The organism is Pectobacterium carotovorum (genome assembly GCA_016415585.1).
Lineage (GTDB): Bacteria > Pseudomonadota > Gammaproteobacteria > Enterobacterales > Enterobacteriaceae > Pectobacterium > Pectobacterium carotovorum_K.
Genome location: CP066552.1, coordinates 1,499,455 through 1,557,125, shown reverse-complemented (window position 1 = coordinate 1,557,125; position 57,671 = coordinate 1,499,455). Strand labels below are relative to the sequence as shown.

The window sequence follows — 57,671 nt, the reverse complement described above, 5'->3', positions numbered from 1 at the left end:
GACATGATCGATAAGTGACATTGATAAGTCCTATCCTGAACGATATTTCTCACATCCTAGGAGTAACGCGGTCTTTTGATAATCCCTGAATAGTCAATGACCCTTTCCTGTCAGGAAAACCTCCGACTGTGCTAAATTACAGCCTGACATAAGACATCTGCCAACATGCTGCGCGGAATCAAACTGCCAGCTCTTGTGCTGTTTTCCAGCTCTGCTGAGGACTCTCGATACGCCATGATTAACCCGACGCACTTTGACCTCCAGTCGCTCCGCATCTTTTTGCAGGTTGCCAAAACCGGTAGCCTCACCAAAGCCGCAGAAAAGTTCCACATTACGCTTTCAGCCCTGAGCAAGCGTATCGCCGAGCTGGAGCGCACCGTGGACTGTGCGCTGTTTATTCGAATGCCGCGCGGCCTGACGTTAACCCCCGCAGGCAAGGAATTGGTGAATCACGCGCGCAATGTGTTAAGCAACGTGGAGCGTATGGCGAGTGAAATGAACGACTACGCCGTTGGCGTGCGCGGCCACGTACACATGTGGGCGAACACCTCGGCGATTATTCAGTTTCTTCCGCAGGATCTGGCGTCATTCCTTCTGGCACGACCGCTCATTCGTATTAACCTGGAGGAAAAGCTCAGTAAGACCGTGGTGACGGCGCTCGCGATGGGAGAAGCCGATATCGGCATCTTCGCTGACAATGTCGGCTCGCAGGGGGTCGAGAAGATTCCTTATCGTCAGGACAAGCTTGTCGTACTCGTTCCGCCCCAGCACCCACTTTCCGCAAGGCCAGAAATCAGCTTTAACGACACGCTGGGCTACGACTATGTCGGCCTCAATAACGGCAGCTCGTTGCTGAAGCAGTTAAAAGATGCCTCAGATGAGCTGGGGAGAGTGCTGCGCCTGCGGGTGCAGGTCAGCAGCTTTGACGGCATTTGTCGCATGATCGAAGCAGGACTGGGGATCAGCGTCTTGCCGGAGGGCGCGATTCGCCCGGGAGTGCTCGGCACCGGGTTACGCGCCATCAGTCTCACTGACGAGTGGGCTTCACGCCAGCTCTGGCTGGGCGTGAAATCCGGCGCGACGTTGCAACCCGAAGTCGCCAATCTGCTGACACATCTGCGGCAATGCGGCACGTAAAAGTGAAGCGCAAGCCTTAGCCTTCTTCGCTACCCGTTTTTTCATAGCCGAGGCGGCCAACAAAGGGTAAACGCAGCGCGGGCGGGTTCATATCCACGCCCATGCTCAGCCCCAGAATGTTGGCCTCAATTCCCTCTTCAATGCCCATCGTGATACCCAGCACGCCCAGCAGTGAAATCTGCACACCGCTTCCCGATGGCGACAGCCCCACTGGGCGCGTGATCGGACGGTAATCTTTGCCAATCGCATTAGCGGGCATATCCAGCTTGAGCGCGGGCACTGCGCGGCCAATGTGAGCCAGAAACGTATTGCTGTTCGGTCCCGGCCAGGCGTGGTACGTCTTCGGCCACGGGTAGCTTTTTATCGCAGCCTCAATCTGTGGGATCATCGCTTCCGCGTTGTCGCCACGGTGTTCCACCAACAGCTTCGGTTTCGCACCATACCAATACGCATCGGCCACCGAACGGTTAAGACGGACGACGTTATCGCTCCCCCAACTCACGACTTCATAGCGGCGATATTGGGTTTCCCCTGCTTTCTTGAAAATGATCCACGGATGTACCGCCACCAGCCCACGCCAGCCGTATGTCGGCGCAGCATAAACCTGCACGATAGCAGTCTGGCGAAATTGCACAGGGTTCGGCGCCAAGCCGGAAGAATCACGTTTGGCAGACCACCAGCTTTGCCCATTAAACGTTTCGCCGTTACGCGTTGACTGCGCCCAGCTTTGCCAAAAAGACAGCAACAGCACACAAATAAACCCAATCCCTAAGAATTTGAGGTACGTCATAGGCCTGATAGCTCACAGAAAGAGATGGAACGGCATCGACACGCATGCGAGCGAGCGCTCACAGTGAAAATCGGTCAAAAAATCATTCCGCTAGTTTACTGCCTGTTGGCGGTAAGGTTAAGGCATTGGGTGAAACATTGACCTGTTTTTACGCTGTATCAAGACAGTCTGAGGATTTAGGTGATGCATCCTATTAGCAAAATATGTCTTTCTCAATGAAAGCACCAATAGCTTTTTCACACTGCTCAACAAAGTATGAGAAACAGCCTTCCTCACCTTGAAGATGTGTTTCCACCTGCATCCAGTGACATGCAGATTACGTTTTTTTCGACTACGATCGCTCTTTCAATGGCAATGTCGTCATGCAGGTTTGACTGTCGTCATAGGTCGCAAACGATGAGTTTGCCACGCGTCCTTGATAGCTGACATTAATCGTTCCTTCAATATTGCGCGGCAGCCATACGCCGACAAAACCGTTTTGGTGGCTGTTTAGGGTTTTCTGCACGGTGACATTACCGGCTTTATCCGTAATTTTTACGTCAAATGCTGTATTGGCGAGCTCACCCTGACACCCGGACAAACTGTGGTTAAAGCAGGGATGGGTTTGCTGAATATAAGGGGCGAATGAGAGATAGAATTTATTTCCCAGCGGATAGCTATACTGCTGCTGCCCATCGGATAATTTCAGTTCTTTGCTGGTAATCGACGCGCTGTAGGGCAACGGCCTGTCCTGCGGCGATTGATCGATCGTATCGACGATCTGTTCGACGCTTTTCCCTGCCAGCCCTTGTTTAGCTAGAAACGCATTAGCGTCAGTCGCTGCAGCGAAACCCGACCCACTCAACGTCAGAGCGAACAGTGCCGCCATCACCTTTATCTTCATCATCACTTCCCCTCAATAGAGTCATTATCTGGAATCACAGGTTATGACGTTACACCTTCCCCCTACGGGAAGGTCAAAAGGTGGGAAGTATAGAAAGGTAAAATAATGTATTTACTGGTTTTTTATTGATTTTGATCAATTTTAAATCAGGATGAATGGCGGCTATAGCAGCACCATTATTGATATGGGTCATGAGGCTGGTTTTTTACGCCCCATTTACTGACCTGACCAGTAAAATTCGATACGGATCCCGCTTGGTTCATAGCACATCATATGCATTGCCGGGCCGCCACTAATCAGAGAGGGCGCGAACTCAATGTTGATGTTATGGGCTGATAATTTCTCAAAGATCGCAAACAGCGCCACTTTGGCATCCACCTTAATCGCAAGGTGATGTAATCGGGGGGCATTTCATTACGTCAGCCGTGGGTTTGATTGCCTTATATGGATTCGGCAACACGATCGTTGTGTTATCACTCGCGGTTGGCGTGGCGACGATGCTGATGCAATATTTTCGCGCTGTGCATCCACCAGCTGGCGCCAACCCGCTGGTTATTATTCTGGCAGGGAAGAGCGCTGTGGGGTTTGAGTTCTTAGTCACGCCCGTTCTGCTGGGGAGCATTGTGCTGGTGGCGATCGCTGCCGTGATCAATAACTACGCAGGGGATGGTCGCTGGCCTACGTATTGGTACGGCATTGGGCAGCGTAAGCTGCCAGCCCTGAGATAATGAGCATCGCTTGCTCCACCCAACAAGGCGATCGGGAATCTAGACGGTGCCTTAATTACAGAAGCGGCTATATCAGCTAGAACATTTATCGCCAGTACAACGCTGGTGATAAGTGAGAAATTATTGATATTCCGCTTTTATCATTATAAAACAACTGCATATTTCAATCAAGCTTGTCTCCCCTTATGATATTATATTAATTTCAGATTCTTAGCTCATTCGATATAGAAAAGGTTCCGAAATAATTGCTTGGATTAAATCATTTCCATCGCTATAATTAGAAGATGTCATCCTATATTTTTCCATTTTTTTCAATTAATGAAGTCATCGTTTTTAATTTGGATGCTATCCTTCTAGCAAAAGCATCTGCTGTATTTTCAAGAGATTTCAATCGAGCCTTATCTAAGCTATTAAAATCATTCTCATTAACAATATTGCTTTTAAAAATATTCAAATCGTTAACAACCCCTCCTTCCATTAATTTTATTTTACTTAAAACATTAGCATTTAATTTATTATTTATTGCATACTTAAGATCACTGTTTTCCATATTTTCAAATATAACCCTCATATCATTATCATTTTCTTTAATTAGCTTTTCTAAATTAATTAAAGAATTTGTTGTTCCTGATATGAATTTATCATATTTATTCTTAACCTCATGGAAATTTTTATTTATTGAGACTGAATTATCTTTTTTTAAAAAATTAACGGCGCATCTAACCAGTGAAGGAGAATTAAGGTCAGGAAATTTTTTACAAGGGGGGTTGGTACCACATTTATTAACATTAACCAGATTATCGCTAGAATTTCTTACCTTTTTTAAATTCACCAAGAAATTGTAATTTAAACGCTCACTAATCTTTGGAACGAAAGTATGATTAACAACCGGAATACTTAATTTTCTTGCAACTACTGAAATCATAAAACCTCCATAAGAATAACAAAAAATTTAAATGGATAATTTTAATTTTTGAATAAAATTTACCGTTTTGTATATCCATACAGTTAAGTTAATAACATTGATTTTAGCAGAAAAAACCAGTGTAGACTACATTTTCAAAAAATTCACCCAAGTCTTGGTCGCTATAACGTTACCAATGCTAAAATTTCAGCTTTTTCTGGTACTGAACCCTTCGCTCATGTTGCTGATCGGTAGCATTTAGTTATTAGGCAATCGGCACAGTTGCTCACTTAAGCTCTGCATCTGCTTGAGGAATAATCAACAGATCGCGTTGGATAATGAGGATAATGATTAGAGCGATGACTCTAAAAGACACGGCTTACGATAAACCACCGCTTTAATTGGCATCTTTGGTACACATTGCTAGTCACTCAGGGAATGAATTAAGGAAATAAAATCGATGATAAGGAAAACCTTTATTGCCACACTGATTGGCCTATCGGCGATATCCATCAGTCAGGCAAATGGCAAGATAGATGCGCTCTACGAACACCTAACGTAGCAGGATACTCACGCATTAACCACGCTGACAGCTTTAGTGAAAGACAACGACCCGCAGGTATTGAGCACGCTAAATAGCTTTGCATAATAGCGCTACACTTGCTGACGGCAACACCCCGCCAGCACTGGACTCGCACAATGAGAAGTGAAGCATCAATGCGCAAAATTATTTAGCACCAATATTGGGAAAAGATCGAAACCTAGATATCTCAAAAAGTATGTAGAACTAAAATGGATGTGCTTGCAGTAGCATACTACCGCTTGTTGCGATAAAAAACCATCGGTGAATTTATTAATAAATATAAATTCTACGAATTGAACACTCTCTCCCCAAAAAACTAAGCAACCATATGCACATCAATTTAAATCGTCACTATTTAATATTCGACGTTTTTACTGAAAAAAAGAGAGAATTGCCAATAACCACATTGAAAAATCTCTCTTTTATTGATGAAAATGAAAACATCATTCTATTAAAAATTCTCTACGGCTGTAATCCAGATACAATCCATACACCATTACCAGAGAAAACATAGGCTCCTCTGTTGGGTTTCACTAATGTCATCTCACCATTCACATACAATTCAACGGGTGTAGCCGAAGGAGAGGAAATATTATTAATATTAATTGATTTTTGTGATGAATATCCAGATGGAACAGGTGTATGAATTGCTGGCACCAACTGCCCATCTCGCAAATTTATCACTACTAAATCATAAGTCTTAAATAAATCACTTAAATTTTTTGCAGTGATTTCAACACCATTTTCTATTTGATAAACCACTGAGTAATCAGTTTCTTTTTTGTCAGAAATTAAGGTCGGACCGTATTGTGACGACCCCAAATTAGTCTTCGTATTTTGATTCTCTCCAGAATGCAGCAAGGTGTTACTCACCAAACTACTGTTACTCATGTCGCGAACACCATTTTCTAATGCATATGTCAACGGCATAGCTAGCATTGCCCCAACTAGAATACTTGAACGTAATAGATTCATCATAACACCTCATTTATTTTCAACAAATAGTTAATGAATTGAATAATTATAAAGATTATATAAAAACTCAAATAAAACAAATTAGAGTCAAACTAATTAAAGTAATTAAAAACAAATCTGTCAACACACCTTATTAAAAATAAATAAAAATTAGCTCACTAATTTATAAAAAAAATTTATGATGAAATTATAGAAAATACATTTACTTCACAAAAAATAAAAATTATCAATATGAAAAAAACCCGATAGCAATAGAATAAATTTCCGATTAAAATAATCTACGTAAAATGATAATATCTTACCATCATGGTCAGAACCCTAAGAGGCAGCATCGGTTTTACTGCCGTCAGTACCTTCACGTATTGCTACTTATACATACTTAGCGAAGGAGTTCGACGTTCAAGAGTATTTCGGCTTGTAGTGGTCAACAAAAACTGGCCACAGCTTTAGAGTTTTTCCAGAACAATCGTTCTGATTCATTCGGCGTCAAACCACCATTATATTGATGAGGTCTGAGCTGGCTGTAATATCCTGTGATGTAATTCGTTATTGCCGTGCTGGCTTCGCTAAAATTCGCGTAGCCATTATCCGGTACCCACTCTGTTTTCAGGCTTCTGAAGAACCGTTCCATTGGGCTGTTATCCCAGCAATTTCCCCGGCGACTCAGGCTTTGCTTTATCTGATATCTCCACAGTAACTGTCTGAAATTCCTGCTGGTATAGTGACTGCCTTGATCCGAATGATAAAGTAAATTAGCCGGTTTTCCCCGTGCTTCCCAGGCCATCGACAGGGCTTTACCTGTCAGTGCGGAATCAGGGAAAAATGACATCGCCCAGCCAACCGGTTTACGGGAAAACAAATCGAGTACAACAGCCAGATAAGCCCAGTGTTTTCCCGTCCAGATATAAGTCACATCACCACACCAGGCCTGATTAGGCTCGGTAACAGCAAACTGGCGATCCAGATAATTAGGGATCTCAATGTGTTCCTTAGACGCCTTCTTATAACGATGGCCAGGTTGCTGACAGCTGATAATATTGAGCGCTTTCATCAGCTTTGTTGCCCGCCAGCGGCTCAGTTTTATACCTTTGGTGGTGACCATTGCGGCAATGCTTCGCGCTCCTGCTGAACCGTTACTTTCGCGATAAACTTCACGCACAAGGCTCAGTAATGCCACTCTCGTGGCGTCAGGCTTCCTGGGCTGCCGCCAGTATTTATAACTGCTGCGATGAACCCCAAACACGTTGCACACAACGGCAACAGGAAACCGCGCCCTGAGTTTCTCAACTAATGAGAATTGTTCAGGGAGTCTGACATCAAGAGCGCGGTAGCCTTTTTTAATATATCCCTTTCCATTTCAACGCGTTGAAGTCTTTTCTTCAACTCACGTATCTCAATCTGCTCAGGTGTCATGGGTGAAGCTATGGGTGATTTTCCCGCTCGCACTTCTTTCAGTTGTCGAACCCATTTATCCATCGTGGATTTGCCGACATTCATCGCAGTGGCAGCGGCGGCAACGGTGTAATGCTGATCGAGTACAAGCGGGGCAGTCTCGAGGCGAAACTCGGGGCTAAAATTGCGTCTGTTACGTCCGGTCATAATGTCACCTGTTTTGACTATGAGGTGATGATATCACCTCTATTCAGGTGGCCAAATTCACTATGCCACTACACTTGTAAAACCACGGACGATGAGTCACACATTTAAAGTGTTAGACGAGCGTTATGATTCTGACTATCTATTTATGCAAGTAGATACAAAAATTTCGTGCGTGATAACCGCCGTATTTCTCTGTTATTTCATCACACGCCCGACAAGGCGCGCTTGTGCAACAAAGCAATTCATTATCTATTACGCACGAAACCTTCCCTGTTCGTAAATAAAAAACTTAGTTCCAAAACCTGATGCACCAATACGCTCGAAGGCATCCTTGCAAGATTGTCGTTTTTAAGTTACAAACATAAAAAGGACTAAGGACTTGCGAGGACGCTATCTTGTATGCAGTAAAACGTTACCAATGCAGTGACGGTAAAGTCCCTTACACTGAATGGATACAGAAACTACGCAAGAAAGATCCTCGCGCTGCGTCAAAAATAGATATCCGAATAGATCGCGCAGAAAAGGGAAATTTCGGCGACCATAAATTTGAAAGAGACGGTGTCTGGGAGCTCAGAGTTGATTATGGTCCAGGCTATCGAGTGTATTACGCGATAGAAGGCGATAAGATGATTTTGCTCTTCACCGGTGGCGATAAATCAAGCCAAAGCAAAGATTTAGATAAAGCGGTGCAATACTGGCGGGATTATCAAAAGAGGTAATATCATGGCAATCATCACTCAATCAACTAAATTCGAAAAAGCCATTAGCCACGATGATGCAATGGTTGCGGAACTACGAGAAAATCCTGAATACGCAGAAATATACCTCCAGACAGCACTAGAGGATATTTATGAGGAAGGTGGCATCGCTGCATTCCTGACAGCATTACGCCGTGTTGTTGAAGCGCGTGGTGGAGTGGGCGAAATAGCCAAAAAATCGGGACTGTCTCGTCAACAGTTATACAGAACACTGTCTGAAAATGGCAATCCAACGCTGACGACGCTCACCGAAATCACCAGAGCTGCAGGCGTTCGGCTTATAACCCATACCCACAATAATTAAAAATATCAGTAGCCTAATCACGCAGTCAGACGTAAAAAACCCGCAGTTACGCGGGTTTAGATATTTTTTGCTGTTTAGCACAACGCTATTTCAGACGCAGGCTTATTCCCACTCAATCGTCGCTGGTGGCTTGCCCGATACGTCGTAAACAACACGGGAGATACCGTCGACTTCGTTGATGATGCGGTTGGAGACGCGACCGAGGAAGTCGTATGGTAGGTGTGCCCAGTGCGCGGTCATAAAGTCGATGGTTTCTACCGCGCGCAGCGCGACAACCCAATCGTATTTACGGCCATCGCCCATCACGCCCACGGAACGAACCGGTAGGAAGACGGTGAATGCCTGGCTAACCTTGTTGTACAGGTCGGCTTTGTGCAGCTCTTCGATGAAGATCGCATCCGCACGACGCAGCAGGTCGCAGTATTCTTTCTTCACTTCCCCCAGCACACGCACGCCCAAACCTGGGCCCGGGAACGGGTGACGGTACAGCATGTTGTACGGCAGCCCCAGTTCCAGACCGATCTTGCGCACTTCGTCTTTGAACAGCTCTTTCAGCGGCTCAACCAGACCCAGCTTCATCTCTTTAGGCAGGCCACCTACGTTGTGGTGTGACTTGATCACGTGCGCTTTGCCAGTAGCAGAAGCCGCGGATTCGATCACGTCTGGGTAGATGGTGCCTTGCGCCAGCCATTTCACTTCTTCTTGCTTGCTGGCTTCTTCATCGAACACTTCAACGAACACGCGACCAATAATTTTACGCTTGGCTTCTGGCTCATCTTCACCCGCCAGTTCGCTCAGGAAGCGCTCTTCCGCAGCCACGTGAACAATGTTCAGACCGAACTGATCGCCGAACATTTCCAGAACTTGATCGGCTTCGTTCAGACGCAGCAGGCCGTTATCGACAAACACACAGGTCAGACGATCGCCAATCGCACGGTGCAGCAGCATCGCAGTAACAGAAGAATCCACGCCGCCAGACAGACCCAAAATCACGTGATCGTTGCCTACCTGCTCACGAATACGGTTCACTGCATCGTCGATAATCTTGGCTGGCGTCCACAACGCTTCACACTGGCAGATATCAAGAACAAAACGCTCCAGCATGCGCTGGCCCTGACGGGTGTGCGTCACTTCCGGGTGGAACTGCACGCCGTAAAAACGCTTCTCTTCGTTAGCCATAATGGCAAACGGGCAGGTATCGGTGCTGGCAACGGTTTCAAACCCTTCTGGGATCGCCGTTACTTTATCGCCGTGGCTCATCCAGACATCCAGCAGCGGTGCGCCAGCGGCGCTCAACGCATCCTGAATATCACGCACCAGTGCGCTATCCGTTTTCACTTCTACCTGCGCATAACCAAACTCACGCTCGTTGGAACCTTCAACGTGGCCACCCAACTGCATCGCCATCGTCTGCATGCCATAACACACGCCTAATACCGGTACGCCAGCATTGAAAACGTATTCTGGCGCACGCGGGCTGCCAAACTCGGTGGTGCTTTCCGGGCCGCCGGACAGGATGATCCCGTTCGGATTAAACCCACGAATCTGTGCTTCCGTGACATCCCATGCCCACAGTTCACAGTAAACGCCCAGTTCACGCACGCGACGTGCAACCAGCTGCGTGTACTGTGAGCCGAAATCCAGAATAAGAATGCGGTGTTGATGAATGTTTTGAGTCATGAGGAGCATGTTCCAAAAAGCAAAAGACAAAAGCGAAAAGTAAACCCAGCTAACCGCTCTGCCTTATGCAAAGGCGGAGCGGCGCAAAATAGTACAGGGTTTATTGCGTTAAATCACCTTATGAACCCATACGGTAGTTCGGTGACTCTTTAGTAATGGTAACGTCGTGAACGTGGCTTTCCTGAATGCCCGCGCCGCTGATGCGTACAAACTCAGCCTGCGTGCGCAGTGCGTCGATAGTGGCGCAACCGGTCAGGCCCATGCAGGAGCGCAAGCCGCCCATCTGCTGGTGAACGATCTCTTTCAGGCGGCCTTTATAGGCTACGCGGCCTTCGATACCTTCAGGCACCAGTTTGTCGGCGGCGTTATCGGTCTGGAAGTAACGGTCTGATGAGCCTTTGGACATTGCGCCCAGTGAACCCATGCCGCGATAAGATTTGAATGAACGGCCTTGATACAGTTCGATTTCGCCCGGGGATTCTTCCGTACCCGCCAGCATAGAACCGACCATGACACAGGCTGCACCTGCTGCGATGGCTTTAGCGATGTCGCCGGAGAAGCGGATACCACCATCGGCGATGACCGGAATGCCAGTGCCTTCCAGCGCTTCAACCGCATCAGAGATAGCCGTAATCTGCGGTACGCCCACGCCCGTCACGATACGGGTCGTACAGATAGAGCCGGGGCCGATACCGACTTTCACTGCGCTCACGCCCGCTTCGACCAGCGCTTTCGCACCAGAGCCTGTCGCAACGTTACCGCCGATGATTTCAAGGTTCGGGTATTTAGCGCGCGTTTCACGAATACGCTGCAATACACCTTCGGAATGGCCGTGTGAGGAGTCGATCAGCAGGACGTCAACGCCTGCGGCAACCAGCGCATCAACACGCTCTTCGTTACCTGCACCCGCACCAACCGCTGCGCCTACGCGCAGACGACCGTGTTCGTCTTTACACGCGTTCGGTTTACGTTCTGCTTTCTGGAAATCTTTTACCGTGATCATGCCGATCAGGTGGAATTGGTCGTCAATCACCAGCGCTTTTTCAACGCGTTTTTCGTGCATTTTTTGCAGCACGACATCACGCGCTTCGCCTTCTTTGACCGTGACCAGACGCTCTTTCGGCGTCATGAACGCGCTAACCGGTTTTTCCAAATCGGTAACAAAACGCACGTCACGACCGGTGATGATACCGACCAGTTCGTTGTCTTTTGCCACAACAGGATAGCCAGCGAAGCCGTTGCGCTCGGTCAGCTCTTTCATTTCACGCAGTGTGGTTTCTGGCGTTACCGTTTGTGGATCAACCACAACGCCACTTTCGTGTTTTTTCACGCGGCTAACTTCTTCAGCCTGACGCTCAATGGACATATTTTTGTGAATAAAGCCCAGACCGCCTTCCTGCGCCAGCGCAATGGCCAGGCCGGATTCGGTAACGGTATCCATCGCTGCGGACAGCATAGGGATATTCAGGCGAATGTTTTTCGTCAACTGCGTGGACAGATCGGCAGTATTAGGCAGAACAGTAGAATGAGCGGGAACCAGGAGGACGTCGTCAAACGTCAGTGCTTCTTTAGCGATACGTAGCATGGGCAATATCTCACCAAGGTGGATGTAAGAATAGATAAAATATTGCCGTGGCATTCTACAGGGCGTAATCGGTTGCCTCCAGCATTATTTTACTAAAATGCTTGATTACCTTTTTCAGGTAGGTAGTATCGATCAATTAAGTGACTGTTTTAAAATTTGATCTGGCTCACAATGTCTCAATTTCCCTCCTCTGCAATTTTTACCGTTAGCCGCCTGAATCAGACGGTCAGACAACTGTTGGAAATGGAAATGGGCCAGATTTGGCTCTCCGGCGAAATCTCCAACCTCTCTCAGCCCTCATCCGGCCACTGGTATTTCACGCTAAAAGACGAACGTGCACAGGTACGCTGCGCGATGTTCCGTACCAGCAACCGCAAAGTGACGTTCCGCCCGCAAAACGGTCAGCAAGTGCTGATTCGGGCGAGCATTACGTTGTATGAACCCCGTGGCGACTATCAGCTACTGGCGGAAAGCATGCAGCCCGCTGGTGATGGCCTGCTACAGCAGCAGTTTGAACAGCTCAAGCACCGTCTCGCCGCCGAAGGGCTGTTCGACCAACAGTTTAAGCAAGTGCTTCCCTCTCCCGCCAAACAGGTCGGCGTGATTACGTCAGCCAGCGGTGCCGCCCTGCACGATATCTTGCAGGTGTTACAGCGCCGCGATCCGTCGCTGCCGGTGATCGTGTATCCCACGTCGGTGCAAGGTGCGGAAGCACCGCTACAGATTGTTCGCGCGATTGAGCTGGCTAACCAGCGGGATGAGTGTGATGTGTTAATCGTCGGGCGCGGCGGTGGCTCGCTGGAAGATCTCTGGAGCTTTAATGACGAACGGGTCGCCCGCGCGATTTTCGCCAGCCGCATTCCTATCGTCAGCGCCGTCGGCCATGAAACCGATGTCACCATCGCCGATTTCGTCGGTGACCTGCGCGCACCCACGCCGTCCGCCGCTGCCGAGTTAGTAAGTCGTAACCAACTTGAGCTATTGCGCCAGATACAGTCCCAGCGTCAGCGGCTGGAAATGGCGATGGATTATTACCTTGCCCAGCGCAATCGGGACTTTACCCGTCTGCACCACCGCTTACAGCAGCAGCATCCGCAGCTGCGGCTGACGCGTCAGCAGGCACAGCTGGTTAAACTGCGTCAGCGGCTGGATGATGCTATGCAGCAGCAGCTACGGCAGACCTCGCGCCGAAGTGAACGCTTACAACAGCGTCTGATGCAGCAGCAGCCGCAGACCCGGATCCATCGTGCGCAGCAGCGTTTGCAGCAGCTTAGCTATCAGATGCAAAGCGCAGTAGAACGTCAGTTGAATCAGAACAAGCAGAAGCTAGGTATCGCCTGTTCGCGACTGGAAGGCGTTAGTCCGCTGGCGACGCTGGCGCGCGGCTATAACGTCACCACCGCCCCGGACGGTAAGGTGCTGAAAAACGTCGCACAAATCACCCCCGGTGAAACACTGAAAACCCGCTTGCAGGACGGCTGGGTGGAAAGCCAGGTCACAACATTGGTTCCGAATCCAGATTCCGCGAAAAAGCAGCGAAAAACCTCATCCCGGACGCCAAAATAACGCGATCGGCATAAAATGCGTGAATGGGGATTTGTCCTAAAACAACGGCGATCCCCCATTCTTGCCCCCGACATCTGAACTATACTCATTCCCAGCTCACTAACTTATATTCACCGTTTTCACTGCATGGGTTACCAGCCTCCACGTGGTGAAAGGAAGTGGATAAAGACAGTGAGCTTTGTTGATCGTCTGTGTTACCCCTGATGAGCGTTTTCAAGGAGATGAGGTATGAAGTCCAGACCGATTTGTAGTGTGATCCCCCCTTACATTTTGCATCGTATTATCGCAAACGGCACAGACGAGCAGCGCCACTGCGCGCAACAGACGCTGATGCACGTTCAGTCATTAATGGTCAGCCACAATCCGCGCCCGGAACCCCATGAGAAATTACCCGCTGGGCAGGCAAATCGCAGCATTCATGATGCCGAACAGCAACAACAGCTGCCCGGCAAGCTGGTGCGCGCTGAAGGCCAACCCAGCAACGGCGATATCGCCGTCGATGAGGCCTATAACTATCTGGACGTCACTTACGACTTCTTCTGGAAGATTTTTCAACGTAACTCGCTGGATGCAGAGGGACTACCGCTGGCTGGCACAGTCCATTACGGTCAGGATTACCAGAATGCCTTCTGGAACGGGCAGCAGATGATGTTTGGAGATGGCGACGGCAAAATCTTTAATCGCTTCACGATTGCGCTTGATGTGGTCGCACATGAACTCACTCACGGCATCACCGAAAATGAAGCAGGGCTAATTTATTTCCGCCAGTCCGGTGCGCTCAATGAATCGCTGTCCGATGTCTTTGGCTCCATGGTCAAGCAGTATCATTTGGGGCAAACCGCTGAGCAGGCCGATTGGCTTATCGGTGACAAGCTTCTGGCCGAGGGTATTCACGGCATGGGGCTGCGGTCAATGTCTCATCCGGGCACGGCGTATGATGATGAGCTGCTCGGTATCGACCCCCAGCCCTCTCACATGAACGAGTATGTGAACACGCGTGAAGACAACGGCGGCGTACACTTGAATTCAGGCATTCCCAACCGGGCATTCTATCTTACAGCCATCGCGCTGGGCGGCCATTCATGGGAAAAAGCCGGCCGCATCTGGTACGACACGCTGTGTGATAAAACGCTGCCGCAAAATGCGGATTTCGAAATTTTCGCGCGCCACACCATTCAACATGCCACTCAACGTTTTAACCACACCGTTGCCGATATCGTCATGCAGTCGTGGGAAACAGTCGGGGTGGAGGTACGGCAGGAGTTCTTATGAAAACGCTGCCGGAGCTCAACGACGATGCCATCATTGAGCTAGCGCGTGAAGGGGGATTCGCCTTTATCCCCAAGCTGGCGGGGCCACGACGTTTCGCGCTCGCCAGCGTACCGCCATCCGAACGGGAGCGGATTTGTAACGCGATCCGTAATGCCGCGCCTCAGGCTCGCGAACCCGGTGAACCTGATGGCCCAGGACGTGGCGACCAGTTCTATTACCGCATCCACATCAGCTACTGCCAACCGCAGCAGAATCAATATACCGATATCATTCTGCTGATCCCCGAAGACCGCGCGCCACCGGAGCTGACCGAGCTGTGGCGCAACGGCGTACAGGAGTCACCATTGATTAAGTAATAATGAATTTAATCGGCAGGCGCGTAGCTGAATGCGACTCGCCGTTTGGAAATCATCCCGTGCTGCTGACAAAAATAATCCACCGCACCACAGGCTTTCAGTTCCTGAAGCGAGTGCTTACATTCAGGGCACGCAGCCTCACGCAGATAATCCTGCTGGCAACCCTCACACAGGAACGAACCGTCAGGCTGCCACATCATCGCGTGGTGACAATCAGGACAAAGCGCATCCATCTTTTTCCCCGTTTCTGTTATCAATGGCTAACTCGCTGCTATCAGGAATTAAACAACATCGAGCGCGCGCAATACATATAGCCCAATGGCAATCATGAAAAACGCACCAACCGTCGTCAACCCAATAATATTCGCCGCCAGCGTCGCATTTCCCCCCATCGCTCGTGTCATCGCATAGCTGCCTGATGCGGTCGGCGTCGCGGAAAACAGAAAAATAATGCCCAATTCAACACCGCGAAAACCAACAAGCCACCCACCCAACGTGAGTAATCCTGGCACAACGAGTATTTTCGCAATGGAAGACAGCACAGCAACATTGGATGAACGAAACATACTACGCCATTCCAGACTCGCCCCTGCACATAACAGCGCCAAAGGCAGCGCCATTGAGGAAATAAAGCCGCCAGTTTGTTTAATCACACTCGGCATTGGCAGCTGACTCTGCCCATATGCAGCACCAAGAAGCAGACCAATAATCAGCGGGTTCGTTACAATGCCGCGCAACAACTGACTGGCAGGGACCCTCTGTTCAGGGGATTGCCGCTGCAAACTGCGTGTTAACGTAATAACAGACAGCGCGTTGAACATAATCACCGTCACCATCAGATACAGAGAACCGATAGCGACACCTTCATCGCCATAAGCACTCATCGCAAAAGCCAACCCCATCACACCCGTATTAGAACGGAACCCGCCTTGTACAAAAATACCACGTTCCTTTGGGTCTTTAACTAAGCGCACCGCCGCGATTTCCAGTAACAGAAATGTCGCTAATGTTCCTATCGTTCCATAAACCACCAGCGGCCACTGGCTTGCGAAAGATTGGTGGTTGCCTGCAACGCTAAAAAACAGCAGACAGGGAAGAGAAAGATTGAATACAAGCCGCATGGCGGTATCGCAAAACGCATCATTAAGCAGATTGAGTTTGCGTAACACGATACCAAGCAACAACATCAGTACATTAGGCATCGTAACGTTGAACGCAAAACTCCAGGTTTCCCAGGACATGGCTTTCCTTGGTTATTATTGGTTTCTTCTCTGATAAAACGGGGCGAATATCGCTATTCGCCCCGTTAATAAATCACTTACTTTTTTTAAGATGCGACATCAGCCGCTTACGCTTGCGTAGCTGGTTTGGCGTCAGCGTGTTGCGCTTGTCCGCAAAGGGGTTTTCCCCTTCTTTAAACTGAATACGAATCGGCGTACCCATCACTTCCAGCGAACGACGATAGTAGTTCATCAGGTAGCGCTTGTAGGAATCCGGCAGGTCTTTCACCTGATTCCCGTGGATCACCACAATCGGCGGGTTATAACCACCGGCGTGCGCATATTTCAGCTTCACGCGGCGACCGCGCACCAGCGGCGGCTGGTGATCGTCTGATGCCATTTGCATGATACGGGTCAACATCGCCGTACTGACGCGACGAGTCGCGCACGAATAGGCTTCGGTTACCGACTCAAACAGGTTACCCACGCCGCTACCGTGTAGCGCAGAAATAAAGTGAATGCGGGCAAAATCGATAAAGCCTAGGCGCATATCCAGCGTCTCTTTCACCTGCTCACGCGCTTCCTGCGACATGCCATCCCACTTGTTCACCACAATCACCAGTGAGCGCCCACTATTGAGGATAAAGCCCAATAGCGAGAGATCCTGATCGGAAATGCCTTCGCGCGCATCAATAACCAGCAGCACTACGTTGGCATCTTCAATCGCCTGCAATGTCTTGATAACAGAAAATTTTTCTACCGTTTCCGTTACTTTGCCACGCTTACGCACCCCAGCGGTATCAATCAGAACGTATTCACGTTCGTCACGCACCATCGGGATGTAGATACTGTCACGCGTCGTACCGGGCATGTCGAACACCACTACGCGCTCTTCACCCAAAATACGGTTAGTCAGCGTGGATTTGCCCACATTCGGACGCCCGACAATCGCCAGTTTGATCGGCAAATCTTCAGGATTAAAATCGTCCTCTGCTTCTTCTTCGCTGGCCTGCTCTTCCGCTTCTAACGCTGCCCAGTAAGCCGCGTTCTCTTCTTCTTCGGTTAGCTCGGCCGGCTCTTCTGTTTCATCCTGCACAAACGGCAGCAGAACCGTTTCCAGCAGCGACGTTACACCACGGCCATGAGACGCTGCGATCGCGTACACTTCGCCCATTCCGAGCGAGTAGAAATCCGCCGTGACCATATCCGGGTCAAGGCCATCGGTTTTGTTAGCGACCAGCACGGTCGTCTTTTCGCGGCTGCGCAAATGTTTAGCAATGCCTTCATCCGCAGGCATCAGCCCCGCACGTGCATCCACCATGAACAGCACGATATCCGCTTCTTCAATCGCGACCAGCGATTGGCCCGCCATGCGCGTTTCCACGCCGTCTTCGGTACCATCAATACCACCGGTATCGACGATAATAAATTCATGCCCTTCCACTTCTGCACGACCATACTTGCGGTCACGAGTCAGCCCAGGGAAATCCGCCACTAATGCATCACGGGTGCGCGTTAAGCGGTTAAATAGCGTGGATTTCCCCACATTCGGGCGCCCGACCAGCGCGACGACAGGTATCATTGTTACAACCTCATTACTTATATTTCAATACGTTACAGCGAAATACTCGCTGACGATAAAAAGACGAAACGGCCCCTGATAGTGTCAGGAGCCGTTATACGAGCACACCCAAAAATGCCGTGCTCCAAATCAATACGGTTACTTAGCGAGTGAACGCGTAGACATCACCGTTTTTCGCCTGAATCAGCAGCTTGTCGCTGGCAACCACAGGTTTGCTCAGGAAGCCCGAGCTATCCACTTTTTGCTGCGCCACGAAGCGACCATCCGCCGTATTCAGCCAGTGCAGATATCCTTCAGTATCGCCGACAACCAAATAGCCATTATACAGCGCCGGAGCCGTTAAGTTGCGATGCAACAGATCGCTTTGACGCCACAGGCTCACGCCGCCGTTGGTGTTCAACGCAACAACGCGATCGTCCTGATCGACCAGATAGATGCGGTCGCCGTCAATGATGAAATCATGCACTGAACCCAGTTCACGCTTCCACAGAACCTGACCAGAACGCAGATCCAGCGCGGTCATGTTGCCATTATAACCCAGCGCATAAACCACTTCGCCCGCTACTACTGGCGTGGTGTCGACGTCGTTCAGACGATCGATTTCAGTGGCGCCACTCGGCTGTGAAATACGCTGTTGCCAAATGAGCTGGCCCTGATTGATCATCACGGCGTTCACACGGCCGTTATCACCACCCACAATCGCCGCACCAAATGCGGTTGTCGGGGCAGATTCGCCGCGCAGAGACAGCGTCGGCATATCCAGATTGACGCTCCACTTGATTGCGCCATCCGCTTCATTCAATGCCTGCAACATGCCGTTGCTGGTGTGAATCAGCACCACGCCGTCACTGACGACAGGGCGAGACAACGCTTCACCAGCCACTTTAGTCTGCCATACCGGCGCACCATCTTCCGCATTCAGCGCATAGACCTGCGCCCTTTCGCTGCCGACATAGACATGGTTACCAGAAACCGTTACGCCGCCAGACAGCAGCGCTGGATTATTGCGGGAGAAGAAATTGGTCTTCTCTGACAGATCCGCGCGCCAAATTTCTTTGCCGTCACTCAGATCCATCGCTTTTACGGTACCACGACGATCGGCCGCAAAAACGTGGTTATCCTGCCATGCGGGGTGAAGATTGGAATAAAACTCGCCAATACCACTCCCAACCGAGCTGTTCCACACCTTGGTTGGCGTGAACTGGTTTTCCACCTGCGGCAGTGGAGACATAGTGACAACATCTTCTTCGCTGTTAAATAGCGAGCATCCGCTCAGCAGGGCAACAGAAACCAGTCCTACCAAAAGTGTTTTACGCAATTGCATGGAATTCCTCTTAGCTGGACAGGTTATTCAGTTTCATACGCAGTAACGCTTGCTGTGCCTGCGATGGATTGGAAGACAACCCTTTGTTGTAGGCATCACGCGCAGCCTGATTATCCCCTTTGCTCACCAGAATATCACCACGCACTTCCGCAGCCTGTGATGCCCAGCCTTCCAGCTTGATGGCATCCAACGTTTTCAGCGCGTCATCCGCTTTGTTTTCCTGTAGCTGAACTCGCGCCAGACGCAGATTCACCACGGCCAGCAGGTCGGCATCTTTAGTCTGCGACTGCGCCTGTACCAGCTGCTGTGCTGCTTTAGCAAAATCTTTCTGATCAACGTAATGACGAGCCAGTTCCAGAGAAGCCAGCGCGCCATAGGTATTCTTATTCTCAGCCGTAAATTTCTCGGTTGCCGTAATCGCGTCGGCTTTGCCTTCGGCCAATTGCTCCGTCACCTGCTGATAAGATGCAGATGCCGCCATCACGCTGTCATTTTGGTGGCTTTGCCAGAAACGCCAGCCAACCAGTGCGCCAACGCCTAGCACAACACCGACAACTAACGCCTTTCCGTTCTCCGCGAGGAAACGACGTAGTGCATCAACCTGTTCATTCTCTGTGGTATAGACTTCCACGGTGTCTCTCTCCTCAATCCAGTAACGTTGCCAGCCGCGATGCGACGTCGGCCTGTGCCAATGTATCCTGCTCGCCATTGCTCAGGTTTTTAACCACAACCTGACCGGCCGCCACTTCATTTTCGCCTAATACCAATGCGACGCGTGCGCCCCATTTATCAGCACGGGCAAATTGCTTCTTAAAGTTGCCGCCACCGTAGTTGGTCATCAGTTTCAACTGCGGCAGCGCGTCACGTAATTTCTCCGCCAGTTGCATCGCGGCAACCTGCGTTCCTGTACCGGAAGAAATCAGATAAACATCCACATTCGGCTGTGCTTTGAAATCCGAGTTCACAGACTGCACCAGCAGAACCAGACGTTCCAGACCCATTGCAAAACCAACCGCTGGCGTCGCGTGCCCGCCCAGTTGTTCCACCATACCATCATAACGCCCACCGGCACAGACCGTGCCCTGCGCGCCCAGACTGGTCGTCACCCACTCAAATACGGTGCGGTTATAGTAATCCAAACCGCGGACCAGACGTGGATTAACGGTATATGGGATACCGGACTGCGTTAAAAGTTCACCCAGCGCTTCAAAGTGTGCACGCGATTCGTCATCCAGGTAGTCCGTCAGCACCGGGGCGTCATTCAGCAACACCTGAATCTGCGGATTTTTCGTATCCAGAACGCGCAGCGGGTTGGTGTACATCCGACGCAGGCAGTCTTCATCCAGCTGATCTTTATGCTGTTCGAGGAACGCCACCAGCGCTTCGCGATAGCGCGCACGCGCGTCTAATGAACCAATCGAGTTCAGTTCCAGCTTCACATGATCGGCGATGCCCAGCACACGCCACCAGCGGGCCGTCATCAGGATCAGTTCGGCATCAATATCCGGCCCTTGCAGACCAAACACTTCACAGCCCAACTGATGGAACTGACGATAGCGCCCTTTCTGCGGACGCTCGTAGCGGAACATTGGGCCGACATACCACAGCCGCTGTTCCTGATTATAGAGAATACCGTGCTCAATACCGGCGCGGACGCAGCCTGCCGTCCCTTCCGGGCGCAGAGTCAGGCTATCGCCATTGCGATCGTCAAAGGTATACATCTCTTTTTCGACGACATCGGTCACTTCGCCAATAGCGCGCTTAAACAGCGGCGTTTGCTCGACAATCGGCAAACGAATTTCATTATAGCCGTAGCCGCTGAGCACCTGTTTCAGGCTGTTTTCAATACGCTGCCACAATGCCGTTTCGGCTGGCAGGTAATCGTTCATGCCACGGATGGCTTGAATATTTTTTGCCACGTCAGTTCTCTATGCGTTTTTCAAAAAATAAACCCGATTATAGAGGGATTGTCGTCGCATCTTCAATGCGGGGCCTCCCCATCGGGTTCAGGAATCGTGAATTAGGCGGGTGACGGCAGACCGTCACGCCGTCAGAGTTACTTATCTACCAGATTGACGGTAATACGCTGATTTTCGTCCATCATGGAGGCTTTCGCGCGGATCTTGGCTTCTAACTGATCGATCATCTGTTCGTTATCGAAGCGCTCTCTCTGCCGCACGCCGTCTTCATAGAAGCCGCTCTTATTGTGTCCACCCGTGACGCCAATGGTCGACACCAGCGCTTCACCGGGGCCATTCACCACACAGCCAATAATCGAGACATCCATCGGCGTGATAAGATCTTCCAGCCGTTGTTCCAGTGCGTTCACCGTACCAATCACGTCAAATTCCTGGCGAGAGCAGGTCGGGCAAGCAATGAAGTTAATTCCGCGCGCACGAATGCGCAGTGACTTCAGGATATCGAAGCCAACTTTCACTTCTTCAACCGGATCGGCCGCCAGCGAGATGCGCAGCGTGTCGCCAATACCTTCAGACAGCAGCAGACCGAGGCCGATAGCCGACTTCACCGCACCGCTACGTGCACCACCCGCTTCGGTGATGCCGAGGTGCAACGGCTGATCGATACGCGCAGCCAGCAGACGATAGGATTGCACCGCGAGAAAAACATCCGAAGCTTTGACGCTGACTTTAAACTGATCGAAGTTCAGGCGGTCAAGAATATCGACATGGCGCATCGCTGATTCCAGCAGCGCTTCCGGCGTTGGTTCACCGTATTTTTCCTGCAAATCTTTTTCCAGCGAACCGCCGTTAACGCCAATGCGGATCGGGATATTATTGTAACGCGCACAGTCGACAACCGAGCGAATACGCTCTTCATTACCAATATTGCCGGGGTTGATGCGCAGACAGTCGACGCCGTATTCTGCGACTTTCAGCGCAATGCGGTAGTCAAAATGAATGTCGGCGACGAGCGGGACATTCACCTGCTGTTTGATAAGCTTAAAGGCTTCGGCCGCGTCCATTGTTGGCACAGAAACGCGGACGATATCGACGCCAACGCGTTCCAGTGCTCTGATTTGGTTGACGGTAGCTTCAACGTCGGTGGTTCGGGTGTTGGTCATAGATTGCACCGCAATCGGTGCGCCATCACCAACAGGCACCTTGCCGACGTAAATCCGTGTTGATTTTCGACGGGTTATGGGTGCAGCGTTATGCATTACTTCATCTCCAACATTGCAGTCTTACTTAAACAACACGTTATTCGGCCGTTAGCGTCAGGCGTGCAACCTGACTGCTGCGCACGAATCGGCTTAAATCGACTGGCTTGCCTTGAAATTGAATTTGTACCGCAGCAGGCGCACCAATTTTAAGTTTATAGGGTGACTGACCATCAAGGTTCAGTGTGCCACCATTGCGCTGCATGCCGCTGAACAGTTTCTTACCGCTGGCATCCGTGACTTCCAGCCAGCAATCGGCCGTGAAAGTCATCACCAATGCATGAGCCGCAGAGACGGAATTAGCTTCCGCTACCGTACCCGCAGCGGGTGCGACAGCCCCAGCCCCCAGCAGAACATTACCCGCAGTTTGTGGCTGTGCGGCGTTCGCGAGTGAAGGTGATTGGCTGGACGGTGCAGCAGACGGTGTAGAAACAGAAGAAGGTGTTGAAGGTGTCTCTGTTCCAGTGGCAGAAAGGTCGACTGGCGTAGAAGCCGGAGCCGGAGCAGAACCCGGTGTCTCTATTTCCTGCGCGGTGCCGTTGTCCATTAGCGGAACGGACTGCCCTTCCGTTTGTGCCTGTATCGAGCTGGCATGATCGACCATGCTGTTGATTTCCGCCTGCTGAGCCTGATGGTTTTGCCACCACCATGCGCCCGTTAGCCCCAGAACAACCAGCACAACCAGCCAGGTGATTGTCATCAACCAGCCATCACGCTTTTTGCGGCTTTTTTTCAGCGAAAAACTCTGCATCGGCGAAACTGAGATCGTTTTAGGTATGGCCTGCTTATCCACAGAGGGAAGCAGTTCATCTTCGGGTAAATGAACCAGCTTGGCATAAGAACGGATATAGCCGCGCAGAAAAGTCGGCGCTAAATCGGCAGGCGTCGTACCGTCTTCAATATCGCGAACGGTGGTGATTTTAAGGCACAAACGCTCAGCAATAGTTTGCTGAGTTAGCCCAAGGCGTTCACGCGCCTCACGCAGACGTTCGCCAGGTAGTTTTGCTTCTGTTGTATCTTGGGTGGCTTCAGTATTCATTAGCTAAGAAATGCTGGTACTGTTTAGATTGTGGAAAACTTCGCGCCAGCACGTTGCCATAACGTTCTTTATCGCCATCATGGCCCGCTAACGCGGCGAAACGAATCTGTAACCATAAGCTTTCGGCACTGGCCGGAAGAATATGCTGATAAACATCAAGCAGCAGCCGCGCTTGCTCATTTTTCCCGGCAGCAAACTGTTGGTTTGCTTCCGCCAGCAAGGCACTGCCTTTCGTCGGGTCATACTTCAGCGCCCGACTTAATAAATTGCGCGCGTCTTCAGTCTGTCCGGCATTGAAAAAGCAGTATCCCGCATTTTCCAACGCATCAGCAACCTGACTGTAATCAGGAAGTTGTGCAGCCGCACTAAACTGTCGCTGAGCCGCTACATACTGCCCTAAACTACACAGAAACGCACCGTAATTATTCATGACGCTGCCATTTTCCGGCGCCATGTTCAACACATGCTGATAACGCTGTTCAGCCAGACGGTTTTCACCTATCCGCTGCTCGTAAAGCGCCATCCCCAATTGTGTTCGATAATCCTGCGGAGCAATCGCTACCGCCTTCTCAAGATTCTGCCGAGCCGCATCCAGATTATTGTGCGCCAGATAGGTCAACCCTAACTGCAAGCGGGTTTGGGCGACCGCTGGATTTGTCGTCTCCTGAGGCGATTTCACACACCCCACCAGCAACAGCAGCGCGAACAGGCCACTCAGCCAATACGTTCCCTGTGATAAAGACATTCCCTGCACTAAAGAAAATCCCTGTGATAGTGGCTTTGCCATCCCTGTTCCCTCGCCTTGTCGTCCTAGCCAAAGAGGTTACCTGAATATGAACAGGGTGGCAGTCAAACCTGACAACAACGCGGCGCACCTCGCAATTTGCCTACTTTTGCCCTGCAAATTAGCCCAGCGGATGACGTCGGGTTAGCGCTTCTACGTTAACCCGCGACCATTTGCTATCAGACCGCTTTCACCGTGATAGGTTCACCGGCCATTTTCTTCTTCAGCGTACGTTTGGTTCTGTCTACGACTTCCCCCGCCAACTGACCGCAGGCAGCATCAATATCATCCCCACGGGTTTTACGTACGATCGTCGTGAAACCATACTCCATCAGTACCTTGGAGAAACGGTCAACGCGGCTGTTTGAGCTGCGGCCATACGGCGCGCCAGGGAACGGGTTCCACGGAATCAGGTTGATCTTGCACGGCGTATCTTTCAGGCACTCAGCCAGTTGATGCGCGTGTTCGGTGCCGTCATTGATATGATCCAACATCACATACTCAACGGTAACACGTCCCTGATTCGCATTGGATTTCTCCAGATAGCGACGTACCGCGCTCAGGAACGTCTCGATATTGTACTTTTTGTTGATCGGCATGATTTCGTTGCGGATGTCGTCAGTCGGCGCATGCAGAGAAATCGCCAGCGCAACATCGATCATATCGCCCAGTTTATCCAACGCAGGCACCACGCCTGACGTGGACAGCGTCACACGGCGCTTGGATAAACCAAAGCCGAAGTCATCCAGCATGATTTCCATCGCTGGCACCACGTTAGTCAGGTTCAGCAGCGGTTCGCCCATTCCCATCATCACAACGTTGGTGATTGGACGCTGGCCGGTAACTTTAAACGCACCGATAATCTTCGCCGCACGCCACACCTGACCGATGATCTCCGATACGCGCAGGTTACGGTTAAAGCCCTGCTGCGCCGTTGAACAGAATTTGCACTCCAGCGCACAGCCTACCTGAGACGACACACACAGCGTGGCGCGATCTTCTTCTGGAATATAAACCGTTTCAACCCGTTGACCGCCCACCAGAATCGCCCACTTGATGGTGCCATCGGAAGAGCGCTGCTCGTCCACCACTTCAGGGGCGCGAATTTCAGCGATCTCCTGCAATTTGCTGCGGAAAACTTTGTTAATATCCGTCATCTGGTTGAAGTCATCACAGCAGTAGTGATAAATCCACTTCATAACCTGATCGGCGCGGAACGGTTTCTCTCCCATCGACATGAAGAGGTCACGCATTTGCTGGCGGTTAAGATCCAACAGGTTGATTTTTTCCGCACTGGCTTTGACGGATTGAGAGGCATCAGCGGACGCCGGAGAGAATTCGGACACGGTTTGCTCGGATACGGTAGTTTTAGATGCGGTAGTGTTAGATGCCGTCATTTCAGACACGACGGTTTCAGACGCGATTTGCTTAGACATTGTCAATCCTGGCCTCGTTATTACACGTTATGGCGCTAAAAAGAAGGTTGAATTCGATGGTTATGACCAAAGAAACGCCCCGGATAAGTGCAGGCTCATCCGGGGCGCAGCATTGTACAAAGTTTAAAACAGGTAAGCCACCATCACCGCTTTTTTTCTGTGTCATTACTTCGACACTGCACACTAACGCAACGAAAAAGAAGCAACATCACACGCGCTAACCTGTTTATCACACGCAACATTACGCGCGCGCGCAGATTTCGTCATCGCTGAAGAAATAAGCGATTTCACGCTGAGCAGATTCGATAGAATCAGAACCGTGTACCGCGTTCGCCGTGAAGCTGTCCGCGTAATCAGCACGCAGCGTTCCCGCCAATGCGTTTGCTGGGTTAGTGGCACCCATGATGTCACGGTTACGTTGGACGGCGTTTTCACTTTCCAGCACCTGCACCATGATCGGGCCAGACATCATGAATTCGACCAGGCCATCAAAGAACGGCTTGCCTTTATGCTCAGCGTAAAAACCTTCCGCTTGCTCACGGCTCAGACGCAGCATTTTAGCCGCAACAATGGTAAAACCTGCGCTTTCAAAGCGTGCGTAAATCGCACCGATGGCATTCTTGGCAACCGCATTAGGTTTTACGATGGAGAAGGTACGTTCTATCGTCATATTGACCTCATTAACTAAACTGTCAGATTACAGCCGGATTATAAGAATTGTATCAACCCTAAATAATTCGAGTTGCAGGCAGGCGGCAACCGCAGGACAAATTCGTCAGGAACGAATTTGACCAGCCACCGGCTGGCCTTCGGTGAGAGACAGGATGTCTCTCATTTCATTCCCAGGAGCTTACACCAGTAAGTGACTGGGGTGAGTAAGAGAAGCCAACGCACATGCAGCTTGAAGTATGACGGGTATACCCAGCCAGTGAAAGTGGCGCAGATTATAAGGGTAGCGGCCTTTGTTGCCTACCAAGGAGGTAACATTTTATTAAAAAAAATATTACCTCTCACCCTCTCTTCATTAACGATTACGCCTCGTGCTTTTTCGTTTCCCACCGCCCAGTACTGAATGTAACAAATCATCGGCGATCACAGTTCTGAAGGTTACTTGTAACGTTATAGGTTATTTGTTTTTAAAACAATAAGATAACTGGAATCTCTTTGTCATTCACTGCTAGCCTTGCTGCTGTACCCACCATAATGGCCAGTAAGAGGGCTGATAATGAAAAGAGCGGTCAATGCATTGCAAAATTTCGGCAAGTCCCTGTATGGGCCGGTGCTGATACTCCCGATTGTCGGGTTATTCATCGCATTTGGGAATGTGTTCGGTAACGGCAATTTAGCGGGCTACGTCCCTTTACTTAATCACCCCTTGATTCAGGATTTTGGTCAACTGGTTTCCAAATCTGCCGTGGCGATTCTGGCTAATTTGGCGCTGGTGTTCGCCGTCGGGATTCCGATCGGACTAGCAAAGCGCGATAAGGGCTACGCTGCGCTGATTGGTCTGGTGATGTTTATCATCTTCATTAATGCCATGAACATCACGCTGCAATTGCAGGGCAAGCTCGTGCCTGCCGCAGAAATGCGCCCTGCCGGGCAAGGCATGGTGCTGGGCGTTCAGGTTCTGGAAATGGGCGTTTTCGCCGGTATCCTGATCGGTGGATTCGCAGGCTATCTGTATAACCGCTATTCCAGTAAACAGTTTAACGGCGTGATGGCGATCTATTCCGGTCACTGCTTCGTCGCCATTCTCGTGATTCCGCTGGCGATTGCGCTGGGCTTTGCGATGAGCACCCTGTGGCCGTTTGCTCAGCACGGCATTACCTGGCTGGCCTTCGCTATCAAAGGCGCGGGCCCTGTTGGCATCGCGATATATGGCTTTCTCGAACGCGTGCTGATCCCCACCGGACTGCATCATCTGGTCTATACCCCGTTCCTGTACACCGAACTGGGCGGAACCGCAGAGGTGTGCGGCAAGCTGTATCAGGGCGCACGCAACATCTATTTTGCTGAAATGGCCTGTCAGGACGTCAAACAGCTGAGTTCCACCGTGGTCTGGGATGCGCGCGGTATCAGTAAAATGTTTGGTCTGACGGCCGCTGCGCTGGCGATGTACGTGACAGCAAAGCCAGAAAAACGGCTGGCCGCCAAAGCCATTCTGATTCCGGCCGCTTTTACCTCTTTCTTACTGGGCGTCACCGAACCGCTGGAGTTTTCCTTCCTGTTCGTCGCGCCCATGCTGTTTGCCGTCCACGCCGTACTGACCGGCATAGGGATGATGCTGTTCTCCATCATGGGTGTGCATGCGATTGGTGCCAACGGCGTCATCGACTTCTTGCTTTATAACCTACCGCTGGGCATCGAGAAATCCAACTGGCCGATGTACATCGTGGTTGGGCTGACGATGTCGGTAATTTACTTCTTCGTCTTCCGCTTCCTGATTCTGTACTTCGACATGCCAACACCAGGGCGTGAAACCGATGAGGAAGAGACGCGGCTTTATTCCAAAACCGAATATCAGTCCAAGACAGAGAATCCGGCAAAAACGCAGGACGCGGTGAAAGGCGATGCCCAACTTGTTGGTGCCACCATCATCGCCGGGCTGGGTGGCAAACCCAATATCGAGGTGGTGGATAACTGCTACACCCGCCTGCGGGTCACGCTCATCGACCCCGCTTTGGTAGACGAACAACAGCTTAAGAACACCGGTGCGAAAGCCGTTATCCGACAGGGTAACAACGTACAGGTGGTTTACGGACTTCACGTCAAAACTATACGCGAAGCAGTTGAAAACGCGCTTTAACAGGAGACTCACCATGACGAAACCCCCATTTATTCTGACAATTGCCGGTGGCGGCAGCACCTATACCCCGGGCATCGTAAAAAGTCTGATGGTACGTCTTGCGGATTTCCCGCTGGCAGAGATTCGTTTATATGACATCGACGGCCCGCGGCAGGACATCATCGCGCCGGTGGTGGAAAAGGTGATTCGCGACCACAGTGACAGCATCGTCTTTACCGTCACAACCGACGCGGAGACCGCGTTTAGCGGCGCCCACTTTGTCTTTGCCCAGATGCGCGTCGGCCAGTACAAAATGCGCGAGCAGGATGAAAAAATCCCACTACGCCACGGCGTCGTCGGGCAGGAAACCTGTGGCCCCGGCGGGCTGGCCTACGGCCTGCGTACTATTCTGCCAATGGCCGAATTGATCGATCTGGTTGAGCGCTATGCGCATAAAGAAGCGTGGATCGTCAATTACTCCAACCCTGCCGCGATTGTTGCCGAAGGCGTTCGTCGTCTGCGTCCTAACGCCCGCGTGCTGAATATTTGCGATATGCCGGTTGCCGCGATGCGTAATATCGCCGCCGTGCTGGGCGTCGATCGTCACGACATCACCGTGGACTATTTCGGGCTGAATCACTTTGGCTGGTTTACCCGCGTGCTGGTCGACGGTGTCGATCGTATGCCAGAACTGCGCGAACATATCGCTCGCTACGGCCTGTTGACCGCCGATGCCGCCGATACCGATCCGCAGCACGCCGATCCATCATGGGTGAAAACTTGGCGCAATATCAAACCAATCATGGATCATTTCCCGGAATTCGTGCCGAATCCGTATTTGCAGTACTACCTGATGCCGAACCAGATCGTTGAGCATCAGGATCCTGACTACACGCGCGCTAATGAAGTGATGGACGGGCGTGAGAAGAAGCTGTTTGCGGCGGCGGCCAGCTACAAGGAAACCGGTATTCTGTCGGATGCGTTCCACGTTGGCGTGCACGGTTCGTTCATCGTTGATGTCGCCTGCTCGCTGGCGTTCGATCTCCGCCAGCGCCATCTGGTGATCGTCGAAAACCAAGGCGCTATCGCCAATCTGCCTTACGATGCGATGGTAGAAGTGCCCGCTTATATCACCGCACAAGGGCCAGAGCCGGTGCGAATGGGGAATGTTCCGCAGTTCCATCGCGCCTTGCTGGAGCAGCAGTTAGCGTCTGAGCAATTACTGGTTGAAGCCACGCTGGAAGGCAGCTACGAGAAGGCCTTGCAGGCATTTACCCTGAACCGTACCGTGCCAACCATGCAGCACGCCAAAGCCATTCTGGACGAGATGATTGAAGCCAATCAGGATTACTGGCCGCAATTAAAACAAGCATATAGAGACGGTATCGCCCAATAATCTGCGACTTGTCGGATGAGGGAAAATCGCTGACAATGAATCTATCATTGCATATCAATGATAGATTCGGGGTCGAATTCGTCGGCCCCAACGTGGAGGATCTATGTCAGCATCGTCTTCTGATTTGCCCGTTTCTCATGAACGGTTTGTCTCCGCAGACTGGCTTGCCAGCCACCTGAATGACAGCAGCATCACGCTCATCGATGCCCGAATGTTGCCTCCGGGCAACGCCACCCGTGATATTCATGCTGAATACCGCGCCGGTCATCTGCCTGGCGCGGTTTTTTTTGATATTGAAACGTTATCCGATCACAGCACCGACCTGCCGCATATGATGCCAACGCGCGAAGACTTCGCACACGCAATGGGCGAGTTGGGGATCGATAACCAACAGCATTTGGTGATTTACGATGAAGGCAACCTCTTCTCCGCACCGCGTGCGTGGTGGATGCTGCACACCTTCGGCGCGACATCCCTTTCAATCCTGAGCGGGGGTCTGGCGGGCTGGACAGCACAAAACCTACCGCTGGAACAGGGCGATGTGACACCAAAGCCAACCACGTTCCACGCTACGCTGGATGAGAACGCCATTCGCTCACGCGATGACGTGCTTTCCATCTGCCAGGATAAATCAGAACAAATTGTCGATGCCCGCCCCGCTCCGCGTTTTAACGCAGAAGTGGATGAGCCACGCCCCGGCCTGCATCGCGGCCATATTCCCAACAGCCTGAACGTGCCGTGGACTGATTTAGTGAGCCATGGTGCGCTAAAACCCAATGCAGAACTGGCAACCATTCTTCATAAGCACGGCGTGGATTTCACTCGTCCCATCGTCGCCAGCTGCGGCTCCGGCGTCACAGCATCTGTCGTCGTGCTGGCGCTGACGCAGTTAAATGTCCCGAATGTGACGCTGTACGATGGTTCGTGGAGCGATTGGGGTAGCCGCGATGATGTCCCTATTGCGCGTGATTAATCCCGCTCGGTGTTTTGCCGCCTGTTGGTCAGGAGTCGTGGGTGGATAATCGGCTGGCATCCTTAATGCAGCACGGTCAGGTGCTGACGCGCGCGGAATACCGCGTGCTGGCTTTTATCGCCGAACATTCATCACTGATAGGCAAAATCACGGTGCGGGATCTGGCGCAGAAGACCTATGTGTCCACGGCGACGATCATGCGGCTGTGCCAAAAAATCGGCTTTAGCGGCTACAGTGAATTCATTTATCACTGCAAAACGCTGCTCGCGGATAATCCGCGTCTTGCCCCCTCGCCTGTCGTTACGCCCAATGACGCTTCGCTTCCTGATGCTTTTCAGCATTTTATCGACAATTATCAGCGCACGTTTGCCTACATTAGCCATCAGGATAGAGCGGCTTTCAGCGCTATCCTGCGGCAGGAAAGCCACTTTTTCCTCTACGGTGCGGGGTTTTCCCATCTGTTTGCCGAATATTTGGCGAAGAAACTGCAGGTGCTGGGGAAAGATGCCTTCTCCTCTGGGTTAGGAGATAGCCGAGGCATTTTTCTCAATAATGCGCCGAAATATCAGGTGTTTATCGCCATCTCCCGCAGTGGAGAAACCGAGCAGGTGTTGGATAAGGCGCGTATCGCCAAAAACATTGGCATGAAGGTAATCGCATTTACCCGTGCATCGTTGAATTCATTAGGCGAGTTAGCCGATTTGCACTTCCGGCTCTACGATGATGCGGTTCACTATGCGGCTGAAGCCGGTGAGATTAGCTCATTTGAATCGAATCTGGTGATGCTGATCGATTTACTGCTATTGCAGGCAACAGCGGAAAAATCGTAATCCGCCGTTGCCTGTATCAAACTTATATACCCTAAATAATTCGAGTTGCGTGGCAAAACGTTAACGTTTTGAACAACGCTATGCGTTGGCCCGTTAGGGCAAGGCTCATTTATAGCCTTGTAACGCGGCAACCGCACGAATCCCCAGGAACTTACACAGGTAAGTGACTGGGGTGAGTAAGGGCAGCCAACGCACAAGCAGCTTGAAGTATGACGGGTATCAGGCGTTGCCGGTGGCCTTAAACTCCCTAAGGAAACTCCCCCACTTGCGCTCGTAGAACGGCGTGGTGTGCTTAATCATGTAGTGGCTGATGCCCGGCTCGCCTTCTTTCACCAGACACAGGTCGACAGGACGCTCGTCCGGCAATGTATCGCTGGCGACGCTGCCCGCTTCACGGATGATAGTTTCTTCATCCTGATCGGCATCAATACCAATCAGCAGGTGCGGTTGCTCTTCACCCGGTTCCTGAATCTGCGCCAAAAACGCCCGTTTTACATGGCGATGTTTGGTAAACAGCTGCGTTAGAGAATCAATCATCTGTGCGGGCATCTCGGCTGGCTGACTCAGTATGACCTGCATCTCTTCTTCAACAACGCGTTGCTGAACAAAGCCGTTACCTTCGCCAGACAGAATATGTTCAATTTCCTGCGGCAAAAACTCTTTGCCATACGGCAGCTTAGGATTGAGGAACAGCGTGACGCCCTGCGTCATTTCAAACAGCGAACGCGTCGGTAGCGCCAGAAAAGGCGCTTCTTCCGTAATCACGCTCTGTAATGCTTCCAGAGAAGAGAAGAAAGGAATAGCGGATGAGCCATCGTCTTTTTCCCAGTGTTGGATGTTCACATTACTGCCCGCGTGCAACACCACCTCACCGGATTCATCCCCGTCATCGGTAGTGCCCAGCACAAACACCGTGGCTTCCATCAGTTCACTGAAAAACTCAGGACGATGCGCGGGTTCCGTTGCAGCCAGAATCAACACTTCTTCCAGTTTATTACGTGGCGAAAACTCCATACTTTCCTCAACATGATTACGTTAAAAACCGACGCCTTAAGACCTGAACCGACTATTTGGCGTTGCTCAGCAGGAGGTTAGCCAGCGTGCGTACGCCGAGCCCTGTTGCACCCGTCGCCCACTGCTCTACCGCGCCTTTACGGTACGTCGCGGAACAGTCAATGTGCAGCCAGCCCTGCTGGTAATTTTTCACAAAGTGCGACAGGAAAGCCGCTGCTGTGCTGGCACCAGCAGTGTGTGCACCACTGGCAATGTTGTTCAGATCCGCAAAGCTGGACGGCAGATGGCTGCGATGGAACTCTTCCAACGGCAGACGCCAGAACGGTTCGTTTTCTTCTTTCGCACTTTCCTGCAATGCTGCCACCAGCTCATCATCGAAGCTGAACAGCGCGTGATAGTCATTGCCCAGTGCCGTTTTTGCCGCGCCCGTCAGCGTTGCGCAGTCGATGATCCACTGTGGGTTCTGCTCGGAAGCATCGATCAGGCCATCCGCCAGCACCAAACGCCCTTCCGCGTCGGTGTTCATGACTTCAACCGTTTTACCGTTGCGGTAGCGAATGATGTCGCCCAGTCGGAATGCATTGCCGCTCACCATGTTGTCCGCGCAGCACAGGTACAGCTTCACGCGCTGTTGCAAACCACGCGCCGCCGCCAGCGCCAGTGCACCCGTCAGGGTGGCCGCGCCGCCCATGTCCGATTTCATGGAATCCATGGAGCTGCTGGGTTTCAGGCTGTAGCCACCGGTATCAAACGTAATACCTTTACCTACCAGACAAGCGAACACTGGCGCATCCGGGTTGCCCGTTGGGTTATAGTCCAGCGCCAGCAGCACTGGCTGACGTTCAGAGCCGCGCCCCACCGTGTGCAGACCAGCATAATTCTGCTCACGCAGATCTTCACCTTTGGTGATGCGGTAGCTAACGGCATCACAGGCTACATCACACAGCAGGTCGACTGCGCGGGTCGCCAGTTGCTCTGGCCCCAAATCCTCAGCAGGCAAGTTGATGGTGTCACGCACCCAGTCCACAATCTTCAGGCGAGCGTTCAGCTCTTTCTTGTCGGCGTCGTTCAGTTCCGCCCATTCAACCGTTCTTTGCCCTTTCGGCCCGCGATATCCCTGCCAGAATGCCCAGCTGTTTGCCAGATCCCAGCCTTCACCCGCTAACTTAACGTGTTTAATCCCCTGCCCATCAATTTTGCGGGCAGCACGTTGGATCACCGCCAGTGCAGCTTTACCGTTCAGGGACGCCCCTGCATGAATGGTAAAACCCTGCTCATTCACACTCAGCGTCGCTTTTTCTCCCCAGCGCGCGTCAGCAGGTTGAGTGGAGAGTGAAATCAGCATGGTATTGTTCGTCATAGTGCTTCTCCGATAATAGGTATTCCTGCCACTTTTCATGTTTGCAGGTGATGTTCATATTTGCAGACATTCTGCTTATCAATGCGTGTTTATACCCGTCATACTTCAAGTTTCATATGCGTTGGCTGCATTCAGTCACCCGAATCACTTACCTGAGTAAGCTCATCGGGATTCCTTCGTTTGCCGCCTTCCTGAAACTCGAATTATTTAGGGTATATAAACGCTCTCGCTTATAAATACTCAGTTTGCAGATAAATAAACGGTGCATCATGACATGCAAATGTTACGAATTTTGGCACGAGAATAAAACGGGCCACCCAAGGCAGCCCCGTAATATTTCTATTCTGCTTCATCTAACCAGACCAGCAGGATCGCTTCCAGAATTTTTTCATTAGAAGCGTCCGGTCGATCGTCAAATTCATCCAATTCGCAGATCCACTGGTGCATGTCCGTGAAACGCACGGTTTTCGGATCGAGCTCGGGAAACTGGTCGTAAAGCGCTTCGCCGATAGCCCGGCTGTCTGTCCATTTTAATCCCATCGCGGTTTCTCCTTATTCAGATCAATGCTCGCGTGCATGGTTGATCGTGTAGCGCGGGATCTCGACGACCAGATCGTCACTGGCGATACGCGCCTGACAGCCCAGACGGCTTTCCGGCTCCAGACCCCAGGCCTTATCCAGCATGTCGTCTTCTTCTTCCGTACTTTCCACCAACGAGTCAAACCCTTCGCGCACGATGCAGTGGCAAGTGGTGCAGGCACAGGATTTCTCGCAGGCGTGTTCAACGTCAATACCGTTACGCAGGGCGACTTCCAAAATGCTTTCACCGCGTTCCGCTTCCAAAACCGCCCCTTCAGGGCACAGATCCTGATGCGGTAAAAAAACTATTTTAGGCATGTTACACCTCATCCACAGAATGGCCTGCCAGCGCGCGACGGATAGAGGCATCCATGCGACGAGCGGCGAATTCCTGGGTTTGTTGATCGACTGTTTTAATCGCAGCTTCAATTGCCACGGGATCGCTTCCCTGCATCATCGTATGCAGGTGTTCGGATGCCGCGACAATGACGCCTTTTTCCTCATGGCTCAATAACTCGGCGTCCGCCACCAGCGCGCTTTGCAAGCTTTCCAGCACGCGTGCCGCTTCCACTTTTTGCTCTGCCAGACGACGCGCGCCGACATCTTCCTTCGCATTCAGCATCGAGTCGGTGATCATCGTGGCAATTTCTGTATCGCTCAGGCCGTATGACGGTTTCACCTGAATGGATGCCTCAACGCCCGTCGATTTCTCCATCGCCGTCACGCTCAGCAGGCCATCCGCATCCACCTGAAAGGTCACGCGAATGTGAGCCCCACCGGCAGGCAGCGGCGGTAAGCCGCGCAGCGAGAAGCGCGCAAGCGAGCGGCAATCCGCCACCATTTCGCGCTCACCCTGCAAGACGTGGATCATCATGCCGCTCTGGCCATCTTTGAAGGTGGTGAATTCCTGTGCGCGGGCAACCGGGATCGTGGTATTGCGCGGAATGATTTTTTCCACCAGCCCACCCATCGTCTCCAGCCCCAGCGACAAGGGGATCACGTCAAGCAGCAGCATGTCGCTGTCTGGCTTGTTGCCCACTAGAATATCCGCCTGAATCGCCGCGCCGATAGCCACAACCTTGTCTGGATCGATCGACGTCAGCGGCGTGCGGCCAAAAAACGTTCCCACCTGCTCGCGCACCAGTGGAACACGCGTCGATCCGCCCACCATCACGACTTCCAGCACGTCTTCTGCCGTCAGCCCCGCGTCTTTCAGCGTACGACGGCAGGACAGTAGCGTGCGTTTCACCAGCGGAGCGATCAGCGAATTAAACTGCTCGCGGGTCACGTCACCTTGCCAGCCTGCCACATCTACACAGGCTGACTCGGCGCTGCTAAGTGCAATCTTGGCTTTCACCGCCGCATCACGCAAAGCATGATCCAACTGGCGATCGTCACGATCGTGAATACCCGCCTGCTCACGCAGCCACTCCGCCAGCAGATGATCGAAATCATCACCGCCCAGCGCAGAATCGCCGCCCGTCGCCAGCACTTCAAAGACGCCACGGCTCAGGCGCAGAATGGAAATATCAAAGGTACCGCCGCCCAGATCGTAAATGGCGATCACGCCCTCTTTACCGGAATCCAGCCCGTAGGCAATCGCGGCCGCGGTCGGCTCGTTCAGTAAGCGTAAGACGTGCAACCCAGCCAAACGTGCCGCATCTTTGGTGCCCTGACGTTGTGCGTCATCGAAATAGGCAGGAACGGTAATCACCACGCCATCAGGCACGCCGCCTAACGCCGCTTCCGCACGCACAGCCAGCGCGGACAAAATATCCGCCGATACCTTTACAGGATTGAGGTTGCCAGCCGACGTCTGAATCAGCGGCAGGCCATTATCGCTGGCATGAAAGCGATAGGGTAAATGCGGGTAACGCTGCTGAATATCGTCCAGAGAACGCCCCATCAGGCGTTTAACTGAACTGACGGTATTTTCCAGATCGTGGGCAGCATTGTCGCGCGCATGCCAGCCGACGCTGTGACCATCGTGACGATAGTGGACAACCGACGGCAGCAGGTCGCGTCCGTCGCTATCCGCCAGCGTCTGCGCTTCGCCGCTGCGTACGGTAGCAACAAGAGAATGGGTGGTGCCTAAATCAATACCGACAGCCAGACGGCGCTGGTGCGGTGCGGCGCTAAGACCGGGCTCACTAATTTGTAATAAGGCCATATTGAGCTTCCATCAATTGGCTGACGAAAAAACAGGTATGGTAATCACCATCGGGTTTCCCGCCGGATTAACCAGTTATCTGTCCAGCAATTGTTCTTCGAGTTCTTCAACCTGTTGCTGGAGCTTGTCTAAAAAGCGTAGCTTGCGCACGGTATCCGCGGCGTCTGTCCATGTCTCATTATCGAGTTCATCACGCATATGTGAACGGCGCTTAACGATCGTTGCCTGCAACCGCTCCGCGAAGGCCGTCAGCGCCTCATCCGCATCGGATCGCTGAGAGATCGCCTCCAGTTCTTCACGCAGTTCCAGCTGTTCCATCAGGAATGCCGTGTCCTTCATCGTATGCTGTTCGTTGTTCACATCAAAACCGTGCAGCGACAGCATATACTCCGCGCGTTTCAGCGGATGCTTGAGCGTCTGATAGGCGTTATTGATCGTCGCCGCCTGCTGCACCGCCAGCATGCGCTCGCGCTCTGGGCTGGCAGCATAACGGTCAGGATGGAACTGCCGCTGCAAATCCTGAAAACGGGATGCAAGCAGGCCGCCATCCACATCATAGCGAATGGGCAGCCCGAATAACGTAAAGTAATCCATAGTGGTACTCTGGGAGTTCTGGGTAGCAGCGCAGGCCATTAATCGATCGCACGCTCACTACCCAAGAGAGGTCAGACGTTGAAACTTTCGCCGCAACCACATTCGCCGGAAATGTTCGGATTATTGAACTTAAAGCCTTCGTTCAGCCCTTCTTTGACGAAATCCAATTCGGTTCCGTCAAGATAGACCAGACTTTTGCCATCCACGATGACTTTGACGCCTTTGTCTTCAAAGACCGTATCACCGTCGTTCAAATCATCAACAAACTCCAGCACATACGCCATACCGGAACAGCCGGATGTGCGTACGCCAAGACGCAGCCCAAGGCCTTTGCCCCGGTTTGCGATGAAAGCACTCACGCGTTGTGCAGCACTTTCGCTCAGAGAAATCGACATACTGTTACCTCGATCGTTCGCCACCTCGACGGAATCAGGCACCGAGAGAAACGGTGCCCCGACGAGTTCAGCCGCAGAGATTACTGCGCGTCGCGTTTACTTTTGTAATCCGCAATCGCTGCCTTGATAGCGTCTTCCGCCAGAATGGAGCAGTGAATCTTCACTGGCGGTAGCTCAAGCTCTTCGGCAATCTGCGTGTTCTTAATCGCTTCAGCTTCATTCAGCGATTTGCCTTTTACCCACTCGGTGACCAGCGAGCTGGAGGCAATGGCAGAACCACAACCGTATGTCTTGAAGCGGGCATCTTCGATGATACCCTCATTGTTGACTTTTATCTGCAACTTCATCACATCGCCGCACGCTGGCGCGCCGACCATGCCGCTGCCGATAGACGGATCGGCGTTGTCAAACGAACCCACATTGCGTGGATTTTCATAATGATCAATTACTTTTTCGCTGTAAGCCATGATAGTCGTCCCCGCTCTGGTGAATTAATGGTGCGCCCACTCGATGCTGCTGATATCCACGCCCTGCTTGAACATTTCCCACAGCGGAGAAAGATCGCGCAGACGACCGATAGATTTACGTACCAGCTCGATGGTGTAGTCGATCTCTTCTTCGGTGGTAAAACGCCCCAGCGAGAAACGGATCGAGCTATGTGCCAGCTCATCATTCATGCCCAGCGCACGTAACACGTAGGAGGGCTCCAGACTGGCCGACGTACAGGCAGAACCGGACGATACCGCCAGATCCTTGAGCGCCATAATCAGCGATTCACCTTCAACATAGTTGAAGCTGACGTTCAGGATGTTAGGCACGCCCTGCTCGATATCACCATTCAGGTAGACTTCTTCAATATCATTAATACCGTTCCACAGACGATCGCGCAGCGCACGCAGGCGATCCATTTCTGCAGTCATCTCTTCTTTTGCGATGCGGTAGGCTTCACCCATGCCGACAATTTGGTGCACAGGCAGAGTGCCAGAACGCATGCCGCGCTCATGGCCGCCGCCGTGCATCTGCGCTTCGAGACGAATACGGGGTTTACGACGAACATACAGTGCCCCGATTCCCTTCGGCCCATAGATTTTATGGCCGGAGAAAGACATCAGATCCACTTTTAACTGATTGAGATCGATAGGCAGCTTGCCTACGCTCTGCGTGGCATCAACATGGAACACGATGCCCCGACTACGGCACATGTCACCGATAGCAGCGATATCCTGCACAACGCCGATTTCATTATTGACGTGCATGATGGAAACCAGAATGGTGTCCTCACGCATTGCCGCTTCGAGTTCAGCCAGATCGATAATACCGTTACGCTGCGGGGCCAGATAAGTCACCTCGAAGCCTTCGCGTTCAAGCTGACGGCAGGTATCCAGCACGGCTTTGTGTTCGGTCTTACTGGTGATGATGTGCTTGCCCTTCTTCTGATAGAAGTTGGCAACACCTTTAATTGCGAGGTTATCGGCTTCGGTCGCGCCTGACGTGAAGACGATCTCACGCGGGTCGGCACCAACCAGTTCAGCAATTTGGTTACGGGCGATATCAACCGCCTCTTCCGCCTGCCAGCCAAAACGGTGGGAACGGGAAGCCGGATTACCGAACGTACCGTCCAACGTCAAACACTGCATCATTTTCTCAGCGACGCGCGGGTCAACCGGCGTGGTAGCTGAATAATCAAGATAGATAGGTAACTTCATTGCTCATAAACTCCGTACATCACTTCAAAACGTACAATGCGTTTTGTTTTATTGACAGGTTGTTTATACCCGCAACCTCTCGGGCCAATGCAAAAAATCTGACGATGTTATCGTTGGAACAATTTATCGTCGGAACACATTATCGTCAGAACACGCCGTGATAGTCGGACTAACGCCAACGCCACATTGGGTAATGTGGTCAGGATTATGCGGCTATCGGAAAGGCAAAACGTGACGAGTAAGGGTGCTCGTCACGTTGAAGGTGTATCAGGCGCGCAGGTTAACGTTAATCGTTTCCTGAATACGTCCATTGGCGGTGCGGCGCGTGTCAGCATCCTGACGATCCGCCACATCCAGCACTTCCTTATTGTTCACCAGCTCATCCAGCGTGATGTTATTCAGGAAGTCGGTAATACGGTCACTCAGGTCGCGCCACAGCGTGTGCGTCAGGCAGCGATCGCCACCCTGACAGCCTTCGCGACCCTGGCAACGCGTTGCATCAACGGATTCATCGACGGCCGAAATGACCATACCAACAGCGATTTCATTCGCATTTTTACCCAGCAGGTAACCGCCGCCCGGGCCACGAACGCTGGCAACCAGTCCGTTCTTGCGCAGGCGCGAAAACAGCTGCTCCAGGTAAGACAGTGAAATACCCTGGCGTTCAGAAATATCCGCCAATGGAACGGGTCCTTCCTGGGAGTGCAGAGCCACATCGAGCATGGCGGTAACGGCGTAACGGCCTTTGGATGTCAGTCTCATGATAGTGGTACCTGTAGATAAAACATGTATTATGAAAACATGTATTGGCAGAACATACCGCGAGTCTGACATTCCTGAGTGTTTTAGTCAACTATTTAACCGAGTAAAACACTCAAGTATTATTCGTCGTGTGTTTTCTGTACCGAGCTCAGTATCCCACGCAGGATATTCAGTTCCTGACTTTCAGGCCTGGCGCGGGTAAACAGGCGACGCAGTTTGTTCATCACCTGCCCTTGATGTGCCGGTCGGATAAATCCGGTTTGCAGCAGCGTCTGTTCAAGATGCTGATAAAACCGCTCCAGATCGTCGACCAGCGGGTACGGTGACTCTTCGTGTTCCGGCTGCCCGGCTTGTAAGCGATCCAAATGCGCGATGCGCACTTCATAAGCAATGATCTGTACCGCCATCGCCAGATTGAGCGAGCTGTATTCCGGGTTCGCAGGAATCGCCACGTGATAATGGCATTTCTGAAGCTCTTCATTCGTCAGCCCCACGCGTTCACGCCCAAACACCAGCGCGACCGGCGCGTGTTCCGCTTCCTGCGCGCTACGAATGCCGCACTCACGCGGTTCCAGCATCGGCCAGGGTAAGGTTCGAGAACGTGCGCTGGTGCCAACGACCAGACCACATCCTTCGAGCGCCTGATCGAACGAATCCACAATGGTGGCATTGCCGATAACATCGCTGGCGCCTGCCGCCAACGCAATTGCCTGCGAATCAGGCTTCACCAATGGGTTGACCAAATAAAGTTTGCTTAATCCCATGGTTTTCATCGCCCTGGCCACTGACCCCATATTGCCAGTGTGCGACGTTTCAACCAGAACAATGCGAATATTGTCTAACATATGTACTCTATTGTGCGAAAGGAAGTCGTGCGAAAAGGAAACCGCCGTACTCTAACACAAACTTCGCTATTTGACTTTTCTCCTGCTATACTCTGCGCCGCTTTCCGTTCTTTAACATTCCAGTGGACCGATACCATGCATCCGATGCTCAACATCGCTATACGCGCTGCGCGTAAAGCCGGTAATTTAATTGCCAAAAACTATGAAACGCCAGACGCCGTCGAAGCTAGCCAGAAAGGCAGCAACGATTTTGTGACCAATGTTGATCGGGATGCAGAACGTCTGATCGTTGAAGTCATCCGTAAGTCTTACCCACAGCACACCATTATTGGTGAAGAATGTGGCGAGCTGGTTGGCGAAGATCCGGCAGTACAATGGGTTATCGATCCTCTGGATGGCACCACCAACTTCATCAAACGTTTACCCCACTTCGCTGTTTCTATCGCGGTCCGCATTAAAGGCCGTACCGAAGTTGCCGTCGTTTACGATCCTATGCGTAATGAACTGTTTACCGCGACCCGTGGTCAAGGCGCACAGCTGAACGGCTACCGTCTGCGCAGCAGCATTGCCCGCGATCTGGAAGGCACCGTACTGGCAACAGGTTTCCCTTTCAAATTAAAACAACACAGCAAAAGCTATATCAACGTCATCGGTGCGCTGTTCACCCACTGTGCGGATTTCCGCCGTACGGGTTCTGCTGCACTGGATCTGGCCTATGTGGCCGCGGGTCGCGTTGACGGTTTCTTTGAAATCGGCCTGAAGCCGTGGGATTTTGCTGGTGGCGAGCTGCTGGTACGTGAAGCTGGCGGGATCGTGACAGATTTCGTTGGCGGCCATAACTATCTGGCATCCGGCAATCTGGTTGCAGGTAACCCGCGTGTGGTGAAATCCATTCTGGGCACCATCCGTGAAGAACTGAGCGACGCGCTGAAACGCTAATTCCGACCCACTCCGGCCCACCCTCATAAAAACGAAATTGGGCCGGAGTTGTTATTTTTCTTTACATATGAATCCTGTATACGCATTGTTTATCCTTATACGATAATAATTATCAAACTCATTACACCGATAAATTGTGAATTAGGATCGCCACCATGTTAAGAAAATCAGTAAGATCACTCTTTCTGACCGCACTCCTCACCACCCCGTTTTTCAGCTATGCCACCCAATATCCTCTTACCGTCACCGATTTCGACGGGAGAAATGTCACCATTAAACAAGAGCCACAGCGCATCATTCTGCAAGATGGGCGCGATATTATGACGATGGCATTGCTTGACCGCGATAATCCCTTTCAGCGTCTGGTCGCCTGGAACAATCTGGCGAAAAAACAGGACACCGCAACCTGGGATATGCTGAAAGGAAAATGGCCTCAGTCCGTTGGCATTCTGGATATGGGCTTCAGTGACAAAGGCAACGTCGATCTGGAAAGCGTACTGTCAAAGCAGCCGGATCTGATGATTGCCCAGCTGCGTGCGAAAGCAGCGCTGAAGGAAAGCGGTGTGATCGACAAGCTCAGCGCGCTGAATATTCCCGTACTGTTCGTCGATTATGAAGTGAATCCGGCTAAAGATACCGCTCCCAGCATCGACCTACTGGGTAAAGTTCTGAACCGTGAAGCCAATGCCAAAGCGTATACCGATTTCTATCGTCAACACTTCGATGCTATTCAGCAGAAAACCGCTGCAATCACCCCGAAACCTAACGTCTTTATTGAACCGATTGCTGGCAACTCAGACTCCTGCTGCTTCACACACAGCAACAGCGGCTGGGGCGGATTGATTGAAGCAGTCGGCGCGAAAAATATTGGTTCGGATTTACTGCCGGGCGCCTCAGGTTTTGTCTCGCTGGAAAAAATTATCAGCATGAAACCTGACGTCTACATTATGACAGGCTCTAAGCGTGGTAACAGTCAGGTACTGCCGTTAGGCTATGGCGCCAGCGTAGAAGACGTTCGTAATCAGGCCACTACGCTGCTAAACCGCACTGGCATCAGCCAAATTCCAGCGGTTCAGGCGAAACACGTTTACGGCGTTTACCACCATTTCTACAACCATCCTTACAACATTGTTGGTATGGAATATCTGGCAAAGGACATTTATCCTCAGGCGTTTTCCAGCCTGAATCCTGATGACACGTATCACCATATCATTCAGAATTTTACCTCGCTGCCTGACAGTGACTTTATCTTTGCCTGGAAACAAGGTGAGTAATTTTTCATGAGTACAACCACTGAACCGGGTATCCGCAATACTGCCGCGGATGCCAACACCATTATGGACAACTATCGCGGCATTATTCGACGCCGCGTGGGTGTTATGGCGATACTGCTGTTGATCATCATCGGCTCGTTGTTGCTGGATTTCACGATGGGGCCTTCAGGGCTGACGCTTGATGTGCTTTGGCAGACGCTGACCGATCCGGCCAGCGCCGATGCTGGTACGCGCGTGATCGTCTGGGATATTCGTCTGCCTTACGCACTGATGGCTATCGTGGTCGGACTGTCACTTGGTCTGGCCGGTGCAGAAATGCAAACGATCCTGAACAACCCGCTGGCCAGTCCGTTTACGCTCGGCGTTTCTTCCGCCGCCGCATTCGGCGCCGCGCTGGCTATCGTCCTCGGTATCGGTATCCCCGGTATTCCGGCTCAGTGGTTTATCTCCGCAAACGCCTTTATCTTTGCGCTGCTGGCAGCGTTGCTGCTTGATGGCATTACGCGCTGGACGCAGGTCGCGACCTCCGGCGTCGTGCTGTTCGGTATCGCGCTGGTGTTCACCTTCAACGCGTTGGTATCCATGCTCCAGTTCATCGCCAACGAAGACACGCTGCAAGGTCTGGTGTTCTGGACGATGGGCAGTCTGGCCCGTGCCTCGTGGGAAAAATTGGGCATCCTGCTGCTGGTACTGGCTATCGTGATGCCAATTTCACTGATGAGCTCATGGAAGCTGACCGCCCTGCGGTTGGGTGAAGATCGCGCCGTTAGTTTTGGTATTAACGTCCGCCGCCTGCGTCTGGCGACGCTGCTGCGCATCAGTATTTTGTCCGCCATTTCGGTCGCGTTTGTTGGCCCCATCGGCTTTATCGGTCTGGTTGCTCCGCATATCGCACGTATGATTTTCGGTGAAGACCACCGCTTCTATCTGCCTGCCAGTGCGTTAACTGGCGCGCTGGTGCTGTCGATGGCATCCGTTGCCTCGAAAAACCTCATCCCCGGCGTCATTATCCCGGTCGGGATCGTCACATCACTGGTTGGCGTCCCCTTCTTCCTGAGTATCATCCTGCGCCACAGAGGAAACGTATGAACCAGCAAACCTCTTCTGGATTACGCCTTTCCCACTTTCGCGCCGGTTACCCCAAGCGTCAGGTGATTCGCGATCTGTCCGTCCCGCAACTGCCGCGCGGGAAAATTACCGTGCTGCTCGGCCCCAACGGCAGCGGTAAATCAACGCTGTTGCGTGCAATGGCAGGTCTGAATGCTTCCGAAGGTGAACTGTGGTTGGATGACACCAATCTGATGACATTGCCTTTTGCTCAGCGGGCGGAAAAAGTCGTTTATTTGCCGCAATCCTTGCCAGCCGGCGTTCACCTGCACGTGCTGGAATCGATTATCGTCGCGCAGCGCGCGTCCGGTGGCATGCACAACGCCGAAAAGCAGGATGAAGTGATGAGCCTGCTGCGTCAGTTAGGCATTGAACATCTGGCGTTGAGCTATCTCGATCAGCTCTCCGGCGGACAGAAACAGCTGGTGGGGTTAGCGCAATCGCTGATCCGTCAACCTTCGCTGCTCCTGCTGGACGAACCGCTTAGCGCGCTGGATCTGAACTATCAGTTCCACGTGATGGATTTGGTACGTAAAGAAACGCGCAAGCGCAACATCATCACCGTCGTGGTAGTGCATGACGTCAATATCGCGCTACGTCATGGCGACCACGTACTGATGCTGCAAAACGGTAATTTGATTGCCAATGGCGCACCGGCCGAGGTGATTAGCCCTGAAAGCCTGTCAGCAGTCTATGGCGTACGCGGACGCATCGAGCGCTGTTCGCAGGGCGTGCCGCAGGTGATTATCGACGGACTGGTCAGCAAACCGACCATCTAAACCTGCCGGACAAGTAGACAATGCCCCCCTCACCGTCTACTTTACCGTACTGGGCATATCTTATGACAACGGAAGGTGGCTCGCAGTGCAAGAACAGCATAGGCAACCACCTCAGCGGGGGACTAATTTACTCAACGAAATTTGTTAACCCGCAAACTGCCGGAATAGCGCTTTACCGCGCAAGAGCCGTAGCCCCAGCCAGCCGCCGCAGAGCGACAGGAGGAACGCCGCGATTAACGGAAGTGCTATCCACATCCCGATATTCGGTTCCCAGGCAAAGTTAAAGACCTTACGCTGCAACAGCCACAGAGCCGATTCTGCGCCAATCGCCGCCGCCGTTCCCGCCACCAATCCCAGCACCGCGAATTCACACCACAGCGTGGTGCGCAGCAGGCGTAACCCGGCTCCCAGCGTGCGGTATACCATCAACTCCTGACGTCGCTGACGCATCCCGACCTGAATCTGAGCCAGCAACAGCAGCACACCACAGAACAGCACCAGGATGACCATAATCTCCAGCGCGCGACTTACCTGCTGTAAAACCTGCCCAACCTGACGCAGAATACTGCCGATATCCAGCACGCTCACCGTCGGGAACTGGCGGTTCAGCTGCGTAATCATCTTCTCATCACCATCGTAGCGGAAGCTCGTCAACCAAGACTGTGGCTGGTTATCCAACGCCCCCACGGGGAAAATAAAGAAGAAATTCGGACGCAGACTTTCCCAGTCTACCTGACGGAAGCTGGTTACCGTCGCACTAAACGGCTGTGTATCGCCGGTGAAGGTCAGCGTATCGCCAATCTTGATGCCCATCTCTTTGGCTTCTTTCGCTTCCATCGAGACTTCGCCCGTCTTCGGCGCTTCGCCTTCCACCAATACGTTGTGCTGTGGAATCCCGTTCATCCAGGTCAGATTCAGCTCACGGTTCACCGTGTTGCCGCCCGGATCGTCCTCGTGGATCACTTCAGTAGCAACCTGCTGATTAATCTCCGTCAGGCGCGCACGAATAATCGGGAAGAACTGCTCTGGCGTCACGTCATGCTGAGAGAGAAACTCCCTCACCTGCGGCACCTGTTCCGCTGTGATATTCAGCAGGAAATAGTTCGGGCTGCCCGGCGGTAATTGCTGCTGCCAGCGTTCCAGTAAATCACCGCGCATCACCAGCAGCAGCGCTAATAGCATGAAGGACAACGAAAATGCCGCCAGTTGGCTGAGCGTCGACCACGGCTGACGCAGCAGGCGATTAATCGCCAGACGCAGCGCTAGACGTTTAACCGTCAGACGCCGTAACAGCAGCAAACCGCCCCAGCCAATAACACCCAGCAGTAGCGACAACACCGCCACGCCTCCGAGCAGCGACCACAGCAGCACGCCGCCACCGGACAATACTGCCAGCAGGCCGACGACAATAATCAGGACAATCGGCAAGTAATAGCGCAGCGGCCACACGTTCGCCACCACATCCTGACGCAACACGCGCAGCGGCTGTGTCGCCAGCAGCAGTCGATACGGACGCAGCCCAACCAGCAGCGAGATCAGCACCAGCGATCCCAGCGCCCATACCCACGGCCACAGCCCGGATGCAGGCAATGCGGCGGGCAGCACCGGAGCCAGCATTTTCATCAGCAGCGCCTCAAACCCAAGGCCGAGCACGCTACCGCAAACCGCCGCCAGACCCAGCACGGAAAGCCACTGCCCGATAATTAATTTCCTCAGCGCTTGTTTGCCTGCTCCCAGCGTTTTCAGAATGGCGACCAAATCATAGCGACTGCGGCAGTAGTGCCCCATCGCCACCGCGACCGCAGCAATAGACAACAGCAGCGTCAGCAGCGCCGACAGCAACAGGAACTGCTGCGACCGCTTTAACGACTGGCTCAGCGCACCTTCAGAATCTTCCATGCCATACCAGCGCTGATCGGGCTTGAGCTGTGGCTTGATGAAGTTGCTAAATTCGCTAATTTGCTTCTCATTGCCAGAAAACATGTAGCGCCAGGTAATACGGCCCCCCGGCTGAATCGCCCCCGTTTTCTCGACATCATCCAGATTCATCAGAATACGCGGCGCGGTCTCAAACGGATTAAAGCCGGAATCTGGTTCCTGAATCAGTTCGCCGCTGATACGCAGTGAGGTATCGCCGACATCCAGCATGTCACCGACTTTCAGCCCAAGCAATGCCAGCAGGCGCGGAGCCACCAGCACCGTTCCCGCTTCCGCATGCAGCCCTTCAGGGCGCGTCTGCAAATTGCCGTACAGCGGATAACGCTGGTCGGTCGCTTTAACCTGCGCCAGTTGCGGCGTATCGCCCGCGAACGTCATGGTCATAAAGGAAATCTGGCGACTAAGCGTCAGCCCGCGCTGCTGCGCGTCCAAAAGCCAGTCTTCCGCGACGGGCCGAGACGCACGCAGCACGCGGTCGCCCGCCAGAAAATCACGGCTCTGCTGGCTGAGCCCTTTTTCCATGCGGTCGCTGATCGTACCCAGCGCCAGCACGCAGGCTACGGCCAGCGTTAGCGCCAGCCAGACAATCAATAAGGAAGGAGAACGCCATTCGCGCCAGAACCACCGCCAGATCATGCGTCCTCCCGCAGCTTGCCGTCGACTAACCGCAGGCGTCGCTCGCAGCGGGCCGCCAGTTGCTCATCGTGCGTCACCAGAATCAGCGTGGTGGCATAATCGCGATTGAGGGAAAACAGCAGATCAACAATGCGCTCACCGGTTTTACGATCCAGATTCCCAGTAGGTTCATCGGCAAACAAGACGTTAGGACGACCGCTGAACGCGCGAGCCAGCGCCACGCGCTGCTGTTCACCGCCGGAAAGCTGAGCGGGAAGATGATGTAAGCGTTCACCCAACCCGAGTTGCTGTAAAAGCTGCTCGGCCTGTCCACGACTGTGGCTGTCGCTTTCGCCACGCAGCAACGCGGGTAATTGCACGTTCTCCAGCGCATTCAGCGTCGGCACCAGCATGAAAGACTGGAAGACAAACCCCACATGCTGGGCACGCAGCGCCGCACGGCCTTCTTCATCCAGTGCGCTCAGCGATTTGCCCATCAGGCTAACGTCACCTTCGGTGCCATCATCCAGACCAGCCAGGATCCCCAGTAACGTCGATTTCCCCGAACCGGATTCACCAATCAGGGCAATTGTCTGCGCAGGTTTGACAATGAGCTCAACTCCGGTAAGGATGGAAAGCCGATTTTCTCCCTGACCAACGTGCTTACTAAGATGATGAACTTCAAGAATGTTTTCTACGTGCGCAGTTTTGCTTGGCGTAGCACTCGCTGGGCTGGTCTTCGCAAACATGTTTTCGTCCTTTTGCTTCTGGGATTATGCAGCGTACGCGCTTTCGCCGCTGACACATTATTAATTCTGGGCGATAGCCTCAGTGCGGGCTATCAAATGCCGATCGCTAACGCGTGGCCAACGCTATTGAACACGCAGTGGCAGACGCAGAAAAAAGGCGTCGCGGTGGTTAACGCCAGCATTAGTGGAGACACCACCGCACAAGCGTTAGCGCGTCTTCCTGCCCTGCTGAAACAGCATCAGCCGCGTTGGGTGTTGATTGAACTGGGCGGCAATGACGGTCTTCGGGGATTTCCAGCAGCCAACATCGAGCAGGATCTAGCGAAAATCATCACGCTGGTCAAACAGGCTAATGCCCAACCGTTGCTCATGCAGGTTCGTTTGCCGACCAACTATGGCCGCCGCTACACCGAGTCATTCAGCAATATCTACCCCAAACTCGCGGAGCAGTTTGCGCTTCCTCTGCTGCCTTTCTTTATGGAGCAGGTGTATCTTAAACCGGAGTGGATGATGGAAGATGGCATCCATCCAACCCGGGATGCCCAACCGTTTATCGCAGACTGGATGGCGAAGCAGTTGGAACCCTTAGTTAACCATGAGTCTTAATAAATAGGCTTTTGAATTAGGTAAAGTTATGCAAAAAACGGTCTTCATTACGGGTTGCTCCAGCGGTATTGGCCTGATTGCCGCTCAGGATCTGCAAAAACGCGGCTATCGCGTGATTGCAGCCTGCCGTCGCGCAGAGGATGTGGCGCGTCTGACCACGCTGGGTCTGGAGGCGATTACGCTCGATCTGGATGACAGCACCAGCGTGGAACAGGCCGCGGCGGAGGTGATCAGACTGACCGATAATCGCCTGTACGGTTTGTTTAACAACGCTGGATATGGCCTGTATGGACCGTTGAATACCATTTCGCGCCAGCAGCTCGAGCAGCAGTTTTCCAGCAACCTGTTCGGCACGCATCAGCTCACACAGTTATTATTACCCGCGATGCTGCCGCATGGTGAAGGCCGTATCATCCAGACCAGTTCCGTGCTGGGGCTGGTGTCTACACCGGGTCGCGGTGCGTATGCCGCCAGCAAATATGCGCTGGAAGCCTGGTCGGATGCGTTGCGTATGGAATTACACGGCAGCGGCCTGCACGTCAGCCTGATCGAGCCCGGCCCGATCAGCACGCGCTTTACCAATAACGTGGCACAGACGCAGACGGAAAAGCCGGTCACCAACCCCGGCATCGCTAAACGCTTCACGCTGCCGCCGGAAGCGATCTTGCCGAAGCTCCATCATGCGTTGGAAAGCTCACGGCCAAAATTACGCTATCCCGTGACGCTGGTGGCACACGCTTTAACCTGGCTGCGTCGTTTGCTACCGGGGTGCCTGCTAGATAAGGTAGTACGAGGATAAGGCTGCAGAGGATGACGAATTTGTACGTTCATCTCTGCACGAGGCTTGTAAGTGACACCGACAGGCCCCATCTAAGAGTCAAATGTATTCAAGAAGTAAGAGAGACTACTCATGTTAGAACAACAAGCGACTATCGTTGACGTCAATGAATCCAACCTGCATCAGGTGTTGGAACACTCCACGACACTGCCAGTCCTGTTTTACTTCTGGTCGGGGCGTAGCCAGCACTGCCTGGAGCTGGAACCGGTGCTGGACAAGCTGGCGCAGGAATACGCCGGACAGTTTGTTCTGGCGAAGGTTGACTGTGATACCGAGCAGCGCGTAGCCGCTCAGTTTGGCCTGCGCTCAATCCCAACCGTGTATCTGGTTAAAGACGGGCAGCCGCAGGATGGTTTTCAGGGTCCACAGCCGGAAGAGGCGATTCGTGAATTGCTGAAACGCGCGCTGCCGAAAGAAGAAGAGCTGAAAGTGGCACAGGCACAGCAGCTGATTCAGGAAGACAAACTGCCGGAAGCAATGCAGCTGCTGAAAGACGCCTGGCAACTCAGCCAGCAGCGCAGTGACATCGGTCTGATGCTGGCGGAAGTGCAGATTCAAATTAAACGCAGTGAAGATGCTGAAGCCGTGTTGGCCACAATTCCTTTGCAAGATCGAGACACGCGCTACCATAGCCTCGTGGCTCAGATTGAATTGCTGAAACAGGCGGCAGACACGCCAGAAATTCAGCATTTACAGCAGCAATTGGACGCCGATCCGCAAAATGCGGATCTCGCGGTACAGCTGGCTCTGCAACTGCATCAGGTCGGCCGTAACGAAGAAGCGCTTGAACTACTGATGGGCTTCCTGAATAAAGATCTGGCCGTTGCTAACGGCAGCGCACGTAAAACGCTGATGGACATCATGGCCGCCCTCGGCACCAGCGACGCCCTCGCCGCCCGCTACCGCCGCCAGCTCTATTCGTTATTATATTGATTTATCTTGTGAAAAGGGCCAGAACGTTGATTCTGGCCTTTTTATTTGCAGGCAAGCTTAGCCATCGGCTTATAGACTTATCGTCTTATGCTAGATTGATGTGATGGTTTCGGGCGTGCTAACCACCTTATTTTTCTGTCATTTCATCACTCGCCCGACAAGGAGCGCTCAGTCGCCGCAACTCCTTGACCTCTGGCTATTTTGGCGGACGCTGTGCCGCTTCGCGGTGCCTTCGGCGTTCGTGCCCGTTATTCGGGCCGTCAGTGACGCGTTCCCGACGCGGCACTGACTTTCGCCGCATCCATGCGGCTCACCCGACGGTCACGCCCACCTCAGCACAGCGTTTGACGCCGGAAAATAAAAAACAACAAAAATCAGAACGCATACAGATTATTGTCTGTCTCTCATCTGAGAATGTTTTTTTACTCTAAAGCGTTCTTAGCACCGTGATCCAACCGTGCCCGCCGTAGACGGCCCACCCATTTAGCCAGCGGCGCAGCATGTTCATCGCCAGCATCGCAACGACTTCCTGATGGGTTTTCAGGCTGTAGCGCTGTACGTTGAACTGTATCGTTTGGGCAAAAGATCCTTCCGGCGTATGCAGCGCTAATGACAGCTCTGCATCATTCCGGTTACCCACAACCAGCGCTAACGATGCCCCCTGACGCTCCGCCAGATGGCGAGCATAGTCCACTAACCCAGACAGGCTGGTATCCTCAACGTTTGCCAACAGTTCCCCGCCCGCCAGCGGAACATCCGCCGACTGGAGCTGCCAGTTGAGCAATCCTGCCGTGAAGTGTTCACTCACTGCCAGCGTCATATCACGCTCGGCCAGACGCCGTGCCAGCTGTGCCGGTAACCCCTTGGTTCCTTCAAAGAGGGTATTTTCCCCTGCCACGGTGCGCACCGTTTCCCACAGTTGCTCCATATTTTCCTGCTGCGCGGCTGGGCCGGTCAGCTTCAGCTCGATAATTGGCATAGAAGAACGGTAGCCCAGCACCACGCCCGGCGGTAACGCCATGCCGTCCAACTGACTTGCCAGATCGCTCTCGGAGCGGCCAAAGGTGGTCAGGCGTAGGCACAGCGGGGCATCGGCGACAGCAAAACGCTCGCGCAAACGCGGCATAATTTGCTGATCGACCATGACCTTAAACTCAGACGGCACGCCCGGTGTAAAAAACATCAGGCACTTGTTCAATTGCAGCGCAAAACCACAAGCGGTGCCCACCGGGTTATCCACCATTTCCGCGCTAGCAGGGATTTGCGCCTGTTTACGGTTGCTCGGTGCCATCACTCTGCCACGCTCAGCAAAGAACGCCTCCATACGCGCCAGCCATTCCGCGTGCTCAACTAGCCCTTCTCCTGCGGCAGTGGCCGCCGCCAATGCGCTGAGATCGTCGCTGGTCGGCCCCAGGCCGCCGTTCACAATCAGGATATCGGCTATCTGGCTACGCTGCGTTATCGCAGTCACCAGCGCATCGAGATCGTCCCCCACCGTCATCCGGCTGGTCATCGGTAATCCCTGCTGAAACAGATAATCCGCCAGCCAGGCCGCATTGGTATCAATAATCTGACCATGCAGCACTTCATCGCCGGTACATAACATCTCGACCCTAAGCATTTTTTTATTCCTCGTGACGATCCTGAAACCACTTTAAAAAGTCGCATGAACAAACACAATGTTTCTTTCTGCCTGCCCAATAACGTATCGCCTCCGACGCTCCTCACTCCAGTGTAAATATATAATTACACCCCTCGTAACGGCGTTTTGACAGAAATCACTGAATACTCTACCCTGCTGCCAAAAATATCTGGATAGCCACGCTATTTATAGAGGAATAGGTGAAAAATCGTACTCTTGGCAGCATTTTTATCGTTGCAGGCACCACTATTGGAGCTGGAATGTTGGCGATGCCGTTAGCCACCGCAGGCGTCGGATTTGGTACTACATTGATGATATTGATCGGTTTGTGGGCACTGATGTGTTACAGCGCCTTATTGCTGGTTGAAGTGTATCAACATCAGCCCTCGCACACCGGGCTGGGCACGCTGGCAAAAATCTACCTCGGTCGCTGGGGACAGTGGATTACCGGCTTTAGTATGCTATTTCTGATGTATGCGCTCACCGCGGCCTATATCAGCGGCGCAGGCGAACTGCTCGCCAGCAGTATCAGCCAGTGGAGTGGCTACTCACTTCCGCTGTCCGCAGGTATTCTGCTCTTCACACTGGTTGCTGGTGGCGTCGTCTGCATCGGAACATCCTCAGTCGACTTGTTTAACCGCATCCTGTTTAGCGGCAAAGTGTTGATGCTCGTCATCATGCTGGCCGTCATGGTTCCCCATATTCAGCGCGTCAACCTCTTAACGCTACCGCTGCAACAAGGTCTGACGCTCTCGGCATTACCCGTCATTCTGACGTCGTTCGGCTTTCACGGCAGTATCCCCAGCATCGTGCACTACATGGGTGGCGACAGCCGTAAGCTACGCCGGATATTCCTTATCGGTAGCGTGATACCGCTGATTGCCTATATCTTCTGGCAGCTCGTGATGTTGGGCAGCCTTAGCTCTTCAACATTCAATGCTATTTTGGCCGATCAGGCGGGATTGAATGGGTTGATGCAGGCTATTCGCACGCTGGTTGCCTCACCGCACGTTGAACTGGCCGTCCACCTGTTTGCCGATCTAGCGCTGGCGACCTCTTTCCTCGGCGTGGCACTTGGACTGTTCGATTATTTAGCCGATCTGTTTAAACGTAAAAATAGCATCATCGGGCGCGCGCAAACGGGCTTACTGACCTTTATTCCCCCGCTGGTGTTTGCCCTCTTTTATCCGCAAGGGTTCGTGATGGCGCTAGGTTATGCGGCGATTGCGCTGGCCGTGCTGGCATTGCTTATTCCGGTCTTGCTGAGCTGGCAGGTGCGCAAACAACGTCCTGAAATACGCGCGACGCGCGGTGGCGCACCGGTCTTGGCACTGGTCTTCACCAGCGGCATCACAATCATCCTGATCCAACTGGCGATGGTGGCAGGCTGGTTGCCGTCAATCAGTTAACCTTCTCATTGGTTAATCCAAGACATAAAAAAAGAGCGTGAACTTAACATTCACGCTCTTTTTTCTTTCGAACCACTATACCCTAAATAATTCGAGTTGCAGGCAGGCGGCGACGCAGTGAATCCCCAGGAGCTTACACAAGTAAGTGACTGGGGTGAGCGAGGAAAGCCAACACACCTGCGGCTTGAAGTATGACGGGTATATCAGAAGTTCAGACCAACGCCGACATAGGCAGAATCCGCCAGTCTGTTATCTGGGCCGTTCTCACGCGCCATATTGATATAGCGGTAACCAACATCAACGCTCAGCGGTGCAAAGACCTGCCAGCGGACTCCTGCTTTCCCTTCAACATAGTGGTCAACATGGCTGGAGAAAGCATCTGGTGAATAGTAACCCTCACCATACAGCGAGAACTGGCGGCTCAGCGGCCACTGCACGCCACCGCCCAGTGCGACGCCATAGCCATCATTGCCGTGATCCTGATTCAGGTACAGCGCTTTGCCACCCAGAGTCAGCTTGAGTGGACCAACAGGAATGGTGTATCCCAAGCCGAAGCCGTATACATCATTGTTGTTGTCGCCGTGGGCATAGCTCACATTGCCCGCAAGCCCAGGAATGCCCAGACCGAAGCCCGCACTGGCACCAGCGTAATCGCGACCCGCTTCCCCGGAAAGGCTAATGGCATGTACAGAAGCACTTGCAAGTAACAAGCTTCCCGCACAGGCAATCACAAACTTTTTCATTTTCAATATCCTTAAAAACCGTCGTTAAACGCGCGTGTAAAGGTGTTATCGTTGCCGATTCTACCCGAAACGCCCCCTCACTCCAGCATGAAATTGCCCTGAGCAGCGATTTATTCTTTTAATAATCATGAAAGTTTGCCTTCAGCGCTGCTGACAATAGCAGCAATAAGCGCCGCCTATTTGCTCAAAAAAGACAAAGTGAACAATAGTAATCATCATGGATGACGATAAAACAGGCAGAAGGAAACGATGATGAGAGAAGGGAAATTAACCACAGAAAAGCGCACAACGACGATCGATCCCCCTCATACGGTGAGTTCCGACAGGCACAGCCCGATGCGGTTTCAGGACATATGGTTTCTGGAAAAGCTGGCGCTGTTTGATCGTGAAACCAGCGCCAGTAACCAGACCAGTCATCCACGAAAGGTGGCGAAACTCGGCACCAGCGCACCGGACAACTAGCCTACGACCGACCTGCGTGACCTGTTGTGTTGGGCGAATGGTGCGTTGCATTGACCCAGCTTTTCACCTGCTGGCGAGAAAGCTTAATCCCACCATTTTTCAGTTCAACGGGCAGCGCATAATACGCGACCGGACGCTGAAATCCGGCAAGCTGCGGCTGTAGCCAATCGCGTATCGCATCAAGCGTCGTGGTTTGTGCCACCTCCAATACCGCAACAGGACGGTGGCCGAACTCAGCATCGTCAACGGGCACAATGCAGGCCTGTTGAACATCAGGGTGTGCCAACAGCACAGCTTCGATATTCTCGGGCTGAATCCCTTCCCCACCGCTGAAGAATTGATTATCTAGGCGCCCCAGAATGTGCCATTCGCCTTCGGTAAATAGCCCGCGATCCCGCGTGTGGAACCAGCCATCATCATCGACGAGTGGAATCAGTTTTCCGTCACGCCAATAACCGGCGGCCAGCGTGCTGCCACGCAGCAGGATTTCATCCTCCACCAGCCGGATCTCTCGCTCGTACAGCGGCATGCCGACGCCCGAACGTCCATCAGCACGTTTCGCGCAGACGGTGGACGCCAGTTCCGTCAGACCATAGCCACACCAGCAGCTGACGCCTCGCGCTTCTGCCTGTTGCGTCAGTGCCTGCGGGATCATCGCGCCGCCGAGCAATACGGCCTTTAATGCCGTGGGGAATGTCCCCTCTGACAGCAGTCGCCACAGTTGCGTCGGCACCAGAGAAGCATGGGTGCAATCGCGCAGCGCACTATCCAGAGGCTGATGCGCACGGACAACAATCGTTGCCCCAGTCACAAGCCAGCGCCAGACAATTCCCTGCCCGGAAACGTGAAAGAGCGGAAGTGACAACAGCCAACTATCGTTGGCAGAAAATGCCATCATCTGAACCACACCTTCCGCGCTGGAGAGATGGGCAGCAAACGAATGCACCGCCGCCTTCGGCATCCCGCTGGAGCCGGATGTCAGCGTCAGCGTCGCCAGCCGATCGGCCTGCCAGCGTAGTCTATCGATACGGCGGCTTTCCTCGGTATCACACAGGGGCAAAGAAAGCGTGCGTACAGCCTTCGGCCACGATTTATCATTCAGGCACAGGCTATGCGTTACATTCAGCGCAGGCAGTAGCACCTCGGTTAATGCATCAGGTAACTGTGGATTCAGCGGCAGTACGCGCACGCCGCACTGTAACAGCGCCAGATAGCTGAACAGCATCTGGACGCTATTTTTCCCACGTAGCGCGACCGTACTGTCGGCCATAACGCCCTGCTGGGTGAAATGCTCTGCCAGCTGATCCACCCGCTGGGCAAGCGACTGCCAGCTCCAGCGGGTTTCATCTTCAATCAATGCCACAGACTGGGGCGTCTGGCTAGCCCAGTATCGCCACGGCCAGTCGGTCAGGATTGCCATACCACGTCCAGTTGCTCAGCAGCCAACAGCGGCAACGCGCTATCCGGCCAGCGTTGAATCACCTGCGCCTGCATCAGATCCAACGTGTCCAGCCCTGGAACCGTATCCGGCGTCAGCCAGTGCGCCAAACGCGCCAGCTGCGTTAACCCCAGACTGGATTCGATGCTGGAGCTGATCACCGCCGTTAATCCAGCCTGATGCGTTTCCTGCACCAGCTGTTGGCAGCGTGCGAGGCTGCCGACCAGCGTAGGTTTGATCACAATCGCACTCACGCCCGGCTCGGCTTCTACCCGAAAATCCGCCTCGCGCACGCTTTCATCCCAGGCAATGTTGATGCCCGTTTCTCGCGCAAACTCGCGAGATTCTTCACGGGTTTTGCAAGGCTCTTCAAGAAAGGCAATGCGCGAACGCAATGACGGCGCGACATAACGAGCGAAGCCGTCGGCTTTGGCACGCGTCCAACTGCGGTTGGCATCCAGACGGAGTTTCAGATCCGGCAAGGCTTCCAGCAGTACGTTAACGATCATGCCATCACGCACCGCTTCGTACAGGCCGACTTTGATCTTTGCCACTTTCTCACCCGGCATCGCCTGTAGCATCTCAAACAGCTCGTCAGGATCGCCGCTGCACAATGGCGCTTTGCGATAATCCGCCGCCTGCGGCAGATGCCGATCCAGCTCGGCCTGCGCACAGCTCAAGCCAAAGGCAACCGACGGCGGAAGATCGTCAGAAAATGCCTGTCCTGCTGCCCACAATTGCAGCTGTTCAAGCGCGGCTGATTCCGCCTCTGCCAACGTTTCCACGCTGAATTCTGGCAACGGCGCAATCTCACCCCAGCCCAACCGCTCGCCGTCTTGCAGGCGAACGATAAGCCCATCACGGGTCTTCAGACGCTGATTGCGCAGCACCACTCCGGCTTCCATCGGCACGCTGTAACGATAGAGAGTGACCTGACGCATTACGGATTCCGTTTGAATTTGCTGAAGTCAGGCTGACGTTTTTCATTGAACGCGTTGCGGCCTTCCTGCCCTTCGTCTGTCATGTAGAACAGCATGGTGGCGTTACCCGCCAGCTCCTGCAAGCCAGCCTGACCGTCGCAGTCTGCGTTCAGCGCCGCTTTCAGAC

56 protein-coding genes and 1 pseudogene (2 of these 57 only partly in view) are annotated in these 57,671 nt (G+C 52.6%); 20 read left to right on the top strand and 37 right to left on the bottom strand.

Annotated elements, in window-relative coordinates; all coding sequences use genetic code 11:
• Positions 1 to 21, bottom strand: partial view of a VOC family protein gene (locus JFY74_06895; protein ID QQG29758.1) — the 5' end (the start) only. 366 nt of this gene lie to the left of the window's left edge; the window shows 21 of its 387 coding nt (coding positions 1–21); the start codon lies at positions 19 to 21; its stop codon lies beyond the left edge, outside the window.
• 213 nt (positions 22 to 234) lie between these two features.
• On the opposite strand from JFY74_06895, the gene JFY74_06890 reads away from it, so the two are divergent.
• Positions 235 to 1,137 (top strand): LysR family transcriptional regulator, encoded by a 903-nt coding sequence (locus JFY74_06890; GenBank protein ID QQG29757.1) that lies wholly within the window; start codon positions 235 to 237, stop codon positions 1,135 to 1,137.
• A 16-nt stretch (positions 1,138 to 1,153) separates the two neighbouring features.
• Here JFY74_06890 and JFY74_06885 read toward each other — a convergent pair whose 3' ends face one another.
• Both JFY74_06885 and cueP read right to left on the bottom strand, forming a co-directional pair.
• Positions 1,154 to 1,927, bottom strand: coding sequence for a DUF3750 domain-containing protein (locus JFY74_06885; protein QQG29756.1), 774 nt, complete (start codon positions 1,925 to 1,927; stop codon positions 1,154 to 1,156).
• A 331-nt stretch (positions 1,928 to 2,258) separates the two neighbouring features.
• Positions 2,259 to 2,813, bottom strand: a complete 555-nt coding sequence (gene cueP, locus JFY74_06880; protein QQG29755.1) for a copper-binding periplasmic metallochaperone CueP — start codon at positions 2,811 to 2,813, stop codon at positions 2,259 to 2,261.
• A gap of 389 nt (positions 2,814 to 3,202) precedes the next feature.
• On the opposite strand from cueP, the pseudogene JFY74_06875 reads away from it, so the two are divergent.
• Positions 3,203 to 3,538: pseudogene (locus JFY74_06875) on the top strand (HPP family protein).
• A 292-nt stretch (positions 3,539 to 3,830) separates the two neighbouring features.
• Here the strand turns inward: JFY74_06875 and JFY74_06870 are convergent.
• From JFY74_06870 to JFY74_06860, 3 genes are all read right to left on the bottom strand, one after another.
• A complete protein-coding gene (locus tag JFY74_06870; protein ID QQG29754.1) occupies positions 3,831 to 4,463 on the bottom strand; it encodes a hypothetical protein in 633 nt (210 codons plus the stop codon).
• 1,024 nt (positions 4,464 to 5,487) lie between these two features.
• Entirely contained in the window at positions 5,488 to 6,003 is a 516-nt protein-coding gene (locus JFY74_06865) for a hypothetical protein (GenBank protein QQG29753.1), read from the bottom strand.
• A gap of 421 nt (positions 6,004 to 6,424) precedes the next feature.
• Positions 6,425 to 7,599, bottom strand: a protein-coding gene (locus JFY74_06860) for an IS3 family transposase (GenBank protein QQG29752.1) whose coding sequence is annotated in 2 segments (ribosomal slippage) — positions 6,425 to 7,341 and positions 7,341 to 7,599 — 1,176 coding nt in all. Because the reading frame shifts where the segments join, the coding sequence is not laid out codon by codon here.
• A gap of 392 nt (positions 7,600 to 7,991) precedes the next feature.
• On the opposite strand from JFY74_06860, the gene JFY74_06855 reads away from it, so the two are divergent.
• Together JFY74_06855 and JFY74_06850 are read left to right on the top strand one after the other, a co-directional pair.
• Positions 7,992 to 8,318, top strand: a complete 327-nt coding sequence (locus tag JFY74_06855) for a type II toxin-antitoxin system RelE/ParE family toxin (protein QQG30472.1) — start codon at positions 7,992 to 7,994, stop codon at positions 8,316 to 8,318.
• Positions 8,319 to 8,322: 4 nt separating this feature from the next.
• Positions 8,323 to 8,661 (top strand): putative addiction module antidote protein, encoded by a 339-nt coding sequence (locus JFY74_06850; protein ID QQG29751.1) that lies wholly within the window; start codon positions 8,323 to 8,325, stop codon positions 8,659 to 8,661.
• A 102-nt stretch (positions 8,662 to 8,763) separates the two neighbouring features.
• Here JFY74_06850 and guaA read toward each other — a convergent pair whose 3' ends face one another.
• Positions 8,764 to 10,341 carry a glutamine-hydrolyzing GMP synthase gene (gene guaA, locus JFY74_06845; GenBank protein QQG29750.1) on the bottom strand — a complete coding sequence of 526 codons (1,578 nt, stop codon included), beginning with the start codon at positions 10,339 to 10,341 and terminating at the stop codon, positions 8,764 to 8,766.
• Between the two features lie 118 nt (positions 10,342 to 10,459).
• On the bottom strand, positions 10,460 to 11,926 hold the full coding sequence (gene guaB, locus JFY74_06840; protein ID QQG29749.1) for an IMP dehydrogenase: 1,467 nt from the start codon (positions 11,924 to 11,926) through the stop codon (positions 10,460 to 10,462).
• Positions 11,927 to 12,097: 171 nt separating this feature from the next.
• On the opposite strand from guaB, the gene xseA reads away from it, so the two are divergent.
• From xseA to JFY74_06825, 3 genes are all read left to right on the top strand, one after another.
• Positions 12,098 to 13,492: an exodeoxyribonuclease VII large subunit gene (gene xseA, locus JFY74_06835; protein ID QQG29748.1), complete on the top strand. Its 1,395-nt coding sequence runs from the start codon at positions 12,098 to 12,100 to the stop codon at positions 13,490 to 13,492.
• A 228-nt stretch (positions 13,493 to 13,720) separates the two neighbouring features.
• The gene (locus tag JFY74_06830; protein ID QQG29747.1) at positions 13,721 to 14,764 is read left to right on the top strand and encodes a peptidase M4 family protein; all 1,044 of its coding nucleotides are present in this window, start codon (positions 13,721 to 13,723) and stop codon (positions 14,762 to 14,764) included.
• On the top strand, positions 14,761 to 15,120 hold the full coding sequence (locus JFY74_06825; protein QQG29746.1) for a hypothetical protein: 360 nt from the start codon (positions 14,761 to 14,763) through the stop codon (positions 15,118 to 15,120). The genes JFY74_06830 and JFY74_06825 overlap by 4 nt, the downstream gene beginning before the upstream one ends.
• An 8-nt stretch (positions 15,121 to 15,128) precedes the next feature.
• Here the strand turns inward: JFY74_06825 and JFY74_06820 are convergent, their stop codons facing one another.
• From JFY74_06820 to ndk, 11 genes are all read right to left on the bottom strand, one after another.
• Positions 15,129 to 15,353: a zinc ribbon domain-containing protein gene (locus JFY74_06820; GenBank protein ID QQG29745.1), complete on the bottom strand. Its 225-nt coding sequence runs from the start codon at positions 15,351 to 15,353 to the stop codon at positions 15,129 to 15,131.
• A gap of 48 nt (positions 15,354 to 15,401) precedes the next feature.
• The gene (locus tag JFY74_06815) at positions 15,402 to 16,361 is read right to left on the bottom strand and encodes an AEC family transporter (protein QQG29744.1); all 960 of its coding nucleotides are present in this window, start codon (positions 16,359 to 16,361) and stop codon (positions 15,402 to 15,404) included.
• A 73-nt stretch (positions 16,362 to 16,434) separates the two neighbouring features.
• Complete coding sequence (der, locus tag JFY74_06810) at positions 16,435 to 17,922, bottom strand: ribosome biogenesis GTPase Der (GenBank protein QQG29743.1); 1,488 nt, start codon at positions 17,920 to 17,922, stop codon at positions 16,435 to 16,437.
• A gap of 142 nt (positions 17,923 to 18,064) precedes the next feature.
• Positions 18,065 to 19,246 (bottom strand): outer membrane protein assembly factor BamB, encoded by a 1,182-nt coding sequence (bamB, locus tag JFY74_06805; protein QQG29742.1) that lies wholly within the window; start codon positions 19,244 to 19,246, stop codon positions 18,065 to 18,067.
• Between the two features lie 10 nt (positions 19,247 to 19,256).
• Positions 19,257 to 19,877, bottom strand: coding sequence for a YfgM family protein (locus JFY74_06800; protein QQG29741.1), 621 nt, complete (start codon positions 19,875 to 19,877; stop codon positions 19,257 to 19,259).
• 13 nt (positions 19,878 to 19,890) lie between these two features.
• The gene (gene hisS, locus JFY74_06795; GenBank protein ID QQG29740.1) at positions 19,891 to 21,165 is read right to left on the bottom strand and encodes a histidine--tRNA ligase; all 1,275 of its coding nucleotides are present in this window, start codon (positions 21,163 to 21,165) and stop codon (positions 19,891 to 19,893) included.
• A gap of 137 nt (positions 21,166 to 21,302) precedes the next feature.
• Positions 21,303 to 22,424 carry a flavodoxin-dependent (E)-4-hydroxy-3-methylbut-2-enyl-diphosphate synthase gene (ispG, locus tag JFY74_06790; protein ID QQG29739.1) on the bottom strand — a complete coding sequence of 374 codons (1,122 nt, stop codon included), beginning with the start codon at positions 22,422 to 22,424 and terminating at the stop codon, positions 21,303 to 21,305.
• 40 nt (positions 22,425 to 22,464) lie between these two features.
• Complete coding sequence (rodZ, locus tag JFY74_06785) at positions 22,465 to 23,463, bottom strand: cytoskeleton protein RodZ (GenBank protein QQG29738.1); 999 nt, start codon at positions 23,461 to 23,463, stop codon at positions 22,465 to 22,467.
• Positions 23,453 to 24,208, bottom strand: coding sequence for a type IV pilus biogenesis/stability protein PilW (pilW, locus tag JFY74_06780; protein ID QQG30471.1), 756 nt, complete (start codon positions 24,206 to 24,208; stop codon positions 23,453 to 23,455). Before pilW ends, rodZ begins: the two co-directional genes overlap by 11 nt.
• 218 nt (positions 24,209 to 24,426) lie before the next feature.
• Positions 24,427 to 25,644: a bifunctional tRNA (adenosine(37)-C2)-methyltransferase TrmG/ribosomal RNA large subunit methyltransferase RlmN gene (gene trmG/rlmN, locus JFY74_06775; protein QQG30470.1), complete on the bottom strand. Its 1,218-nt coding sequence runs from the start codon at positions 25,642 to 25,644 to the stop codon at positions 24,427 to 24,429.
• Positions 25,645 to 25,924: 280 nt separating this feature from the next.
• Positions 25,925 to 26,353, bottom strand: a complete 429-nt coding sequence (ndk, locus tag JFY74_06770; protein QQG29737.1) for a nucleoside-diphosphate kinase — start codon at positions 26,351 to 26,353, stop codon at positions 25,925 to 25,927.
• Positions 26,354 to 26,908: 555 nt separating this feature from the next.
• On the opposite strand from ndk, the gene JFY74_06765 reads away from it, so the two are divergent.
• The 4 genes from JFY74_06765 (at position 26,909) to JFY74_06750 (ending at position 31,667) form a co-directional block, all read left to right on the top strand.
• Positions 26,909 to 28,489, top strand: a complete 1,581-nt coding sequence (locus JFY74_06765; protein QQG29736.1) for a PTS transporter subunit EIIC — start codon at positions 26,909 to 26,911, stop codon at positions 28,487 to 28,489.
• A 13-nt stretch (positions 28,490 to 28,502) separates the two neighbouring features.
• Complete coding sequence (locus JFY74_06760; protein QQG29735.1) at positions 28,503 to 29,864, top strand: 6-phospho-alpha-glucosidase; 1,362 nt, start codon at positions 28,503 to 28,505, stop codon at positions 29,862 to 29,864.
• A gap of 103 nt (positions 29,865 to 29,967) precedes the next feature.
• Positions 29,968 to 30,837, top strand: coding sequence for a 3-mercaptopyruvate sulfurtransferase (gene sseA, locus JFY74_06755; GenBank protein ID QQG29734.1), 870 nt, complete (start codon positions 29,968 to 29,970; stop codon positions 30,835 to 30,837).
• A 41-nt stretch (positions 30,838 to 30,878) separates the two neighbouring features.
• A complete protein-coding gene (locus JFY74_06750) occupies positions 30,879 to 31,667 on the top strand; it encodes a MurR/RpiR family transcriptional regulator (GenBank protein QQG29733.1) in 789 nt (262 codons plus the stop codon).
• Positions 31,668 to 31,886: 219 nt separating this feature from the next.
• Here JFY74_06750 and sseB read toward each other — a convergent pair whose 3' ends face one another.
• The 11 genes from sseB to trmJ all read right to left on the bottom strand — a co-directional run bounded on the left by sseB (position 31,887) and on the right by trmJ (position 41,092).
• A complete protein-coding gene (gene sseB, locus JFY74_06745) occupies positions 31,887 to 32,681 on the bottom strand; it encodes an enhanced serine sensitivity protein SseB (GenBank protein QQG29732.1) in 795 nt (264 codons plus the stop codon).
• A gap of 52 nt (positions 32,682 to 32,733) precedes the next feature.
• Positions 32,734 to 34,041 carry an aminopeptidase PepB gene (pepB, locus tag JFY74_06740; protein QQG29731.1) on the bottom strand — a complete coding sequence of 436 codons (1,308 nt, stop codon included), beginning with the start codon at positions 34,039 to 34,041 and terminating at the stop codon, positions 32,734 to 32,736.
• A 339-nt stretch (positions 34,042 to 34,380) separates the two neighbouring features.
• Positions 34,381 to 34,581 carry a Fe-S cluster assembly protein IscX gene (gene iscX, locus JFY74_06735; protein ID QQG29730.1) on the bottom strand — a complete coding sequence of 67 codons (201 nt, stop codon included), beginning with the start codon at positions 34,579 to 34,581 and terminating at the stop codon, positions 34,381 to 34,383.
• Positions 34,582 to 34,602: 21 nt separating this feature from the next.
• Entirely contained in the window at positions 34,603 to 34,938 is a 336-nt protein-coding gene (gene fdx / locus JFY74_06730; GenBank protein QQG29729.1) for an ISC system 2Fe-2S type ferredoxin, read from the bottom strand.
• A gap of 1 nt (position 34,939) precedes the next feature.
• Entirely contained in the window at positions 34,940 to 36,790 is a 1,851-nt protein-coding gene (gene hscA, locus JFY74_06725; protein ID QQG29728.1) for a Fe-S protein assembly chaperone HscA, read from the bottom strand.
• 75 nt (positions 36,791 to 36,865) lie between these two features.
• Entirely contained in the window at positions 36,866 to 37,384 is a 519-nt protein-coding gene (gene hscB, locus JFY74_06720; protein QQG29727.1) for a co-chaperone HscB, read from the bottom strand.
• A gap of 71 nt (positions 37,385 to 37,455) precedes the next feature.
• Positions 37,456 to 37,779, bottom strand: a complete 324-nt coding sequence (iscA, locus tag JFY74_06715) for an iron-sulfur cluster assembly protein IscA (GenBank protein QQG29726.1) — start codon at positions 37,777 to 37,779, stop codon at positions 37,456 to 37,458.
• A gap of 80 nt (positions 37,780 to 37,859) precedes the next feature.
• Positions 37,860 to 38,246 carry a Fe-S cluster assembly scaffold IscU gene (gene iscU / locus JFY74_06710; GenBank protein QQG29725.1) on the bottom strand — a complete coding sequence of 129 codons (387 nt, stop codon included), beginning with the start codon at positions 38,244 to 38,246 and terminating at the stop codon, positions 37,860 to 37,862.
• A gap of 24 nt (positions 38,247 to 38,270) precedes the next feature.
• Complete coding sequence (locus JFY74_06705; protein ID QQG29724.1) at positions 38,271 to 39,485, bottom strand: IscS subfamily cysteine desulfurase; 1,215 nt, start codon at positions 39,483 to 39,485, stop codon at positions 38,271 to 38,273.
• A gap of 267 nt (positions 39,486 to 39,752) precedes the next feature.
• On the bottom strand, positions 39,753 to 40,247 hold the full coding sequence (gene iscR, locus JFY74_06700) for a Fe-S cluster assembly transcriptional regulator IscR (protein ID QQG29723.1): 495 nt from the start codon (positions 40,245 to 40,247) through the stop codon (positions 39,753 to 39,755).
• 119 nt (positions 40,248 to 40,366) lie between these two features.
• Complete coding sequence (gene trmJ, locus JFY74_06695; GenBank protein ID QQG29722.1) at positions 40,367 to 41,092, bottom strand: tRNA (cytosine(32)/uridine(32)-2'-O)-methyltransferase TrmJ; 726 nt, start codon at positions 41,090 to 41,092, stop codon at positions 40,367 to 40,369.
• A 135-nt stretch (positions 41,093 to 41,227) separates the two neighbouring features.
• Between trmJ and suhB the strand changes: the two genes are divergently transcribed.
• The 4 genes from suhB to JFY74_06675 all read left to right on the top strand — a co-directional run bounded on the left by suhB (position 41,228) and on the right by JFY74_06675 (position 45,191).
• Positions 41,228 to 42,031 carry an inositol-1-monophosphatase gene (suhB, locus tag JFY74_06690; GenBank protein QQG29721.1) on the top strand — a complete coding sequence of 268 codons (804 nt, stop codon included), beginning with the start codon at positions 41,228 to 41,230 and terminating at the stop codon, positions 42,029 to 42,031.
• Positions 42,032 to 42,186: 155 nt separating this feature from the next.
• Entirely contained in the window at positions 42,187 to 43,305 is a 1,119-nt protein-coding gene (locus tag JFY74_06685; protein QQG29720.1) for an ABC transporter substrate-binding protein, read from the top strand.
• Positions 43,306 to 43,311: 6 nt separating this feature from the next.
• A complete protein-coding gene (locus JFY74_06680) occupies positions 43,312 to 44,394 on the top strand; it encodes an iron ABC transporter permease (protein QQG29719.1) in 1,083 nt (360 codons plus the stop codon).
• On the top strand, positions 44,391 to 45,191 hold the full coding sequence (locus tag JFY74_06675; protein QQG29718.1) for an ABC transporter ATP-binding protein: 801 nt from the start codon (positions 44,391 to 44,393) through the stop codon (positions 45,189 to 45,191). The genes JFY74_06680 and JFY74_06675 overlap by 4 nt, the downstream gene beginning before the upstream one ends.
• A gap of 144 nt (positions 45,192 to 45,335) precedes the next feature.
• Here JFY74_06675 and JFY74_06670 read toward each other — a convergent pair whose 3' ends face one another.
• Both JFY74_06670 and JFY74_06665 read right to left on the bottom strand, forming a co-directional pair.
• Positions 45,336 to 47,765, bottom strand: a complete 2,430-nt coding sequence (locus JFY74_06670; GenBank protein ID QQG29717.1) for an ABC transporter permease — start codon at positions 47,763 to 47,765, stop codon at positions 45,336 to 45,338.
• Entirely contained in the window at positions 47,762 to 48,493 is a 732-nt protein-coding gene (locus JFY74_06665) for an ABC transporter ATP-binding protein (protein ID QQG29716.1), read from the bottom strand. Before JFY74_06665 ends, JFY74_06670 begins: the two co-directional genes overlap by 4 nt.
• Between JFY74_06665 and tesA the strand changes: the two genes are divergently transcribed.
• The 3 genes from tesA (at position 48,419) to JFY74_06650 (ending at position 50,870) form a co-directional block, all read left to right on the top strand.
• Positions 48,419 to 49,099, top strand: coding sequence for a multifunctional acyl-CoA thioesterase I/protease I/lysophospholipase L1 (gene tesA / locus JFY74_06660; protein QQG30469.1), 681 nt, complete (start codon positions 48,419 to 48,421; stop codon positions 49,097 to 49,099). The two genes, JFY74_06665 and tesA, sit on opposite strands and share 75 nt — an antisense overlap.
• A gap of 28 nt (positions 49,100 to 49,127) precedes the next feature.
• Positions 49,128 to 49,898 carry an SDR family oxidoreductase gene (locus JFY74_06655; protein ID QQG29715.1) on the top strand — a complete coding sequence of 257 codons (771 nt, stop codon included), beginning with the start codon at positions 49,128 to 49,130 and terminating at the stop codon, positions 49,896 to 49,898.
• A 111-nt stretch (positions 49,899 to 50,009) separates the two neighbouring features.
• Complete coding sequence (locus tag JFY74_06650) at positions 50,010 to 50,870, top strand: co-chaperone YbbN (GenBank protein QQG29714.1); 861 nt, start codon at positions 50,010 to 50,012, stop codon at positions 50,868 to 50,870.
• A 427-nt stretch (positions 50,871 to 51,297) separates the two neighbouring features.
• Here JFY74_06650 and JFY74_06645 read toward each other — a convergent pair whose 3' ends face one another.
• A complete protein-coding gene (locus JFY74_06645) occupies positions 51,298 to 52,491 on the bottom strand; it encodes a nicotinamide mononucleotide deamidase-related protein YfaY (protein QQG29713.1) in 1,194 nt (397 codons plus the stop codon).
• Between the two features lie 221 nt (positions 52,492 to 52,712).
• On the opposite strand from JFY74_06645, the gene tyrP reads away from it, so the two are divergent.
• A complete protein-coding gene (gene tyrP, locus JFY74_06640) occupies positions 52,713 to 53,921 on the top strand; it encodes a tyrosine transporter TyrP (protein ID QQG29712.1) in 1,209 nt (402 codons plus the stop codon).
• A 203-nt stretch (positions 53,922 to 54,124) separates the two neighbouring features.
• On the opposite strand, the gene JFY74_06635 is transcribed toward tyrP, so the two are convergent.
• Positions 54,125 to 54,664, bottom strand: a complete 540-nt coding sequence (locus JFY74_06635) for a hypothetical protein (protein ID QQG29711.1) — start codon at positions 54,662 to 54,664, stop codon at positions 54,125 to 54,127.
• A gap of 252 nt (positions 54,665 to 54,916) precedes the next feature.
• Between JFY74_06635 and JFY74_06630 the strand changes: the two genes are divergently transcribed.
• Positions 54,917 to 55,126 carry a catalase gene (locus tag JFY74_06630; GenBank protein QQG29710.1) on the top strand — a complete coding sequence of 70 codons (210 nt, stop codon included), beginning with the start codon at positions 54,917 to 54,919 and terminating at the stop codon, positions 55,124 to 55,126.
• A gap of 1 nt (position 55,127) precedes the next feature.
• On the opposite strand, the gene menE is transcribed toward JFY74_06630, so the two are convergent.
• The 3 genes in view from menE to menB are tightly spaced (each overlapping or abutting the next) and all read right to left on the bottom strand, a layout consistent with a single transcriptional unit that may run on beyond the window.
• Complete coding sequence (gene menE / locus JFY74_06625) at positions 55,128 to 56,546, bottom strand: o-succinylbenzoate--CoA ligase (protein QQG29709.1); 1,419 nt, start codon at positions 56,544 to 56,546, stop codon at positions 55,128 to 55,130.
• Complete coding sequence (gene menC / locus JFY74_06620; protein ID QQG29708.1) at positions 56,534 to 57,505, bottom strand: o-succinylbenzoate synthase; 972 nt, start codon at positions 57,503 to 57,505, stop codon at positions 56,534 to 56,536. The genes menE and menC overlap by 13 nt, the downstream gene beginning before the upstream one ends.
• Positions 57,505 to 57,671: the 3' portion of a 1,4-dihydroxy-2-naphthoyl-CoA synthase gene (gene menB, locus JFY74_06615; protein ID QQG29707.1), read on the bottom strand. It continues 691 nt past the right edge of the window; 167 of the gene's 858 nt are visible here — the last part of the coding sequence; its start codon lies off the right edge, out of view; it ends in the stop codon at positions 57,505 to 57,507. The genes menC and menB overlap by 1 nt, the downstream gene beginning before the upstream one ends.

Coding starts and splice junctions, on each gene's coding strand:
- JFY74_06665 (QQG29716.1), bottom strand. CDS start 48,493: ATGTTTGCGAAGACCAGCCCAGCGAGTGCTACGCCAAGCAAAACTGCG.
- cueP (QQG29755.1), bottom strand. CDS start 2,813: ATGATGAAGATAAAGGTGATGGCGGCACTGTTCGCTCTGACGTTGAGT.
- JFY74_06760 (QQG29735.1), top strand. CDS start 28,503: ATGACGAAACCCCCATTTATTCTGACAATTGCCGGTGGCGGCAGCACC.
- JFY74_06830 (QQG29747.1), top strand. CDS start 13,721: ATGAAGTCCAGACCGATTTGTAGTGTGATCCCCCCTTACATTTTGCAT.
- JFY74_06705 (QQG29724.1), bottom strand. CDS start 39,485: ATGAAGTTACCTATCTATCTTGATTATTCAGCTACCACGCCGGTTGAC.
- sseA (QQG29734.1), top strand. CDS start 29,968: ATGTCAGCATCGTCTTCTGATTTGCCCGTTTCTCATGAACGGTTTGTC.
- menC (QQG29708.1), bottom strand. CDS start 57,505: ATGCGTCAGGTCACTCTCTATCGTTACAGCGTGCCGATGGAAGCCGGA.
- guaB (QQG29749.1), bottom strand. CDS start 11,926: ATGCTACGTATCGCTAAAGAAGCACTGACGTTTGACGACGTCCTCCTG.
- suhB (QQG29721.1), top strand. CDS start 41,228: ATGCATCCGATGCTCAACATCGCTATACGCGCTGCGCGTAAAGCCGGT.
- JFY74_06675 (QQG29718.1), top strand. CDS start 44,391: ATGAACCAGCAAACCTCTTCTGGATTACGCCTTTCCCACTTTCGCGCC.
- hscB (QQG29727.1), bottom strand. CDS start 37,384: ATGGATTACTTTACGTTATTCGGGCTGCCCATTCGCTATGATGTGGAT.
- JFY74_06815 (QQG29744.1), bottom strand. CDS start 16,361: ATGTCCTGGGAAACCTGGAGTTTTGCGTTCAACGTTACGATGCCTAAT.
- xseA (QQG29748.1), top strand. CDS start 12,098: ATGTCTCAATTTCCCTCCTCTGCAATTTTTACCGTTAGCCGCCTGAAT.
- rodZ (QQG29738.1), bottom strand. CDS start 23,463: ATGAATACTGAAGCCACCCAAGATACAACAGAAGCAAAACTACCTGGC.
- pilW (QQG30471.1), bottom strand. CDS start 24,208: ATGTCTTTATCACAGGGAACGTATTGGCTGAGTGGCCTGTTCGCGCTG.
- JFY74_06885 (QQG29756.1), bottom strand. CDS start 1,927: ATGACGTACCTCAAATTCTTAGGGATTGGGTTTATTTGTGTGCTGTTG.
- JFY74_06670 (QQG29717.1), bottom strand. CDS start 47,765: ATGATCTGGCGGTGGTTCTGGCGCGAATGGCGTTCTCCTTCCTTATTG.
- JFY74_06685 (QQG29720.1), top strand. CDS start 42,187: ATGTTAAGAAAATCAGTAAGATCACTCTTTCTGACCGCACTCCTCACC.
- hscA (QQG29728.1), bottom strand. CDS start 36,790: ATGGCCTTATTACAAATTAGTGAGCCCGGTCTTAGCGCCGCACCGCAC.
- JFY74_06865 (QQG29753.1), bottom strand. CDS start 6,003: ATGATGAATCTATTACGTTCAAGTATTCTAGTTGGGGCAATGCTAGCT.
- sseB (QQG29732.1), bottom strand. CDS start 32,681: ATGGAGTTTTCGCCACGTAATAAACTGGAAGAAGTGTTGATTCTGGCT.
- JFY74_06890 (QQG29757.1), top strand. CDS start 235: ATGATTAACCCGACGCACTTTGACCTCCAGTCGCTCCGCATCTTTTTG.
- JFY74_06765 (QQG29736.1), top strand. CDS start 26,909: ATGAAAAGAGCGGTCAATGCATTGCAAAATTTCGGCAAGTCCCTGTAT.
- JFY74_06630 (QQG29710.1), top strand. CDS start 54,917: ATGAGAGAAGGGAAATTAACCACAGAAAAGCGCACAACGACGATCGAT.
- JFY74_06870 (QQG29754.1), bottom strand. CDS start 4,463: ATGATTTCAGTAGTTGCAAGAAAATTAAGTATTCCGGTTGTTAATCAT.
- JFY74_06645 (QQG29713.1), bottom strand. CDS start 52,491: ATGCTTAGGGTCGAGATGTTATGTACCGGCGATGAAGTGCTGCATGGT.
- trmG/rlmN (QQG30470.1), bottom strand. CDS start 25,644: ATGACGGCATCTAACACTACCGCATCTAAAACTACCGTATCCGAGCAA.
- ispG (QQG29739.1), bottom strand. CDS start 22,424: ATGCATAACGCTGCACCCATAACCCGTCGAAAATCAACACGGATTTAC.
- iscX (QQG29730.1), bottom strand. CDS start 34,581: ATGGGATTAAAATGGACAGACAGCCGGGCTATCGGCGAAGCGCTTTAC.
- JFY74_06820 (QQG29745.1), bottom strand. CDS start 15,353: ATGGATGCGCTTTGTCCTGATTGTCACCACGCGATGATGTGGCAGCCT.
- menE (QQG29709.1), bottom strand. CDS start 56,546: ATGGCAATCCTGACCGACTGGCCGTGGCGATACTGGGCTAGCCAGACG.
- trmJ (QQG29722.1), bottom strand. CDS start 41,092: ATGTTAGACAATATTCGCATTGTTCTGGTTGAAACGTCGCACACTGGC.
- bamB (QQG29742.1), bottom strand. CDS start 19,246: ATGCAATTGCGTAAAACACTTTTGGTAGGACTGGTTTCTGTTGCCCTG.
- JFY74_06825 (QQG29746.1), top strand. CDS start 14,761: ATGAAAACGCTGCCGGAGCTCAACGACGATGCCATCATTGAGCTAGCG.
- guaA (QQG29750.1), bottom strand. CDS start 10,341: ATGACTCAAAACATTCATCAACACCGCATTCTTATTCTGGATTTCGGC.
- fdx (QQG29729.1), bottom strand. CDS start 34,938: ATGCCTAAAATAGTTTTTTTACCGCATCAGGATCTGTGCCCTGAAGGG.
- iscR (QQG29723.1), bottom strand. CDS start 40,247: ATGAGACTGACATCCAAAGGCCGTTACGCCGTTACCGCCATGCTCGAT.
- der (QQG29743.1), bottom strand. CDS start 17,922: ATGATACCTGTCGTCGCGCTGGTCGGGCGCCCGAATGTGGGGAAATCC.
- JFY74_06850 (QQG29751.1), top strand. CDS start 8,323: ATGGCAATCATCACTCAATCAACTAAATTCGAAAAAGCCATTAGCCAC.
- JFY74_06635 (QQG29711.1), bottom strand. CDS start 54,664: ATGAAAAAGTTTGTGATTGCCTGTGCGGGAAGCTTGTTACTTGCAAGT.
- pepB (QQG29731.1), bottom strand. CDS start 34,041: ATGACGAACAATACCATGCTGATTTCACTCTCCACTCAACCTGCTGAC.
- iscU (QQG29725.1), bottom strand. CDS start 38,246: ATGGCTTACAGCGAAAAAGTAATTGATCATTATGAAAATCCACGCAAT.
- ndk (QQG29737.1), bottom strand. CDS start 26,353: ATGACGATAGAACGTACCTTCTCCATCGTAAAACCTAATGCGGTTGCC.
- JFY74_06650 (QQG29714.1), top strand. CDS start 50,010: ATGTTAGAACAACAAGCGACTATCGTTGACGTCAATGAATCCAACCTG.
- iscA (QQG29726.1), bottom strand. CDS start 37,779: ATGTCGATTTCTCTGAGCGAAAGTGCTGCACAACGCGTGAGTGCTTTC.
- JFY74_06680 (QQG29719.1), top strand. CDS start 43,312: ATGAGTACAACCACTGAACCGGGTATCCGCAATACTGCCGCGGATGCC.
- tesA (QQG30469.1), top strand. CDS start 48,419: ATGAACTTCAAGAATGTTTTCTACGTGCGCAGTTTTGCTTGGCGTAGC.
- JFY74_06655 (QQG29715.1), top strand. CDS start 49,128: ATGCAAAAAACGGTCTTCATTACGGGTTGCTCCAGCGGTATTGGCCTG.